Annotated in this window: 51 protein-coding genes, 1 tRNA gene and 1 pseudogene (1 of these 53 only partly in view); 16 read left to right on the top strand and 37 right to left on the bottom strand. The window is 70.1% G+C overall.

The genetic code is table 11. The features are described from left to right. The 7 genes from scy to ABZW18_RS21880 form a co-directional block, all read left to right on the top strand. A protein-coding gene (scy, locus tag ABZW18_RS21910; protein ID WP_356189816.1) for a polarized growth protein Scy crosses the window boundary here: on the top strand, positions 1 to 2,633 show its 3' portion. It extends 1,015 nt beyond the left edge of the window; only the last 2,633 of its 3,648 coding nucleotides appear in the window; its start codon lies beyond the left edge, outside the window; the stop codon is at positions 2,631 to 2,633. 115 nt (positions 2,634 to 2,748) lie between these two features. Beyond that, positions 2,749 to 3,684 carry a cellulose-binding protein gene (locus tag ABZW18_RS21905; protein ID WP_356189814.1) on the top strand — a complete coding sequence of 312 codons (936 nt, stop codon included), beginning with the start codon at positions 2,749 to 2,751 and terminating at the stop codon, positions 3,682 to 3,684. Between the two features lie 125 nt (positions 3,685 to 3,809). Further along, entirely contained in the window at positions 3,810 to 4,823 is a 1,014-nt protein-coding gene (locus ABZW18_RS21900; RefSeq protein ID WP_356189812.1) for an ATP-binding cassette domain-containing protein, read from the top strand. Positions 4,824 to 4,826: 3 nt separating this feature from the next. Continuing rightward, entirely contained in the window at positions 4,827 to 5,597 is a 771-nt protein-coding gene (locus ABZW18_RS21895; RefSeq protein ID WP_356189810.1) for an ABC transporter permease, read from the top strand. Positions 5,598 to 5,612: 15 nt separating this feature from the next. Next, on the top strand, positions 5,613 to 6,500 hold the full coding sequence (locus tag ABZW18_RS21890; protein ID WP_356189808.1) for a hypothetical protein: 888 nt from the start codon (positions 5,613 to 5,615) through the stop codon (positions 6,498 to 6,500). A gap of 92 nt (positions 6,501 to 6,592) precedes the next feature. Next, positions 6,593 to 7,978 carry an ATP-binding cassette domain-containing protein gene (locus tag ABZW18_RS21885; RefSeq protein WP_356189806.1) on the top strand — a complete coding sequence of 462 codons (1,386 nt, stop codon included), beginning with the start codon at positions 6,593 to 6,595 and terminating at the stop codon, positions 7,976 to 7,978. Beyond that, positions 7,975 to 8,967, top strand: a complete 993-nt coding sequence (locus tag ABZW18_RS21880; RefSeq protein WP_356189804.1) for an ABC transporter permease subunit — start codon at positions 7,975 to 7,977, stop codon at positions 8,965 to 8,967. The genes ABZW18_RS21885 and ABZW18_RS21880 overlap by 4 nt, the downstream gene beginning before the upstream one ends. A 70-nt stretch (positions 8,968 to 9,037) precedes the next feature. On the opposite strand, the gene ABZW18_RS21875 is transcribed toward ABZW18_RS21880, so the two are convergent. After that, entirely contained in the window at positions 9,038 to 9,361 is a 324-nt protein-coding gene (locus ABZW18_RS21875) for an ATP/GTP-binding protein (protein ID WP_356189802.1), read from the bottom strand. 215 nt (positions 9,362 to 9,576) lie between these two features. Here ABZW18_RS21875 and ABZW18_RS21870 point away from each other — a divergent pair, with 215 nt between their 5' ends. After that, positions 9,577 to 10,605 (top strand): LLM class flavin-dependent oxidoreductase, encoded by a 1,029-nt coding sequence (locus ABZW18_RS21870; protein ID WP_356189800.1) that lies wholly within the window; start codon positions 9,577 to 9,579, stop codon positions 10,603 to 10,605. Positions 10,606 to 10,673: 68 nt separating this feature from the next. Here the strand turns inward: ABZW18_RS21870 and ABZW18_RS21865 are convergent, their stop codons facing one another. Then, positions 10,674 to 11,066 carry an SCO5389 family protein gene (locus ABZW18_RS21865; RefSeq protein WP_356189798.1) on the bottom strand — a complete coding sequence of 131 codons (393 nt, stop codon included), beginning with the start codon at positions 11,064 to 11,066 and terminating at the stop codon, positions 10,674 to 10,676. 213 nt (positions 11,067 to 11,279) lie between these two features. Between ABZW18_RS21865 and nucS the strand changes: the two genes are divergently transcribed. Further along, complete coding sequence (nucS, locus tag ABZW18_RS21860) at positions 11,280 to 11,942, top strand: endonuclease NucS (protein ID WP_356189796.1); 663 nt, start codon at positions 11,280 to 11,282, stop codon at positions 11,940 to 11,942. Between the two features lie 84 nt (positions 11,943 to 12,026). On the opposite strand, the gene ABZW18_RS21855 is transcribed toward nucS, so the two are convergent. The 3 genes from ABZW18_RS21855 to ABZW18_RS21845 all read right to left on the bottom strand — a co-directional run bounded on the left by ABZW18_RS21855 (position 12,027) and on the right by ABZW18_RS21845 (position 16,138). Further along, positions 12,027 to 14,567, bottom strand: a complete 2,541-nt coding sequence (locus tag ABZW18_RS21855; protein WP_356189794.1) for an ATP-binding protein — start codon at positions 14,565 to 14,567, stop codon at positions 12,027 to 12,029. Between the two features lie 263 nt (positions 14,568 to 14,830). Next, on the bottom strand, positions 14,831 to 15,154 hold the full coding sequence (locus tag ABZW18_RS21850; RefSeq protein WP_356189792.1) for an STAS domain-containing protein: 324 nt from the start codon (positions 15,152 to 15,154) through the stop codon (positions 14,831 to 14,833). A 135-nt stretch (positions 15,155 to 15,289) separates the two neighbouring features. Further along, positions 15,290 to 16,138, bottom strand: coding sequence for a 3-hydroxyacyl-CoA dehydrogenase family protein (locus ABZW18_RS21845; protein WP_356189834.1), 849 nt, complete (start codon positions 16,136 to 16,138; stop codon positions 15,290 to 15,292). Positions 16,139 to 16,748: 610 nt separating this feature from the next. On the opposite strand from ABZW18_RS21845, the gene ABZW18_RS21840 reads away from it, so the two are divergent. After that, positions 16,749 to 17,321, top strand: coding sequence for a cob(I)yrinic acid a,c-diamide adenosyltransferase (locus ABZW18_RS21840; protein WP_356189790.1), 573 nt, complete (start codon positions 16,749 to 16,751; stop codon positions 17,319 to 17,321). A gap of 96 nt (positions 17,322 to 17,417) precedes the next feature. Here ABZW18_RS21840 and ABZW18_RS21835 read toward each other — a convergent pair whose 3' ends face one another. Continuing rightward, positions 17,418 to 18,002: a hypothetical protein gene (locus tag ABZW18_RS21835; protein WP_356189788.1), complete on the bottom strand. Its 585-nt coding sequence runs from the start codon at positions 18,000 to 18,002 to the stop codon at positions 17,418 to 17,420. Between the two features lie 155 nt (positions 18,003 to 18,157). Between ABZW18_RS21835 and ABZW18_RS21830 the strand changes: the two genes are divergently transcribed. Further along, positions 18,158 to 19,375, top strand: coding sequence for a histidine kinase (locus ABZW18_RS21830; protein ID WP_356189786.1), 1,218 nt, complete (start codon positions 18,158 to 18,160; stop codon positions 19,373 to 19,375). Continuing rightward, positions 19,372 to 20,073 carry a response regulator transcription factor gene (locus ABZW18_RS21825; protein ID WP_356189784.1) on the top strand — a complete coding sequence of 234 codons (702 nt, stop codon included), beginning with the start codon at positions 19,372 to 19,374 and terminating at the stop codon, positions 20,071 to 20,073. Before ABZW18_RS21830 ends, ABZW18_RS21825 begins: the two co-directional genes overlap by 4 nt. 49 nt (positions 20,074 to 20,122) lie before the next feature. Here the strand turns inward: ABZW18_RS21825 and ABZW18_RS21820 are convergent, their stop codons facing one another. The 29 genes from ABZW18_RS21820 to ABZW18_RS21680 all read right to left on the bottom strand — a co-directional run bounded on the left by ABZW18_RS21820 (position 20,123) and on the right by ABZW18_RS21680 (position 50,466). Continuing rightward, complete coding sequence (locus ABZW18_RS21820; RefSeq protein WP_356189782.1) at positions 20,123 to 20,593, bottom strand: DUF2550 domain-containing protein; 471 nt, start codon at positions 20,591 to 20,593, stop codon at positions 20,123 to 20,125. 124 nt (positions 20,594 to 20,717) lie between these two features. Next, positions 20,718 to 21,095: a F0F1 ATP synthase subunit epsilon gene (locus tag ABZW18_RS21815; RefSeq protein ID WP_356189780.1), complete on the bottom strand. Its 378-nt coding sequence runs from the start codon at positions 21,093 to 21,095 to the stop codon at positions 20,718 to 20,720. Positions 21,096 to 21,218: 123 nt separating this feature from the next. Then, positions 21,219 to 22,673, bottom strand: coding sequence for a F0F1 ATP synthase subunit beta (gene atpD, locus ABZW18_RS21810; protein WP_356189778.1), 1,455 nt, complete (start codon positions 22,671 to 22,673; stop codon positions 21,219 to 21,221). Positions 22,674 to 22,676: 3 nt separating this feature from the next. Continuing rightward, positions 22,677 to 23,591, bottom strand: coding sequence for a F0F1 ATP synthase subunit gamma (locus tag ABZW18_RS21805; protein WP_356189776.1), 915 nt, complete (start codon positions 23,589 to 23,591; stop codon positions 22,677 to 22,679). A 2-nt stretch (positions 23,592 to 23,593) separates the two neighbouring features. Next, the gene (gene atpA / locus ABZW18_RS21800; RefSeq protein WP_356189774.1) at positions 23,594 to 25,165 is read right to left on the bottom strand and encodes a F0F1 ATP synthase subunit alpha; all 1,572 of its coding nucleotides are present in this window, start codon (positions 25,163 to 25,165) and stop codon (positions 23,594 to 23,596) included. Between the two features lie 143 nt (positions 25,166 to 25,308). Continuing rightward, positions 25,309 to 26,124 carry a F0F1 ATP synthase subunit delta gene (locus tag ABZW18_RS21795; RefSeq protein WP_356189772.1) on the bottom strand — a complete coding sequence of 272 codons (816 nt, stop codon included), beginning with the start codon at positions 26,122 to 26,124 and terminating at the stop codon, positions 25,309 to 25,311. Continuing rightward, on the bottom strand, positions 26,121 to 26,663 hold the full coding sequence (locus ABZW18_RS21790; RefSeq protein WP_356189770.1) for a F0F1 ATP synthase subunit B: 543 nt from the start codon (positions 26,661 to 26,663) through the stop codon (positions 26,121 to 26,123). The genes ABZW18_RS21795 and ABZW18_RS21790 overlap by 4 nt, the downstream gene beginning before the upstream one ends. Before the next feature lie 42 nt (positions 26,664 to 26,705). Further along, positions 26,706 to 26,957 carry a F0F1 ATP synthase subunit C gene (locus ABZW18_RS21785; protein ID WP_356189832.1) on the bottom strand — a complete coding sequence of 84 codons (252 nt, stop codon included), beginning with the start codon at positions 26,955 to 26,957 and terminating at the stop codon, positions 26,706 to 26,708. A 74-nt stretch (positions 26,958 to 27,031) separates the two neighbouring features. Next, positions 27,032 to 27,832, bottom strand: a complete 801-nt coding sequence (atpB, locus tag ABZW18_RS21780) for a F0F1 ATP synthase subunit A (RefSeq protein WP_356189830.1) — start codon at positions 27,830 to 27,832, stop codon at positions 27,032 to 27,034. Positions 27,833 to 28,111: 279 nt separating this feature from the next. Continuing rightward, on the bottom strand, positions 28,112 to 28,549 hold the full coding sequence (locus ABZW18_RS21775) for a hypothetical protein (RefSeq protein WP_356189768.1): 438 nt from the start codon (positions 28,547 to 28,549) through the stop codon (positions 28,112 to 28,114). A 707-nt stretch (positions 28,550 to 29,256) separates the two neighbouring features. Next, positions 29,257 to 29,622, bottom strand: a complete 366-nt coding sequence (locus ABZW18_RS21770) for a transposase (protein WP_356189766.1) — start codon at positions 29,620 to 29,622, stop codon at positions 29,257 to 29,259. A gap of 108 nt (positions 29,623 to 29,730) precedes the next feature. After that, on the bottom strand, positions 29,731 to 30,072 hold the full coding sequence (locus tag ABZW18_RS21765) for a hypothetical protein (protein WP_356189764.1): 342 nt from the start codon (positions 30,070 to 30,072) through the stop codon (positions 29,731 to 29,733). A gap of 1,079 nt (positions 30,073 to 31,151) precedes the next feature. Further along, entirely contained in the window at positions 31,152 to 31,457 is a 306-nt protein-coding gene (locus ABZW18_RS21760) for a helix-turn-helix transcriptional regulator (RefSeq protein WP_356189762.1), read from the bottom strand. Beyond that, entirely contained in the window at positions 31,454 to 31,843 is a 390-nt protein-coding gene (locus ABZW18_RS21755; protein WP_356189760.1) for a type II toxin-antitoxin system RelE/ParE family toxin, read from the bottom strand. Before ABZW18_RS21755 ends, ABZW18_RS21760 begins: the two co-directional genes overlap by 4 nt. 49 nt (positions 31,844 to 31,892) lie before the next feature. Further along, the gene (locus ABZW18_RS21750) at positions 31,893 to 33,278 is read right to left on the bottom strand and encodes an MraY family glycosyltransferase (protein ID WP_356189828.1); all 1,386 of its coding nucleotides are present in this window, start codon (positions 33,276 to 33,278) and stop codon (positions 31,893 to 31,895) included. 134 nt (positions 33,279 to 33,412) lie between these two features. Next, complete coding sequence (locus ABZW18_RS21745; RefSeq protein ID WP_356189826.1) at positions 33,413 to 34,717, bottom strand: serine hydroxymethyltransferase; 1,305 nt, start codon at positions 34,715 to 34,717, stop codon at positions 33,413 to 33,415. 123 nt (positions 34,718 to 34,840) lie between these two features. Then, a complete protein-coding gene (locus tag ABZW18_RS21740; protein WP_356189759.1) occupies positions 34,841 to 35,488 on the bottom strand; it encodes a protein-tyrosine-phosphatase in 648 nt (215 codons plus the stop codon). Continuing rightward, positions 35,485 to 36,132: an L-threonylcarbamoyladenylate synthase gene (locus tag ABZW18_RS21735; RefSeq protein WP_356189757.1), complete on the bottom strand. Its 648-nt coding sequence runs from the start codon at positions 36,130 to 36,132 to the stop codon at positions 35,485 to 35,487. Before ABZW18_RS21735 ends, ABZW18_RS21740 begins: the two co-directional genes overlap by 4 nt. Before the next feature lie 37 nt (positions 36,133 to 36,169). Then, the gene (gene prmC, locus ABZW18_RS21730) at positions 36,170 to 37,075 is read right to left on the bottom strand and encodes a peptide chain release factor N(5)-glutamine methyltransferase (protein WP_356189755.1); all 906 of its coding nucleotides are present in this window, start codon (positions 37,073 to 37,075) and stop codon (positions 36,170 to 36,172) included. A gap of 26 nt (positions 37,076 to 37,101) precedes the next feature. Continuing rightward, positions 37,102 to 38,178: a peptide chain release factor 1 gene (gene prfA, locus ABZW18_RS21725; protein WP_356189753.1), complete on the bottom strand. Its 1,077-nt coding sequence runs from the start codon at positions 38,176 to 38,178 to the stop codon at positions 37,102 to 37,104. Between the two features lie 110 nt (positions 38,179 to 38,288). Next, complete coding sequence (rpmE, locus tag ABZW18_RS21720) at positions 38,289 to 38,513, bottom strand: 50S ribosomal protein L31 (RefSeq protein ID WP_356189751.1); 225 nt, start codon at positions 38,511 to 38,513, stop codon at positions 38,289 to 38,291. Between the two features lie 314 nt (positions 38,514 to 38,827). Further along, the gene (locus tag ABZW18_RS21715; protein ID WP_356189749.1) at positions 38,828 to 39,946 is read right to left on the bottom strand and encodes an LCP family protein; all 1,119 of its coding nucleotides are present in this window, start codon (positions 39,944 to 39,946) and stop codon (positions 38,828 to 38,830) included. 503 nt (positions 39,947 to 40,449) lie between these two features. Further along, on the bottom strand, positions 40,450 to 42,522 hold the full coding sequence (rho, locus tag ABZW18_RS21710) for a transcription termination factor Rho (RefSeq protein WP_356189747.1): 2,073 nt from the start codon (positions 42,520 to 42,522) through the stop codon (positions 40,450 to 40,452). 334 nt (positions 42,523 to 42,856) lie between these two features. Continuing rightward, positions 42,857 to 43,771, bottom strand: a complete 915-nt coding sequence (thrB, locus tag ABZW18_RS21705; protein WP_356189745.1) for a homoserine kinase — start codon at positions 43,769 to 43,771, stop codon at positions 42,857 to 42,859. A gap of 219 nt (positions 43,772 to 43,990) precedes the next feature. Then, the gene (thrC, locus tag ABZW18_RS21700) at positions 43,991 to 45,076 is read right to left on the bottom strand and encodes a threonine synthase (protein ID WP_356189743.1); all 1,086 of its coding nucleotides are present in this window, start codon (positions 45,074 to 45,076) and stop codon (positions 43,991 to 43,993) included. A gap of 7 nt (positions 45,077 to 45,083) precedes the next feature. After that, positions 45,084 to 46,376 carry a homoserine dehydrogenase gene (locus tag ABZW18_RS21695; protein ID WP_356189741.1) on the bottom strand — a complete coding sequence of 431 codons (1,293 nt, stop codon included), beginning with the start codon at positions 46,374 to 46,376 and terminating at the stop codon, positions 45,084 to 45,086. Between the two features lie 355 nt (positions 46,377 to 46,731). Continuing rightward, positions 46,732 to 48,123: a diaminopimelate decarboxylase gene (gene lysA / locus ABZW18_RS21690; RefSeq protein ID WP_356189739.1), complete on the bottom strand. Its 1,392-nt coding sequence runs from the start codon at positions 48,121 to 48,123 to the stop codon at positions 46,732 to 46,734. Between the two features lie 95 nt (positions 48,124 to 48,218). Next, on the bottom strand, positions 48,219 to 49,514 hold the full coding sequence (gene nrtL / locus ABZW18_RS21685) for an ArgS-related anticodon-binding protein NrtL (RefSeq protein WP_356189737.1): 1,296 nt from the start codon (positions 49,512 to 49,514) through the stop codon (positions 48,219 to 48,221). Positions 49,515 to 50,001: 487 nt separating this feature from the next. Continuing rightward, positions 50,002 to 50,466: a response regulator gene (locus ABZW18_RS21680; RefSeq protein ID WP_356189736.1), complete on the bottom strand. Its 465-nt coding sequence runs from the start codon at positions 50,464 to 50,466 to the stop codon at positions 50,002 to 50,004. A gap of 235 nt (positions 50,467 to 50,701) precedes the next feature. On the opposite strand from ABZW18_RS21680, the gene ABZW18_RS21675 reads away from it, so the two are divergent. Continuing rightward, a tRNA-Arg gene (locus tag ABZW18_RS21675) sits at positions 50,702 to 50,773 on the top strand. A gap of 711 nt (positions 50,774 to 51,484) precedes the next feature. Then, positions 51,485 to 52,615 carry a PP2C family protein-serine/threonine phosphatase gene (locus ABZW18_RS21670; protein WP_356189734.1) on the top strand — a complete coding sequence of 377 codons (1,131 nt, stop codon included), beginning with the start codon at positions 51,485 to 51,487 and terminating at the stop codon, positions 52,613 to 52,615. A 495-nt stretch (positions 52,616 to 53,110) separates the two neighbouring features. Here the strand turns inward: ABZW18_RS21670 and ABZW18_RS21665 are convergent, their stop codons facing one another. Together ABZW18_RS21665 and ABZW18_RS21660 are read right to left on the bottom strand one after the other, a co-directional pair. Continuing rightward, on the bottom strand, positions 53,111 to 53,374 hold the full coding sequence (locus ABZW18_RS21665) for a hypothetical protein (RefSeq protein ID WP_356189732.1): 264 nt from the start codon (positions 53,372 to 53,374) through the stop codon (positions 53,111 to 53,113). Positions 53,375 to 53,395: 21 nt separating this feature from the next. Next, the gene (locus tag ABZW18_RS21660; RefSeq protein ID WP_356189730.1) at positions 53,396 to 54,757 is read right to left on the bottom strand and encodes a S8 family serine peptidase; all 1,362 of its coding nucleotides are present in this window, start codon (positions 54,755 to 54,757) and stop codon (positions 53,396 to 53,398) included. A 797-nt stretch (positions 54,758 to 55,554) separates the two neighbouring features. Here ABZW18_RS21660 and ABZW18_RS21655 point away from each other — a divergent pair. Together ABZW18_RS21655 and ABZW18_RS21650 are read left to right on the top strand one after the other, a co-directional pair. Continuing rightward, positions 55,555 to 56,055, top strand: a pseudogene (locus tag ABZW18_RS21655) (SDR family NAD(P)-dependent oxidoreductase); the annotation flags it as partial. A 97-nt stretch (positions 56,056 to 56,152) separates the two neighbouring features. Further along, complete coding sequence (locus ABZW18_RS21650; RefSeq protein ID WP_356189824.1) at positions 56,153 to 56,401, top strand: hypothetical protein; 249 nt, start codon at positions 56,153 to 56,155, stop codon at positions 56,399 to 56,401. Positions 56,402 to 56,823 lie beyond the last annotated feature (422 nt).

The raw sequence follows: 56,823 nt of genomic DNA, 5'->3' as shown, positions 1-56,823 counted from the left end.
CCGAGCGGATGGTCTCCGAGGCCCAGGAGTCGGCCCGCTCCCAGGTCGCCGAGGACTCGGCGGCCCAGCTCGCCAAGGCCGCCCGCAGCGCCGAGGAAGTGCTGACCAAGGCGTCCGAGGACGCCCGGGCGACCACCGGCGCCGCGTCCGCGGAGGCCGAGCGGATCCGGCACGAGGCCGAGGCCGAGGCCGAGCGGCTGCGCGCCGAGGCGCTCGACAGCGCGGAGCAGCTCAAGGGCGCCGCCAAGGACGACACCAAGGAGTACCGCGCCAAGACCGTCGAGCTGCAGGAGGAGGCCCGCCGGCTGCGCGGCGAGGCCGAGCAGCTGCGCGCGGAAGCGGTCGCCGAGGGCGAGCGGATCCGCGGCGAGGCCCGCCGCGAGGCCGTCCAGCAGATCGAGGAGGCGGCCAGCTCCGCCGAGGACCTGCTGGCCAAGTCCAAGGCGGACGCCGAGGAGATGCGCAACAGCGCCTCCACCGAGGGCGATCGCGTCCGCACCGAGGCGATCGAACGGGCCACCACCCTGCGCCGGCAGGCCGAGGACGCCCTCGAGCGGGCCCGCGCCGAGGCCGAAGAACTCCGCGCCGAGGCCGCCGCCCAGACCCGGCGGACGTCGGAAGAGGCGGCCGAGGAAGCCCAGCAGCTGCGCGAGGAGGCCGAGCAGGCTGCCCGGGACCGTCGCGCGGAGGCCGCCGACGAGCTGGCCCGGCTGCACTCCGAGGCGGAAACGCGGGTCGTGGCCGCCGAAGAGGCGCTGCACGAGGCCCGTACGGAGGCCGAACGGCTGCGCCGGGAGGCCGCGGAGGAGACCGAGCGGCTGCGCTCGGAGGCGGCCGAACGGCTGCGCACCCTCCAGCAGCAGGCCGAGACCGAAGCGGAGCGACTGCGCGACGAAGCCGCCGCGGACGCCTCGAACGCCCGCGCCGAGGGCGAGTCCGTGGCCGTACGGCTGCGCAGCGAGGCCGCGGCCGAGGCCGAGGAGCTGCGGGCACAGGCCCAGGAGACCGCGGACCGGGTACGGGCCGAGGCCGCGGCAGCCGCCGAACGCACCGGCTCCGAGGCCGCGGAGGCGCTGGCCGCCGCCCAGGAGGAAGCGTCCCGCCGCCGCCGCGAGGCCGAGCAGCTGCTCGGCGACGCCCGCGAGGAGGCGCACCAGGAGCGGTCGCAGGCCCGCGAGCAGAGCGAGGAACTGCTCGCCTCGGCCCGCCAGCGCACCGAGGAGGCACAGACCGAGGCGCAGCGCCTGACCGAGGAGACGGAGCGGCGCGCCTCGGAGCTCATCGCCTCCGCCGAGCAGACGGCGCAGCAGGTACGGGACTCGGTCAACGGGCTGCACGAGCAGGCCGAGGAGGAGATCGCCGGACTGCGGTCGGCAGCCGAGCACGCCGCGGAGCGCACCCGCGACGAGGCACAGCAGGAGGCCGACCGGGTCCGCGCCGACGCCTACGCGGAGCGGGAACGGGCGTCGCAGGACGCGAGCCGTATCCGCCACGACGCCCAGGCGGAGGCCGAGGCGGCCAAGGCCCTTGCGGAGCGTACGGTTTCGGAGGCGATCGAGGAGTCCGAGCGGCTTCGCTCGGAGGCCCGCGAGGACGCCGGCCGCAAGCGCGCCGAGGCCGCCGAGCAGGCCGACCGGCTCATCACCGAGGCGGTCACCGAGTCCGACCGCCTGGTCGGCGACGCCACCTACGAGGCACAGCGGCTGCGCACCGAGGCCGCTGACACTCTCCAGTCGGCGCAGGAGTTCGCGGCACGTACCCGCGCCGAGGCCGAGCAGATCAAGGCCGACGCCGAGCGGGCGGCCGAGCAGCTGCGCCGCGAGGCCCGGGAGGAGACGGACCGCACGCTCGACGAGGCGCGGGAGGGCGCGGCGAAGCGGCTGGGCGGTGCGGCCGAGCAGGCCGACCAGCTCGTGGCCAAGGCCCAGGAGGAAGCCGTGCGCGCGGCGGCGGCCGCCGAGAAGCAGGCCGACACGATGGTGGGCGCCGCCCGCAAGGAGGCCGAACGGATCGTCAGCGAGGCCACGAACGAGGGCAACGGGATGGTGGAGCGATCCCGTACGGACGCCGACACCCTGCTCGGCGAGGCGCGCCGGGACGCCACCGCGACCAGGGAGCGCGCCGAGGAGCTGCGCACCCGTATCGAGGCCGAGGTCGAGGAGCTGCACGAGCGGGCCCGCCGGGAGTCCGCCGAAGCGCTGAAGTCCGCGGGCGAGCGGGTGGACAAGCTGGTGAAGGCGGCGAACGACCAGCTCGCGGAGGCCGAGCAGAAGGCCAAGTCGATGGTCTCGGACGCCGGCAGCGAGGCGAGCAAGGTACGGATCGCCGCGGTGAAGAAGGCCGAGGGGCTGCTCAAGGAGGCCGAGCAGAAGAAGGCCGAGGTGCTGCGGGAGGCCGAGCGGCTGCGGGCCGAGGCGCAGGACGAAGCCCAGCGCACGGTCGACGAGGGCAAGCGGGAACTCGAGGTGCTGGTGCGCCGCCGCGAGGACATCAACACCGAGATCTCCCGGGTCCAGGACGTGTTGGAAGCGCTCGAGTCATTCGAGACACCGGGCGGCGGCAAGGAGAACGGTGTCAAGGCCGCCGCGGGGGCGGGCGCCACCCGTTCGAGTGGTAAGCAGTCCGATAACTAAGCCACCCAAAAGGGGGTTCATTCTCCAGATCAAACCGGCATTGACTCGATGACACGCCGCTCCCGCCCCTAGGATTCCCCCTATCACCTCACCGGTCTCTTTCGACAGGAACCCCATGAGCGACACTTCCTCTCCCTTCGGCTTCGAGCTCGTGCGGCGCGGCTACGACCGCGGGCAGGTGGACGACCGCATCACGAAGCTCGTCGCCGACCGTGATAGTGCACTGGCTCGTATCACCGCTCTGGAAAAGCGCATCGAGGAGTTGCATCTCGAAACGCAGAACGCCCAGGCCCAGGTCAACGACTCGGAGCCGTCCTACGCCGGTCTCGGCGCCCGGGTCGAGAAGATCCTCCGGCTCGCCGAGGAGGAGGCCAAGGACCTGCGCGAGGAGGCCCGTCGGGCCGCCGATCAGCACCGCGAGCTGGCCGAGTCCGCCGCACAGCAGGTGCGCAACGACGCCGAGGCGTTCGCCACCGACCGCAAGGCGAAGGCCGAGGACGAGGGCGTCCGGATCGTCGAGAAGGCGAAGGGCGAAGCCTCCAGCCTGCGTGCCGACGCGCAGAAGGACGCGCAGTCCAAGCGCGAGGAGGCGGACACCCTCTTCGAGGAGACCCGCGCCAAGGCCGCTCAGGCCGCCGCCGACTTCGAGACGAACCTCGCCAAGCGCCGCGAGCAGTCCGAGCGCGACCTGGCCTCGCGTCAGGCCAAGGCGGAGAAGCGCCTCGCCGAGATCGAGCACCGTGCCGAGCAGCTGCGCCTCGAGGCGGAGAAGCTGCGTACGGACGCGGAGCGCCGGGCCCGCCAGACGGTGGAGACCGCGCAGCGCCAGGCCGAGGACATCGTGGCCGACGCCAACGCCAAGGCCGACCGGATCCGCAGCGAGTCCGAGCGCGAGCTGGCGGCTCTCACCAACCGCCGCGACAGCATCAACGCGCAGCTGACCAACGTCCGCGAGATGCTGGCGACGCTGACCGGTGCGGCGGTTGCCGCGGCCGGCACGCCGGAGGAGGAGCCGGTCTCGCACGGCGTCCCCGCCCAGCAGACCCGCTGAGTCCCCCGGACTCCGCCCGACCGGACGCTACGAGCGCCCCGCGCCGCCACCGTCGGTGGTGCGGGGCGCTCGTGCGTCGAAACGCTCCGGTGGCGAGAGGCACGGTGTCCTCTTAGCGTGTGGGAATGATCGAGCTCGAGGGGCTGACGAAACGGTACGGCGACACGCTGGCCGTCGACCGGCTGACCTTCGCCGTACGCCCCGGGGCGGTCACCGGTTTCCTCGGTCCGAACGGCGCCGGCAAGTCCACCACGATGCGGATGATGCTGGGCCTGGACAAGCCCACCGCGGGGGACGTGCGGATCGACGGCATGCACTACGCCGAGCTGTACGACCCGCTGAAGTACATCGGCGCGCTGCTCGACGCGCAGGCGATGCACGGCGGCCGCAGCGCGTACAACCACCTGCTGTGCCTGGCCCAGAGCAACGGCATTCCGCGCAGCCGGGTCATGGAGGTGCTGGACATCGTCGGCCTCACCTCGGTGGCCAGGAAGCGCGCCAAGGGCTTTTCCCTCGGTATGGGACAACGGCTGGGCATCGCGGGCGCGCTGCTCGGCGACCCGCAGATCCTGATGTTCGACGAGCCGGTCAACGGGCTCGACCCCGAAGGCATCCACTGGATCCGGCACATGATGCAGCGGCTGGCCGCCGAGGGCCGCACGGTCTTCGTCTCCAGCCATCTGATGAGCGAGATGGCTCTCACCGCGGACCATCTGGTGGTCATCGGCCAGGGCAGGCTGCTCGCCGACACCTCCATGGCCGACTTCATCGCGCAGAACTCCCGGTCGTACATCAGGCTGCGCTCGCCCGAACCGGAGCGGCTGCGCGATGTGCTGCACCAGGCCGGGATCACCGCGGCGACCTCCTCCGACGGTTCGTTGGAGGTGGACGGCACGGACGCGGCCGGGCTCGGTGAACTGGCCGCGAAGCACCGGCTGGTGCTCCACGAGCTGAGCCCTCAGAAGGCCTCGCTGGAGGAGGCGTTCATGCGGCTGACCGCCGAGTCGGTCGAGTACCACGCGCACAACGGCACCGAGGTCGGGGCCCCGCCGGCCCGGACACCCGTGGGACCGCGGCGGGCCGGCTGGGGCGCCGACTGGCGCGGACCGGGCCGCCGGCACGACAGAGAGGAAGCCTGACCGATGGCCGCGACGCAGGTTCTCCAGTCGGAGTGGACGAAGATCAGGTCGGTCCGGTCGACGGTGTGGACGCTGAGCCTGGCGCTGGTCGTCTCGCTCGCGCTGGGGGCGCTGATCAGCATCGTGTCCCGGATCGGCTTCGACGACATGTCACTACAGGACCGGGCCGCCTTCGATCCGACCTTCGTCAGCTTCGCGGGCATGGGCCTCGGCCAGCTGGCGATGATCGTCTTCGGGGTGCTGGTCATCTCCAACGAGTACAGCACCGGAATGATCCGCACCTCGCTCGCCGCCGTCCCGCAGCGCAGCACCTTCCTCTTCTGCAAGATCGCGGTGGCCTCGGCCCTCGCGCTGATCGTCGGATTCGTGACGAGCTTCGGCGCCTTGTTTCTCGGCCAGGCCCTGCTGGGCGACCACCGCACCTCGATCAGCGACCCCGGGGTGCTGCGCGCGGTGCTCGGCGGCGGGCTCTACATGGGCCTCATCGCGATGTTCTCGATGGGGATCGCGGCGATGCTGCGCAGCCCGATGCTGGCGCTGGGCATCCTGATGCCCTTCTTCTTCCTGATCTCGAACATCCTGGGCAATGTCGACGCCACCCGGAAGGTCGGCCAATATCTCCCGGACCAGGCGGGCAGCAAGATCATGCAGGTGGTGACACCACCGGACGACACGGCGCCGTACGGGCCGTGGGGCGGCTTCGCGATCATGGTGCTGTGGGTGGTGGCGGCGCTGATCGGCGGCTGGATCGTCATGCGGCAGCGGGACGCGTGACGCGGAGGTGCTCCCGTGGCAGACCGAAGCCTTGAGGCGCTGGGCTACTCAGAGGTGCCGGCCGAGCACCCCCTGAGTTATCCCGGGCGGCCCGTCACCGAGCCCGCTGTGCTGCTCCCGGCCGCCCGGGAGCTGCTGCCGCTGCTCGTACGGCGACGCCGGCTGGGCGCCTGGTACGTCGACGGGCCGGAGCCCGCACAGCGGCTGGACGCGGCGCTCGACGCCATGGGCCAGGCCGGTACGGAGCAGCGCCACCCGGTGCTGGCCGTGGGCTGCAACGCCTCCCCGGCGCAGATCGCTCACAAACTCGCCCGGCTCGGCCCGTCCGCGGCCGTACCGATGGTGCCGGTACGGGTGCGCGGGATCGCGGTCGGCTGTTCCGGGCACATCAGCCGCGGGGGCTACGTCGCCTGCACCCCGTACCCGGACCCGGACACCGAGTCGGCGTTCGTCGTCTCGTGGCTGGACCCCGGACAGCTGGCGGCCGTGGACGCCACCGAGATCCCCCGCTACCGGAGGGCCATGCTGCCGGGCGAGCGGTTCGCGATGACGATGCCGTCCGGGGAACGGCTCGGCGGCGCGTACCTCTACATCAGTACCTATGGGGTGCTCGCCGGTCCTGACGGCCGCCCGCGGCCCGGCGGCGGGGACCAGAGCGCGCTGCTCGGCGCGCTGCTCGACGCCTCGCCCCGGCTGCGTGAGCTGCTCGGGCCCGATGCGCGGACCTGGGTCCGGCGGGCAGGAGCCGACCGGGAGCTGCGAGACCAGGGCAGGCGGGCCTTCCGGGAGGAGGGCTGGGTGCTGCCCCAGCCCGGCTTCCTGCCGTACGGGCTGGACGCTGCGGAGCCGTATCGCTACGGGAACTTGCCACCCCTCGGCGATTCGCCGTCCAGTCTCGCTTAACGGGAACCGTCAACGTCCCGGTATCCTCCTAGCCCTTACGGGGGTCTTCAGTATCAGTCCTTGTCCCCGTTCCATCCGTCAAGGGACGTCGAATGATCGAGGCAATCGGCCTGACGAAGCGCTATGGCGCCAAGACGGCCGTGTACAACCTGTCGTTCCAGGTGCGGCCGGGTACCGTCACCGGCTTCCTGGGGCCCAACGGCTCCGGTAAGTCCACCACGATGCGCATGATCCTGGGCCTGGACCGGCCGACGAGCGGACATGTGACGATCGGCGGCCTGCCGTTCCGCCGGGTGCCGAACGCGCCGCGCCACGTGGGGGCGCTGCTCGACGCCAAGGCGGTGCACGGTGGCCGCAGCGCGCGCAGCCATCTGTTGTCGCTGGCGCAGCTGTCCGGCATCCCGGCCCGCCGGGTCGACGAGGTGCTGGGCGTCGTCGGACTGCACGAGGTGGCGAGGAAGCGGTCCAGCGGCTTCTCGCTCGGCATGGGGCAACGGCTCGGCATCGCGGCGGCGCTGCTCGGCGACCCGCAAGTGCTGCTCTTCGACGAGCCGGTCAACGGCCTGGACCCGGAGGGCATCCTCTGGGTGCGGAACCTGATGAAGCAGCTGGCGGCGGAGGGCCGCACGGTCTTCGTCTCCAGCCATCTCATGAGCGAGATGGCGCTCACCGCCGAGCACTTGATCGTGATCGGGCGCGGCCAACTGCTGGCCGACATGAGCGTCAAGGACTTCATTTCGCACAACTCGGCCGATTACGCCCGGGTCCGGACCCCGGACGGCGACTCCGCGCAGCGGGAGAAGCTGGCCTCGGCCCTGGGCGAGGCGGGCGGACAGGTGCAGCCCGAGAAGGACGGGGCGCTGCGGGTGACCGGCCTGCCTCTGCCGCGGATCAGCGACCTCGCGCACGGCGCGGATGTCCGCCTGTGGGAACTGTCGCCGCACCAGGCCTCCTTGGAGGAGGCGTACATGCAGATGACGCAGGGCGCGGTGGACTACCGCTCGACCCAGGACCAGCGCTCCGGCCTGCAGTCGCAGCCTCAGGCCGGTTACGCGCCACAGGGCGCGCCGGGTTACGGGCAGCAGCCGCACGGCGGGCAGGGGGGCTTCGCCCCGCCGCAGGGGGGCTTCGCCCCGCCGCAGGGGGGCTTCGCTCCGCCGCAGGGAGGGTTCGCACCGCCGCAGGGGGGCTTCGCGCCGCAGCCCGGCGGCCCGGCGCCGTACGCCCAGCCGGGTGGCGGGCCTCAGCCCCCCTACGCCACGCCGGAGGGTGCCGCGCCGAACGCCGCGCCGGGTCCCGGTGGGCCGAACCCGTACGCCCAGCCGCAGTCGGCCTGGCCGGCTCCGCCGCGGCCCGACGCCCCGGCCGGTGCACAGCCCGCGCCCGCCGCTCCCCCGGCCGCAGCCGCGCCGCAGGACGCTCCGGCGCCCGCCGCTGCCCCCGACTCGACGAAGCGTGACAGCGAGGACACCCGATGACGACCCCGTACCAGCAGCAGGGCCCGACTCCGATGCCCCCGCAGACGCCACCGCAGGCGCCGCCGCAGACACCCCCGCACGCCCAGCAGCAGCCGCCGGCGCAGCCGTACGCCGCGAGTCCGCAGCAGCAGCCACCGCAGCAGCAGTTCGGGAGCGGCTACACCTCACCGATCCCCGTCCGCCGTACGCACATCGGCCACGCGCTCGCCTCGGAGTGGACCAAGATCCGGACGGTGCGCTCCACGATGTGGACGCTCGGCACCATGTTCCTGCTCGTCGTCGGCATCGGGCTCCTCACGGGGGTCGGCCTCCAGGGCGCCGAGCAGACCGTGCCGCTCCTCTCGGGCGGCTTCTTCGGTCTGATACTCGGTCAGATCTGCATCATCACGCTCGGGGTGCTGGTGGTGACCTCCGAGTACGGCACCGGCATGATCCGTACGACCCTGACCGCCTGCCCCTCACGCGGACGGGTGCTGCTCGCCAAATCGGTCGTCTTCTTCCTGCTGTCCCTGGTGATGACGACCGTGGCGACCGGTCTGACGGCGCTGATGCACTCCTCGATGCTCGGCGGCCGTCCCCCCGGGGAGTTCGCCACGATCCCCAAGGAGTCGGTCGTGGGCGGCGAGGTGATCGCCACCAGCAGCGAGTGGCTCGGCGCGACACTCGGCGCCGGACTGTACGTGGCGCTGCTCGGCCTGCTGTCGCTCGCCGTGGGCTCGCTGCTGCGGCACTCGGCCGGTGCCATCACCGCGATGCTCGGCGCCGTGCTGCTGCCGCTGCTGCTCGCACTGTTCATGCAGACGGAGAGCCTGGAGAAGGTGCGGGAGAAGCTGATCGAGTACTCACCGCTGAACGGGCTCGCCACGCTCTACCGCATCCCGATCGACGGCGGGGACGGCACCGGCTGGCATCTGCTCTGGATCCTCGTGGGCGTGACGGCCGCCGCGCTCGTCGCCGCTTTCGCCCTGCTGGAGAAGCGCGACGTCTGACCGGAGGATCATGCCCTGAGGCCTCGGCGTCGCGCTGAGGCCCCGGGCGGCGCCCTGAGGCCCCGGCGGCTCAGTGGCGCGGTGCGTTACGGGACCGCTGCACCCGGGTGGTGCGGCGGTCCCGCGCGTTCCAGCACGCCCGGTGCCAGTGCCGCCGGTCGTCGACCCGGCCCTCCCGGGCCCAGGCGACGACGTGCGGGACGCCCGGCGGGATCTCCTGGTCACAGCCGGGGCAGCGGTAGTGCTTCGCCGCGGAGCCGCCGCCGATCCGGCGCACCACCCACTCCTCGCCCTGCCAGCACTCCGTGCTCTCCAGGCCGTAGCGGTCGCCGTCACCCTCGCCGCCGGGAGGGAAGTTGTCGCCGCCGCGCGGGCGGTTTCGACGCGGAGACACGGGGCACCTCGCGCACAGTCAGGGGTCGGTTTGCGGCGTCCAGCCTACGCGCCGGGCGCATGGGTGACGGCACACCCGATGACGGCACACCTCCGGCGAACCCCGCGATACCCCTGATAATCCGCAAAACTTCTCGAGAGGCCGTGCCTTTGGCACGTGTCAGGCGTTATTGCCAGTAAGGGGGTGCCGCGTCGGCCGCGAGGAGGCAGAAGGCGATGCGTGTAGGAGCTTTTGTACTGGCCGCCCAGTTCCCGGGCCAGGGACCGGGGGAGGCGCTGCACCGCGCGGTGCGGTCCGCTGAAGTCGCGGAGGAGTCCGGGCTCGACTCGGTCTGGCTCGCCGAGCACCACTTCGTGCCGTACGGCGTCTGCCCCTCGGCGGTCACCCTGGCAGCCCTGCTGCTCGGCCGCACCCGCCGGATCGGTGTGGGCACGGCCGTCAGTGTGCTGCCGGCCACGCACCCGGTGACGCTCGGCGAGCAGGCGGCACTGCTGCACCTCACCTCCGGAGGCCGGTTCACACTGGGCCTCGGCCGCGGCGGGCCCTGGGTGGACCTCGAGGTCTTCGGCGCGGGCCTGGAGGCGTACGAGACCGGTTTCCCCGAGTCCCTCGACCTGCTGCTGCGCTGGCTGCGGGAGCCCCGCGTCGGCGCGGACGGCGAGCGCTTCTCCTTCCGCGAAGTCCCGGTCGTGCCGCGCGCGGACGAGCTGTTGGAGGCCCCGGAAGGCCCCCCGGTGGTGGTCGCCTGCACCTCCCCCGGGAGCATCCGGCTCGCCGCGGAGCGAGGGCTGCCGATGCTGCTGGGTATGCACTGCGGAGACGAGGAGAAGGCGGACATGGTCGCCCTCTGGCGCAAGTCCGCACTGGCGGCCGGACGTTCACCCGAAGAGGTCGCGGCCGCCGGGCATGTCTCGGCCGGAGTGGTGCAGATCGCCGACGCCCGGCAGTCCGCGGCCGAGGCCCTGTCCAAGGCCATGCCCGGCTGGCTCCACCAGGGTCTGGGCGCCCATGTCACCGTCGACGGCAGGACGCGGGGGATGCGCGACCCCTATGCGTACACCGAGTTGCTGAGCGCGCTCCATCCGGTCGGACCGCCCCGGCTGTGCGCCGACCGGCTGGCGGCCACGGCGGAGCGCACCGGTGTCAGCCGCTTCGCTCTGCTGGCCGAGGGCACGGGCGACCTCATGGCCACCGTGGAGAACGTCCGGCGGCTGGGGAGCGAGGTCCTCCCGCTGCTCTGCTGATGGTGCCCGTCGGCCGCCGCTCCCGCACTGGTGTACCTCCCCCCGCCTGCGGAGCGGCGGCCGACGCCTCAGCAGTCCCGGAGTTGAGGTGACTGGTTGAGCAGCTGTCCCCGTACGGATGTGAAACGGGCCAGTCGCTCGTCCGCCGCAGGGGCGAGCGGGAAGACCGCGACCCGGTGGCAGTTCTGGAATGCCAGCCGTACTCCGAAGTGCCTTTGCAGCGCACCACGTATCGCGTCGCTCGCCAGCGCGCGAAGCAGCTGGCCGCGTGCCTGCTCGTCCGGCGGCGGCACCTGGTTGTCGGCGAAGTCGCCGCCGTCCACCTTGAGCTGAGCCACCAGAGAGCTGATCATCTCCCACGCGAAGGGCAGGGAGGTCCGGACGCAGTCGACGAATTCCGCTTCATCGACCTCGCCTCGCTCGGCCTTCTCGAGCAGGGCCGGTGAGACGTCGAGCGACATGAGTTCTCCTCTCGCGACCCCGGGAACGGGGTCTTACGGGCAGGGAAGGGAAGCCGCGGCGACTCAGCGTGCTCGCTCGACAACTTCCCGCATAAACGTTAAGCCTGGCCCGGCGGCCGCACCAGGCGAAGAGGGATACAACCGGCCACGGCCGAACAGGTTCATCCAGGGCGAATCGCGTGGACCGTGCCCGGTCGAGTAGCGTTGCCGACCATGCGTCTCGTCATTGCCCGCTGCTCCGTGGACTACGCGGGCAGGCTCACGGCCCACCTCCCGTCAGCACCCCGTCTGATCCTCGTGAAGGCCGATGGGAGTGTCTCCATCCACGCGGACGACCGGGCCTACAAACCCCTCAACTGGATGTCCCCGCCCTGCACCCTCAAGGAAGGGGACGGAGATGTCTGGACCGTGGTGAACAAGGCGGGCGAGAAGCTCATCATCACCATGGAGGAGGTGCTGCACGACTCCTCGCACGAGCTCGGGGTCGACCCCGGCCTGATCAAGGACGGCGTGGAGGCGCACCTCCAGGAACTGCTGGCCGACCGGATCGAAACACTGGGAGAGGGCTACTCACTGATTCGGCGTGAATACCCCACCGCGATCGGCCCGGTGGACATCCTGTGCCGGGACGCGGACGGTACGACGGTGGCCGTGGAGATCAAACGGCGCGGTGAGATCGACGGGGTCGAGCAGCTCACCCGCTACCTCGAACTCCTCAACCGGGACCCGCATCTGGCCCCGGTGAAGGGTGTGTTCGCGGCTCAGGAGATCAAGCCGCAGGCACGCGTGCTGGCCACCGACCGCGGCATCGGCTGTGCCGTCCTCGACTACGAAGCGCTGCGCGGTATCGAGGACGACAAGCTCCGCCTCTTCTGAGGCCCCGGAACTCCTACGACGCGACTCCTACGAGACAACTCCTACGAGGCGAGTCACGCACCGCAGCTTCCGTGGCGGCCCCGGTCAGGCGACCGGGGCCGATCCCGTACCGGTACCCGTACCGGAACCGCCGCCCGACGCCGGGGCGCTGCTGGTGGCTGGTCCGCCGCTGTCCGGGCTGCTCGGCGCGGAGCCGCTCGCGGTGTTGGACGTGTCACCGCTGGGCGCGGTCGGGCTGGTGCTCGACGAAGGGGAGCCCGACGGCGTGGAGCTGGGCGGAGTGCTCGACGGGGTTGCCGGGGGCTTCGTCGGCTTCGACGTCCTGGTCGGCGACGGTGGCCTCGTCGGGTCGTCCGGGTCATCGGGCTCCCCCGGCTTCGACGAGCTGGGCCTGCCGCCCTCCGACGCCTCCCCCGACAGGTCATCGCTGTCGCCGGTCCCGGGCGTGCCGGACGTGCCGGGCGCACCGCTCTCCCCCGGCTGCTGCGGCCGGTTCGTCGCGCGCCGCACCGGCGGCTTGTCGGCGGTGATCCCGTCGCCCCCGTCCTCCTCGCTCGCGGACTGCTCGGACTCCACCCTGTCCGGCGGACCGTCGTCGCCGCCCGAGGTGGCGCCCAGGGTGACCACGGTGCCGAGCACGGCCGCCAGCAGCGCGCCGGCGCCCGCCGCGACCACATTGCGCCGGGCCCCGCCGATGACCGTACGGCGCATCCCGAGCCGCTTCCCAAGGCCGCCGCCCGAGGCCGCGGGCTGCCGGGTGACGACCGTGGCCGCCTCGTCCGAGCCCGGGCGCGCGAGCACCCCGCCGGGCGGTGAAGCCGACTGGTCGCTACGGGCGTCCGAGGTCTCCTCACCCGCGCCCGTACCCCCCGCGCCGTGCGAGAAGGCGCCGGACTTGTCCGCGACGAGTGCCAGCGCACGGCGGCCGGCGACGGCGCCGTTCCGGTCGGCGAGCGCGCCGCGCAGCGCGCTGGAGGCCTCCAGCTCGGCCCGCGCCCGGTCCAGAGCGCCGGTGCAGAGCGCCAGGATGCCCAACTCGTGGTGGAAGTACGCCTCCTCGGCGACGTCGCCGGACAGCCGGGCGGCCTCCTGGCCGTGCCGCAGCATCCGCTCCCACGCGCCCCAGCTGAGCGCCGCGGCGAACGCGGGCGCCGCCGTACGGGCCAGCAGCACGGCCGCGCTCGGATGGCCTGTGTCCCCACCGCTCACCAGGGCGGCCATCGCGGCAAGAATCGCGTCGGCCTCGACGGCGGCCCGCTCGGCGGTCACGGACGGGTGCCCGGCCCACCAGGCGTAGTGCTGCGCGGCGCCGAGGGCGTGCCCGGCGGTGTCGTCCGCGTACCCGGCCGCCTCCAGTTGGGCCGCGACCCCCGCCGCGAGCCGGTAGTGCGCCCCGACCGGGGCGAGCAGTCCGCAGCCCAGCAACTCGCCGACCGCGGCGTCCGCGTGGGTGTCCCCGGCGAGCGCCGGCAGATGTGCCTGGTGCGGGCACTCGCCGGCCAGCGCCACGGCGAAGCGCAGGGTCTCGCGCGCCGCCTCGCTCAGCCGGGACGCGAGCAGCGCGGCGGGAGCGGCCCCCTCGGCGAGCGTCGGCACCGGTACGTCGTGCCCGTCCGCGTCGAACGGCGCGTCGGCGGGCTGCTCGGCATACATGCCGTACTCGTCGAAGGCGCCGGGGTCGGCGCGCAGAGCGTCCCGCTGCCGGAGCAGCGCCCCGGCCTGGACGAAGCGCAGCGGCAGCCCCTCGGACTCGAACCACAGATCCGCCGCCCAGGCCGCCTCCTCGTCGCTCAGCGGGCGCCGCACGGCCCGCTCCAGCAGCTCCAGGCACGTGGTGCGGGCGAGTCCGCCGAGGAAGAGCTCCTCGAGGTGCGAGTCGGCTGAGGGTGCCGCGACATCGGGCGTGGCCGAAATCAGAAAGGCGCACTCGGGGGTGGCGCCGAGGAGCTCGTCGAGGGCGCTGCCGCCGAACTCGATGTCGTCGAGAACGACGACCGCCCCGATCTCGTGAACGCTCTCCAGCAACTCCGCGCGGTCCGGCCGGTACAGCGGCGCGTGGTGCACGGTGGCGTAGAGCTCGTACAGCAGATCGTTGGGCGTGCGGTGGCAACCGGACAGCCGGACGAGACCGTCGGGGGCCAGGTCGGCGCAGTCCGCCGCGACGGCGTCGAGCAGGGCGGTGCGGCCGGAGCCGGAGGGCCCGGTGACCCGCACGGACCGCCCGCGGGAGATGAGCCGGGCGAGCCGCTCGCGCTCCTCCCCGCGCTCCAGCAGCGGGAGCTCGGGCACGGCGGGACCCGCCGGTACGGGCGGCAGGGAGGCGCGGCGCAGCGCGGCGCGCTCCTCGGTGCCGGTGCGTCCGGGCCGGCCCGGGTGCTCGCCGGGCGGGCAGGGCTCTATCTCGCTGCCGTCGACAGGGTTGACGGTCAGCAGGTACTCGCCCGTCACGAGCTGGACGGTGCGGGCGAGGCCGGGCCCCTTGCCGCCGTCCCGGTCTCCGGGCCCGAGAGCGGATGTCATGGGCTCGCGGTCCGGGCGCGGGGTTCGTGCGCCGGTCTCGCTGCGTTCGTCGAAGCGGTCGTCGTCATGGCCGTACTCTTCCGGTCCCCGGTTGTTCGGGTCCATGCTCAAAGCCCCCCAGATCCGGGTCGCGTGCCGTCTGCCCTCCCGGCCTGTCAGCACTTCCCCAGCCTTCGGCCGGGTGGTAGCCCCAGCCGTCGCTTCCGGTCCGGTGCCCGTCCGGGCCATCGGTGTGTGGGACGGGCAGCCGAACCCTAGACCTTCACAGAGTATCCATGAAATACGGGGGGTACCCCGGCGCCCGGAACGTCACAGATTTGTGAGGATCGCGGCGGCTGCCCGGATCGGGTGCCGCGCCCCGGGCGTACTCAGACCCGGGGCAGCGACTCGGCTTCGATGCCGCCCTCGATGGCGAGAATGCGGTGCAGCCGGGTGGCCACCAGGAGACGCTGCATCTGGGGTGGTACGCCGCGCAGGACGAGTCTGCGGCCCGCCCGGCCCGCACGCCGGTGGGCGCCCATGATCACGCCAAGCCCGGTGGCGTCCCAGGAGTCGAGTTCGCTCAGGTCGAGCACGAGGTCGCCGCGGCCGGAGTCGACCGCGGCGTGCAGGACCGTACGGGCGTCCGCCGCGCTGCGGACGTCGAGGCGGCCCCCGACGACCAGCTCGACATGGTCGCCCCTGATGTGCATATGCGCTCCCCGGAAGTGGTGCGTTACCTGGTCAACGTCTACAGAACTGACTGCCTCTCACACGGCAAAGTTGCCGCCTGTAAGCGAACCGATACCGAATTCACCCGCAAGGGTGACCCTCTGGTTGACGGATCCTCAGTGCTTGTAGAAGCCCTGCCCACTCTTGCGGCCGATGTCACCGGCATCCACCATCCGGCGCATGCTCTCCGGAGGTGCGAACTTCTCGTCCTGTGTCTCGGTGTAGATGTTGCTGGTGGCGTGCAGCAGGATGTCCACGCCGGTCATGTCCGCGGTGGCCAGCGGCCCCATGGCGTGGCCGAAGCCCAGCTTGCAGGCGATGTCGATGTCCTCCGCGGAGGCCACGCCGGACTCCTGCAGCCTGGCCGCCTCGACGACCAGCGCCGAGATCAGCCGGGTGGTGACGAACCCGGCCACATCGCGGTTGACGACGACACAGGTCTTGCCGACGCTCTCGGCGAACTCGCGGGCGGCGGCGAGGGTTTCGTCGCTGGTCTTGTAGCCGCGTACGAGCTCACAGAGCTGCATCATCGGGACCGGCGAGAAGAAGTGCGTGCCGACGACCTTCTCCGGACGGCCGGTGACCGCCGCGATCTTGGTGATCGGGATCGCGGAGGTGTTGGAGGCGAGGATCGTCTCGTCCTTCACCAGGCCCTCGATGCTGCGGAAGATCTCCTGCTTGACCTCGATGTTCTCGAAGACGGCCTCGACCACGATGTCCGCGTCGGCCACGGCCCCGAGATCGGTGCTGGTGGTGATGCGGCCCAGCGCGGCCTCGGCGTCGGCGGCGTCCAGTTTGCCCTTGGAGACGAACTTCTCGTACGACGCCTTGATGCCGTCGGTGCCACGGGTCAGCGCCTGGTCGGTGACGTCGCGCAACACGACGTCCCAGCCCGCCTGGGCCGAGACCTGAGCGATGCCGGACCCCATGAGTCCGGCTCCGATGACGGCGAGCTTCCTGGCCACTGCTGTCCCCTTCACGCCCTGTTCATTTACGCTCTCCGGCGGACCTTAGCGCTCGTGAGGTGGCAGTTGGGCGCTAAGAGGCACGCGTCACATCCCAAATGGCGGACATCACAGTCCCGACGAACTTCCGTCCGCGCCAAGTCGCCCTCCTTCCCCCAGCCGTAGCCGTGACTGTCCGGTCGCTGCAGGAGGCGGAGATGACGGTGGTGTACGCCGGTGTACGCCTTGGACGAGCCCGGCACCACAGCCGTGACGCTGTGCTTCTTCCACGTCCCGCTGCGCTCACAACAGCGCCGAGCCCGCGTAGCGGACGATCCGGGTGCTCTACAAATCCCCTGCACACAACCCGTCGAGAGTGTGTGCGCCACGGCCGGAGGCGGGAGCCGGACAGGGTCGCCCACACGGTTGTTGAATCACGGGGCTCGACAGCGCGGATATACGCCGTGCCGTCGCCGCCGCTGTCCGGCCGCTCCGGGCGGCCTCCACCGGCGACTGCGCCGGTACCGACGCTGCTGTACGGGGCCCTGACGGCCGCCGCGCCGACCGCCGTCTCCGTGACAGACGGCACACGGCTCTTCCGGAGAGCCGGGGCGTGACTAGGCTCGGGAACATGGTCAATCTGACGCGCATCTACACCCGTACCGGGGACGACGGCACGACCGCCCTCGGTGACATGAGCCGCACCACGAAGACCGACTCGCGGATCGCGGCGTACGCCGACGCGAACGAGGCGAACGCCGCGATCGGCGTGGCCATCGCCCTGGGGGAGCTGCCGGAGCCCCTCGTCAAGGTCCTCGTCCGCGTGCAGAACGACCTGTTCGACGTCGGCGCCGACCTGGCCACCCCGGTGGTCGAGGAGCCGAAGTACCCGCCGCTGCGTGTCGAGCAGGGCTACATCGACAAGCTGGAGGCGGACTGCGACCGCTTCCTGGAGGACCTGGAGAAGCTGCGCAGCTTCATCCTCCCGGGCGGCACGCCGGGCGCCGCGCTGCTGCACCAGGCGTGCACGGTGGTCCGGCGCGCGGAGCGGTCCACATGGGCGGCGCTGGAGATGCACGCCGACATCATGAACCCGCTCACCGCGACGTATCTCAACCGGCTGTCGGACCTGTTGTTCATCCTGGCGAGGACGGCGAACAGGGAGGTCGGGGACATCCTCTGGGTCCCGGGCGAGAACCGCTGACGCACCCGGCGCCCGCCCCGCCGCGGGTACACCCCGGGCGGGAACCGCTGCCCCGCGACACCGCCCGCCGGGATACGGAATCGGGGCCGGGAGCCGCTAGCGCAGCGACTTCTCCGGGGGCTGGGGCGTCTCCTGGGACGCGCCCCCGCCCGGCTCCCGCTTCGGCAGGACCGTGTAACTCCCGGCGATGATCAGGTTGATGCCGATCACCCAGAGCATCCTGGTCTGCCACGTCCGCAAAGAGCCGGTGTCGCCGTCGTCCCCGACGTACCAGATCGCGCCCTGGAGCAGCGCCATCGCGATGACCGCGGCGAGGATCCAGCGGCCGGCGGTCTGCCACTCGTGCACCGTGCGCGGCATCCCGTACTTCGGCGGTCCGCTCGGCCTCGGTCCGCCCGCGAAGCGGTGCGCGAAGTGTCCGTCGGCCCACTTGATCAGGTAGTGGCCCATGGCGACGGTGAAGCCGATGTAGACGGCGGCCAGGCCGTGCTTCCAGTCCGGCTCCGCGCCGTTCTTCAGGTCGATCGCGGTGGCTGCCAGCAGCACCACCTCGAGCAACGGCTCGCACGCCAGCACCGCCAGGCCCGCGCGGGGCATTTTCGCCAGGTACCGCAGGCTCAGTCCTCCGGCCAGCAGCACCCAGAAGGCGACTTCACAGACGATGATCAGGGCGACGATCACAGCGAGTTCCTCTCCCGGCAAGTCCCTCCAGCATCTCGGCGGACCGGGCCCGTCGCGTCGTCGGCAGTGACGACCCGGGACTGCACCCTTCGATGTACCGGGCGATAGACCGCACGCCGAGGCGCCGGGCACCGCGCACCCTGTTGGATGGGACGGTGACCGTCCTTCTCCGCCCGCACCGCCACGATGTGATGATCGCGCTCACCGGGCTGCTGAGCGGACTGGTCCTGTGGTCGCTGGGGCTGGATTCCCTGGGGAACCGGGCGGCCGAAGTCCGCTGGGTCTCGCTCCTCCCGCTGGCCGTCATGGCCGGCACCGAGCTGTTGCGCAGGACCGCGCCCCGCACCGCGACGCTGATCGGCACCGTCACCGTCGTCGCCGACGAGTTCATCAGCGGAAATCTCGCGACGGTGCTGATGTTCACCGACATCATGTACGCGGCCGTGGTCTACGGCTCCCCCGCCTCCGCGCGCCGGATCCCGGTGACCACCGGCCTGATCACCATCGCGGTGACCATCACGGCCCTGGCGTGGTTCCGCGATCCACAGGCCCTGCTGATCGGTGTGGTCACCGGCCTGGTCAGCTTCGCCCCGGCCACCACCGGCGCGATCCTCCGCAACCAGCGGGACGCAACGGAGAGCGCCCGGCTGCGCGCCGAGCAGACCGCGCTGCTGTCCGAGATGGACCGCCGGGAGGCCGTGATGGCCGAGCGCGCCCGGATGGCCCGCGAGCTGCACGACATGGTGGCCAACCACCTTTCCGCGATCGCGATCCACTCCACCGCCGCGCTGTCGATCGGCCGGCCCGAGGCCACGGACGAGGCGCTGAACGTCATCCGGGAGAACAGCGTGCAGGGCCTGTCCGAAATGCGCCGGCTCATCGGGCTGCTCCGGGACTCCGGCGCCCAGGACGAGCCGGCCGCCGCCCCCACGCTCGCCGGGCTCGACGCGCTGCTTGCCCAGGCACGTACGAGCGGCGCCGCCGGCGGCCAGTGGTTCACCTTGCGCGACGACAGGCCGGAGGGCGCACCCGCGCCCCCGGCGCCTGTCGATCTGGCCGCGTACCGGATCGTGCAGGAGTCACTGACGAACGCGCTCAAACACGCCGCCGCCGGAGAGGTTCTCGTGGAACTCGCACACACCGCACAACCCTTCGGCACCGGCCCGCTGACGGTCCGGGTCACCAGCCCTTTCGGGGACCGTCCTGGCCCCCGGGCGCCCGGCTCCGGAGCGGGGCTGGCGGGCATGCGCGAGCGCGTGGCGCTGCTCCGCGGGGAGTTCGAGGCAGGCCCGGTCGCGGGCCCGTCGGCCTCCCGGACGAAGCAGTGGCAGGTACGGGCCGTGCTGCCGCTGGACGAAGAGAGGACACGATGACGGACGCGCCACAGGCCCCCGGGAACACCCGGGCCCCGAAGCCGCCCATTCGCGTACTGGTGGCCGAGGACCAGTCCGCCGTACGGGCCGGGCTGGTGCTGATCCTGCGCTCCGCGGAGGGCATCGAGGTCGCCGCGGAGGCCTGCGACGGGGAGGAGGCCGTCCGGCTGGCCCGCGAGCTCCGCCCCGACCTGGTCCTCATGGACATCCAGATGCCCCGGCTCGACGGGGTCTCGGCCACGCGTCAGGTGGTCTCGGAGGGGTTGGCGGATGTCCTGGTCCTGACCACCTTCGACCTGGACGAGTACGTCTTCGGCGCGCTGCGCGCCGGGGCGGCCGGTTTTCTGCTCAAGGACAGCGACGCGGCGGGCATGGTGGAGGCGGTACGGACGGTGGCGCGCGGGGACGGAATCATCGCTCCCGCGGTGACCCGGCGACTGATCGCCGAGTTCGCCGCGCCCCGGCCCGTACGGACGCCGGAAGGCCCCGATCCAGCGGTGCTGGACGCGCTGACTCGGCGGGAGCGGGAAGTGCTGATGTGCCTCGGCGAGGGCCTGTCGAACGCGGAGATCGCGGCCCGGCTGACGATGGCGGAGGCCACGGTGAAGACACATGTGAGCCGGCTGCTGTCCAAGCTGGAGCTGCGAAGCAGGGTGCAGGCGGCCGTACTGGCACGGGAGTTGGGCATCCGCCACTGAGACGGTGGCAGGGAGGTACGGCCGGAGGCAGGGACACGTCGGCTCTTATTCAGGCCACATTGACTCGTTGGCCGGGCGGGGCTGCCTCGAGCCAGGCGAGGAAGCCGGTGAGCGCGTCCTCGCTCATCGCGAGTTCGAGGTGGGTGCCGCGGTGCAGACAGCCGAGGATTATCGAGTCGGAGAGCAGTGCCAGCTCCTCCTCGCCCTGCGGGGCCCGGCGCGAGAGCACCTCGATGGCGGAGCGTTCCAGGACGCGGCGCGGGCGCGGGGCGTACGAGAACACCCGGAACCACTCGATCCGGTCACCGTTGTAGCGGGCGACTCCGTACACCCAGCCCTTGCCTCCCCGCTCAGGGCCCGAGCCGGACTCCGGGTCCGCGCTCGAGGGAACATTCCAGCGCAGGCTGCAGTCGAACGTGCCGCCTGAGCGCTGGATGAGCCTGCGGCGCAGACCGAAGACGAACAGCCCCAGCAGCACGAGTGCGACCACCGCGCAGCTCACCATCAGCGCGAGGAACATCTTCTCCGACCTCCTCGCCTCATGTACCGGACCAGTATGACCTCTTGATCTGCTTCAGCCGCGGACAGCCCTGGAGGAATCCAGTGCGGTCCGCGGCTGAGGGTGTTCCGTGTCGCCGTGCGGCTCAGCGGGTCCCTGCCGCGGCCACCAGCCGGACCTCCGCGCGCCGCTCCGCGGCGGCGTCGGTGTCGGCCTTCGCCCGCTCCAGTGCACGCTCGGCACGGGCGATGTCGATCTCGTCCGCCAGCTCAGCGACCTCTGCGAGCAGCGAGAGTTTGTTCTCGGAGAAGGAGATGAAGCCGCCGTGCACCGCGGCGACGACGGTGCCGCCGTCGCTTGTACGGATGGTGATCGGGCCGTACTCCAGCACACCGAGCAGTGGCTGGTGGCCCGGCATGACGCCGATATCACCCGATGTGGTGCGCGCGACGACCAGGGTGGCCTCGCCGGACCAGACATTGCGGTCCGCGGCGACCAGCTCGACGTGCAGCTCAGCAGCCAACGTGGCTCCTCGGGTCTCCACCTGCCGTGGCAGGTGTCCAGAAAAAGACTGGGGTGTAAAGAGTAACGGGCGGAGGTGTCGGGGGCGGGACGGGCCCGCCCCCGACACCATCGAGCACGGGGCTCAGGAGACGCCCAGCTCCTTGGCATTCGCCTTCAGGTCCTCGATGCCACCGCACATGAAGAACGCCTGCTCGGGGAAGTGGTCGTACTCGCCGTCGGCGATCGCGTTGAAGGCCGTGATCGACTCGTCGAGCGAGACGTCCGATCCGTCGAGACCGGTGAACTGCTTCGCCGCGTGGGTGTTCTGCGACAGGAAGCGCTCGATACGGCGGGCGCGGTGGACGGTGAGCTTGTCCTCCTCGCCGAGCTCGTCGATACCGAGAATCGCGATGATGTCCTGGAGGTCCTTGTACTTCTGCAGGATCCCCTTGACGCGGCTGGCCGTGTCGTAGTGCTCCTGCGTGATGTAGCGCGGGTCCAGGATGCGGGACGTCGAGTCCAGCGGGTCCACCGCCGGGTAGATGCCCTTCTCCGAGATCGGCCGGGAGAGCACCGTCGTCGCGTCGAGGTGCGCGAAGGTGGTCGCCGGGGCCGGGTCGGTCAGGTCGTCCGCCGGCACGTAGATCGCCTGCATCGAGGTGATCGAGTGACCGCGGGTCGAGGTGATGCGCTCCTGCAGGAGGCCCATCTCGTCCGCGAGGTTCGGCTGGTAGCCCACCGCGGACGGCATACGGCCGAGCAGGGTGGACACCTCGGAACCGGCCTGGGTGAAGCGGAAGATGTTGTCGATGAAGAACAGCACGTCCTGCTTCTGCACATCGCGGAAGTACTCCGCCATGGTCAGGCCGGCCAGCGCGACGCGGAGACGGGTGCCCGGGGGCTCGTCCATCTGGCCGAAGACCAGCGCGGTCTTGTCCAGAACGCCGGACTCGGTCATCTCGTCGATGAGGTCGTTGCCCTCACGGGTGCGCTCGCCGACGCCGGCGAACACGGAAACGCCCTCGTGCAGCTTGGCCACACGCATGATCATTTCCTGGATGAGGACGGTCTTGCCGACGCCCGCACCACCGAACAGGCCGATCTTGCCGCCCTTGACGTACGGGGTCAGCAGGTCGACGACCTTCAGGCCGGTCTCGAACATCTCGGTCTTCGACTCGAGCTGGTCGAAGGCCGGAGCCTTGCGGTGGATCGGCCACCGCTCGGTGACCTCCGCCTCCGCCTCCGGCACGTTCAGGATCTCACCGAGGGTGTTGAACACCTTGCCCTTGGTGATGTCCCCGACCGGCACGGTGATGCCGTTGCCGGTGTTGGTGACCGTGGCCTGGCGGACCAGGCCGTCGGTGGGCTGCATCGAGATCGCGCGGACCAGGCCCTCACCGAGGTGCTGGGCGACCTCGAGGGTCAGCGTCTTGAGTTTGCCGTCCTCGGCCGGGTCGGCGACCTGGACGGTCAGCGCGTTGTAGATCTCCGGCATCGCGTCGACGGGGAACTCCACGTCGACGACCGGGCCGATGACCCGCGCGACGCGGCCGGTGGCCACGCCGGCAGGAGCGGTCGGCTCAACAGTGGTGGTCATATCTCAGTCACTCCCCGCGGTCGCGTCGGCCAGGGCACTCGCGCCACCGACGATCTCGCTGATTTCCTGGGTGATGTCGGCCTGGCGGGCCGCATTGGCAAGCCGCGTGAGCGACTTGATGAGCTCTTCGGCGTTGTCGGTCGCCGACTTCATCGCACGTCGCGTCGCGGCGTGCTTGGAGGCGGCCGACTGCAGCAGTGCGTTGTAGATACGGCTCTCGACGTACCGCGGCAGCAGGGCGTCGAGGACGTCCTCCGCGGACGGCTCGAAGTCGTACAGCGGAAGAATCTCGTCCTTCGGACCCGACTCCTTCGCCACCTCGTCGAGGCTCAGCGGCAGCAGCCGGTCGTCGACCGGCGTCTGCGTGATCATCGACACGAACTCGGTGAAGACGATGTGCAGTTCGTCCACACCGCCCTCGGCCGTGTCCTTCTGGACCGCCTCGATCAGCGGGCCGGCGACCGCCTTGGCGTCCGCGTACGTCGGGCCCTCGGTGAAGCCGGTCCACGACTCCACCACCCGGCGCTCACGGAAGGTGAAGTAGGCGACACCCTTGCGGCCGACGATGTACGTGTCGACCTCCTTGCCCTCCGCGGTGAGCCGCTCGGTGAGCCGGTCCGCCGCCTTGATGGCGTTGGAGGAGTAGCCGCCGGCCAGACCGCGGTCGCTCGTGATGAGCAGGACCGCGGCGCGGACCGGACTGTCCACCTCGGTGGTCAGCGGGTGCTTGGTGTTGGAGCCGGTCGCCACCGCCGTCACCGCGCGAGTGAGCTCACTCGCATACGGTGTCGACGCCGCCACCTGGCGCTGCGCCTTGACGATGCGCGACGCGGCGATCATCTCCATCGCCTTGGTGATCTTCTTCGTGGCGGTGACGGACTTGATCCGGCGCTTGTATACGCGAATCTGGGCGCCCATACTCAGCCCTCACCCAGCAGCTTGCCGTCCGAGGTCTCGAACTGCTTCTTGAAGCTCGCGACCGCGTCGGCCAGCGCCTGCAGCGTGTCGTCGGACATCTTGCCGCCCTCGCGGATGGACGTCATCAGGCCCTTGTGCTCCCGGCCCAGGTAGTCGAGGAGCTCCCGCTCGAAGCGGCGGATGTCCGCGACCGGTACATCGTCCATTTTGCCGGTGGTGCCGGCCCAGATGGAGACGACCTGGTTCTCGGTGGAGTACGGGGCGTACTGGCCCTGCTTCAGCAGCTCGACCATGCGCTTGCCGCGCTCCAGCGAGGCCTTGGAGGCCGCGTCCAGGTCGGAACCGAAGGCGGCGAACGCCTCCAGCTCGCGGTACTGGGCGAGGTCCACACGGAGCCGGCCGGAGACCTGCTTCATGGCCTTGTGCTGGGCGGAGCCACCGACTCGGGAGACCGAGATACCGACGTTCAGCGCCGGCCGCTGGCCCGCGTTGAACAGGTCGGACTCCAGGAAGCACTGGCCGTCGGTGATGGAGATGACGTTGGTCGGAATGAACGCCGACACGTCGTTGGCCTTGGTCTCGACGATCGGCAGGCCGGTCATCGAGCCCTTGCCCAGCTCGTCGCCGAGCTTGGCGCAGCGCTCGAGCAGCCGGGAGTGCAGGTAGAAGACGTCACCCGGGTAGGCCTCACGGCCCGGCGGGCGGCGCAGCAGCAGCGAGACGGCGCGGTAGGCGTCGGCCTGCTTCGACAGGTCGTCGAAGACGATCAGGACGTGCTTGCCCTGGTACATCCAGTGCTGGCCGATGGCCGAGCCGGTGTACGGAGCCAGGTACTTGAAGCCGGCCGGGTCGGACGCCGGGGCGGCGACGATCGTCGTGTACTCCAGGGCGCCGGCCTCCTCCAGCGCGCCGCGCACGGACGCGATGGTGGAGCCCTTCTGGCCGATCGCGACGTAGATGCAGCGCACCTGCTTGTCGGGGTCGCCGGAACGCCAGTTGTCACGCTGGTTGATGATCGTGTCGACGGCCAGCGCGGTCTTGCCGGTCTGCCGGTCGCCGATGATCAGCTGACGCTGGCCACGGCCGATCGGGGTCATGGCGTCGACGGCCTTGAGGCCGGTCTCCATCGGCTCGTGGACCGACTTACGGACCATGACGCCGGGAGCCTGCAGCTCAAGGGCGCGACGGCCTTCGGTCTCGATCTCGCCGAGGCCGTCGATCGGGGTGCCCAGCGGGTCGACGACACGACCCAGGTAGCCCTCGCCGACCGCGACGGAGAGGACCTCACCGGTACGCGTGACCGGCTGTCCCTCCTCGATGCCGCTGAACTCGCCGAGGACGACCGCACCGATCTCGCGCTCCTCGAGGTTCAGGGCGAGACCGAGGGTCCCGTCCTCGAACTTCAGCAGCTCGTTCGCCATGGCCGAGGGAAGACCCTCGACCTTCGCGATGCCGTCGCCGGCAACGCTGACCGTACCGACCTCCTCGCGCGAGGCCGCGTCCGGCTTGTACGCCTGGACAAAGTTCTCCAGTGCGTCCCGGATCTCCTCCGGCCGGATCGTGAGCTCCGCCATCTGGGTTCCCTGCTCTCCTTGTTGGGCCCGAAGTGTTCTCTGGGGGTACCGGGGGTCACCCCCGGAGATGTCACTGCGACTACGGCCCAACTCGGGCCGCTAACAGTACTTTTCTTAAGCTGGGCTGTTGAGTTGGTGGCTGGTCAGCCGGCCATCCGCCGAGCCGCCTCTTCGAGGCGGTCCGCGATGGTCCCGTTGATGACCTCGTCGCCGACCCGGACCGAGATCCCTCCGAGGATCTCGGGGTCCACGTCGAGATTCAGGTGCATCTGCCGGCCGTACAGCTTCGCCAGTGCAGCGCCGAGACGCTGCTTCTGCCGGTCGCTGAGCGGCACCGCCGAGGTGACGACCGCGACCGATCGGCCCCGGCGCTCCGCGGCCAGCTTGGAGAGGGCCTCGAGCCCTCCCTCCAGGCTACGGCCACGCGGCTGTGTCACAAGACGCACCACAAGACGCTCGGTGACCGGGTTCACCCTGCCGCCCAGCAGACCGCGCAGCAGCTCGGTCTTGGCGGTGGCCGTGGCCGTACGGTCGGTGAGCGCGGACCGCAGCTCCGGCGAGGAGGAGACGATCCGGCCGAACCGGAACAGCTCGTCCTCGACGTCGTCGAGCTCATCGGTCCGCTGCGCCGCGACGAGGTCGGCGATGCTCGCCAGCTCCTCGATCGAGTCCGCCAGGTCGCGCGAGCGTGACCAGCGGGAACGGACCATGCCGGAGACCAGGTCGACGGTCTCGCCGCCGACCTGGCTGCTCAGCAGACGCGCCGCCAGCTCGGCCTTGGCCTCACCGGCCTGCCCCGGGTCGGTCAGGACCCGACGCAGCGACACCTCGCGGTCGAGCAGCCCCGTGACGGCGGCCAGCTCCTCGGCGAGCTTCGCCGCGTCGACGGACGTGTTGTCCGTCAGCGCGTCGAGACGCTCGCGCGCGGAGGCCAGTGCCTCGCGGCTCGCTCCATTCATCGGGCAGCCTCGGCCTTCTCCTCGAGCTCGTCGAGGAAGCGGTCGATGGTGCGGCTCTGCCTGACGACGTCCTCGAGGGACTCGCCGACGAGCTTGCCGGCCAGGTCGGTGGCGAGCTTGCCCACGTCCTGGCGCAGCGTCTGCGCTGCCTGCTTGCGGTCGGCCTCGATCTGGGTGTGACCTGCGGCGATGATCTCCTCACGCTGCCGCTGGCCTTCCGCACGCATCTCCGCGATGAGTGCGGCACCCTGCTCCTGCGCCTCCTGGCGCAGACGGGCGGCCTCGTGCCGGGCCTCGGCGAGCTGAGCCTTGTACTGCTCGAGCACGTCCTGGGCTTCGGCCTTGGCCGCCTCGGCCTCCTCGATCCCGCCTTCGATGGCCGCGCGGCGCTGCTCCAGAACCTTGTTGATGTTCGGGAGAAGCTTCTTCGCGAGGAAGCCGAAGACGATCGCGAAAGCGATCAGGCCGATGACGATCTCTGGGAGGGCCGGGAGGAGGGGGTTCATCTCCTCCTCCTGGGCCAGCTGCAGGGCGATCACATCAGTGCCTTTCGTCGAATCGGGCAGGTACGTATGCCGCGATCACTTCGTCGGGTAGACGAACGGCATGACCAGACCGATCAGGGCCAGCGCCTCACAGAGGACGAAGCCCAGGATCTGGTTGGCACGGATCAGGCCGGCGGCCTCAGGCTGACGGGCCAGCGCCTGGGTGCCATTACCGAAGATGATGCCGACGCCGACGCCGGGGCCGATCGCCGCGAGGCCGTAGCCGATGGAGCCGAGGTTGCCCTTGATTTCGACGCCCTGGGCGAGGGTCTGGAGCGCAGCAGACATGCCGGTTTCTTCCTTCTCTTTCACGGACCGGTGGGGGTTGGCCACCGGACGCCTATCGGATGGGGGCTGGCTGCTCAGTGGTGCTCGGCGAGAGCGCCCTGAATGTAGTTGCAGGCCAGGAGGATGAAGACGTAGGCCTGCAGTGCCTGAATGAACAGTTCGAAGGCCGTCAGCAGGATGGTCATGACGAACGAGACGCCGGCGTACGCGATGCCGATGCCGTTGAGCATGTACCACGTGGCGATGGTGAAGATCAGCAGCAGTACGTGCCCGGCGAACATGTTGGCGAAGAGCCGGACCGCGTGCGTGAACGGCCTGATCAGCAGGTTCGAGAGGACCTCGATGAACATGACCACCGGAAGCACCGGGCCGAGCGACTTGTCATAGCCGGCGATGTTCTTCCAGCCGCCGACGAAGCCGTGCCGCTTGAAGGTCACGCTGACCCACAGGACATAGACGATCAAGGCGAGGGCTACCGGGAATCCGATGACCGACGGCACCGGGAACTGGGCCAGCGGAATGATGGCCCAGATGTTCATGATCCAGATGAAGAAGAACAGCGAGACCATGAGGGGGACATACTTCTCGCCCTCGCGCTTGCCCAGCGTCTCGTAAACGACGCCACGGCGGACGAAGTCATAACCTGCCTCGCCCACCATCTGCAGCTTGCCGGGGATGAGCTTCGGCTTGTTGAAGGCGGCCCAGAAGAACCCGATGACGACGATCGTGCTCAGCAGCGCCAGCATCATCGGCTTGTTGAACTCGACGCCGCCCACGTGGAAGAGCGGCTTGAAGACGAATGAGTGCAGCCCAGGGGACACTTCAGTGAAGCCGCACCCATCAAAAAGGTGGCAATCGGTCTCGAAGGCGAGCATCTTTGCGTCACTCACCGCGAGCTCCTTCAGCTTGGCGCATGGGTACGGCAACCTCGATGTGTCGGCGCGGCAAGAAGCCGCGGGACGGCACTGGACTGGTCTTACGAATGTGGGGGCGGCTGGTCGGCGTCGAGCCGAGTGGCCTGCCAGGCATCAGCTGCATGGGCTGCCGGTTCCGTCCCGTGGAACCCGGGAACTCGGCGGCCTGCGCCCGCGATACCTCAGTTGGCACCGGACGATAGCAGGAGCTCCTGCTCAAACGTATTGCGGCCCCACCCGTCACGCCTTCGACCCCGCGGGCTCGGGCTTCCGGGCGTCGGCCGATTCCGGCTCGACGTAAAGAATCTTGGCTTTCATGTACGCGCGGGCCTGTGCAGCAGCCCAGGTCAGCGTTGCCGCGACGAGCGCACCGGCGAAAACCCGGTGATTGAACAGCGTGGTCTGCTTGAACACGGCCACAAACGTGAAAAGCAGCAGCAGCTGCACCGTGTAGAGCATCAGGCCCATCGCCTGGAACAAGTGGGGCAACGACTTCGCGGTCCGCTGCAGCACGACGACCCCGCCGCCCATGAAGAGCATCACAAGGACCGCGCCGAATGCCGCGCCGATCGCCCCTTTGCCACCGGCCAGCACAGCACCGACAACGACGGCGATCACACCGACGGCGGCCGTGGGCACGGCGGTATGGAGGAGCATTCGTGCGTCATTCGATTGCATGGCGGCAACTCCGCTGACGGGTTGGGGGGTGTCGTCATGGACGAGCGTAGGGCCCGGCCGAGGTCGCACCTCTCGCCAAAGCACCGCCGTACTGCGGTCCTTCGGCTCCATCGCCGGGTTTCGTGAACGGTATCACAAACTATTTGATGAGGTCTTTACCTAGTTGGTGTGCTGCCCATCACACATTCGAGCTAACCCCCGCACCAATGAGCTGACGGCCGGCCGTTTGTCTGATATAGCGCCGTTTTGTCCTGGCTCGCCAATTGCGGGAACTGCCGCCGATCGCGGTCGCGCCGGCCGGGATGTTGGGCGCCCCCTCCTCGCCGTGCTCAGCATCCTCCGGCATGCTCCGTAGGCTCCCCGACCAGCCGACAACCTGGATCACCGACTGTGAAGCCTATGGAGCAGTCGGCAGCCAAGCCCTCGCCCAACGACAGGGACGCGGGTGATCACAGATCCGTGAACACCCGCTCTTCGACACTGGCAAGACGTGGAGCTTGTTTACTGACGTTGCAGCCTCATTCGGACCGTCAGTGTCTCGGCCCGGAACTCTCCGCTCGCTCCGCTCTGGATGTCCAGCCCTTCAGCATGTGACGACCTTGCCCCAGTCCACCTACGGCTGCTGGGACTCAAGCCATCGGAACGACCATGATCCACTCATCCAGACCGTCGGGTACCTGACAGTTCGCGGGCTTGGACGACTGCACTTACCTCGTCGGAACCCCCAGTCGGCGCGCCTGGCACGGATGCGGCAAGCGCGGACAGTCCGAACGGCATGCGCCGAAGGCGGAAGCGGGCGGCAGTGGTACCCGGCCAGCCCGTGCCGCCGCGTCGCTGGTCAGACCATCTCGTTCACCCGCGTCGACCTCTGCCTGGCTGACCCACAGCCGGACCGTGGTTTCGGTCAGATCGAAGTCCTTGGCGATCCGACGGACCGAGCGGTCACCGCGTCGGCGCAGCTCGACGATCTCGGACTTGAACTCCGGCGTGAACGAACGGCGAGGGCGAGGGCTCTTCTCCCCATGATGGACATCCTCCCGGGGGGGGAAATCCTGATCTCGAATGTCCGTCAAAGCGGATCAAGCCCAGGATGGACCACAAACAAGGGGAGGCGGCGCCCCCCACAGGCACAAAGTACCCGCTTGGGAGACGCCGCCTCGCGGCGAGTCACTTGACCAAGGTCAGCAAGTCACCATCTTGTCGAACTCGGTCCAGGGCTGACTGGACATGAAGTTCTTCCTCTTCCCTGCCTTCACCACAATGCAGCTCGAGTCGTAGCCGTACTTGAAGATGGCCTTCAGCTTCTTGGCTTTCCGACACGTGTTGTGGACCTTAGCCAATTCGTAACCCTGGTAATTGGTGGTCTCCTTGACCTTGACGCAGGCCGGCTTTGCACCAAACGCCGCCGCTTCAGCAGCGACTCCCTGGGGGGCCTTCGTCACAGCAGTCGCCTCGCCGGTGGTCAGTCCGAGCGAGCCGCACAGTGCGATGGCGGCCACAGTCGTGCTCATGAACTTGCGCATACTTCCTCCCCGTGTTCTCAGATCAGGGGCAGCCTGGACACAGCCTGGTCATGGACGCGTCACCCCTGTTTGCACATGTCTACCACAGGCGAGATCACTAGCGACGCCAACGTAGCGACTTCACGGGGCACTAGCAGGGGCTCAATGACCGAGACTCCTGTTGCAGCGGCATTGGCATACTTGATCTATGCCGCAAACGAGGTCGGAGATGCCCGATAATGTTCCATGTGCCCGTGGACCATTAGCCCGGGCCAGAAATGAATCGAGCCATTCCCGCCCTCGCACACGTTCTGTCCGGTAGATAAGTGCGGAGCCAGATGACAACACTGCGGCGGCCCCTCGAGGAAGACGTAGCACACCTGTCATAGCGAGTGGCGACTGCCCGGGCATGGTTCAGCTTGTTGTTTGCCCGTTCGACTTGTTGATTGCCCGCTCAACGTTGTCGCGCTTCTTGTAACGGTCTTTGTCGAAGCCGGGTGGCCGTCCACCGCGTGAACTCTTGCGCAGGCGGGCGGGCTCTTTTCTCCACACTCGGCCAGCTCCACCATTACCTGGCGAACCATCAGAGATTCGTGGAAGCGAGGGTGAGCTCGCGACGCTGTCCGGACTTCTTGCGGGGTCCGCCTGTCCTGAGCCGTGGGAGCGGATCTTCTCCAGGACAGACCCCAGCTGGGTGCAGTCAACTACCTGGCCTCGGCGTGATGGCCAGCGACAGGCTAGGCCGTCCACGCTCCTGTGGAGCTTGGTGGTAAAACCGCCACCTAAGAGCGTGCCCAAGAACTCGCTTCTTCCCCACCTCAACCACTCCGCTGTGCAGGGAATCGGGTACGGATCACCTCGTCCTACTGCTGCAGGCCAACTCCGGGACCGAAGAAGGCTCGGACACCGGAACGGCAACCGCCGTTGGGCGGCCGCTGCGGCGGTAGCGCGGCAGGAGGAAGGACTCCGCCCAGCCAGTAGCCCCACGGGGGAAGCAGGTGCCACATGCGCCTTGTGCCAACGACGCCGGGCAGTCGCCCGCGACCTGCCGCCGGTGGCTGCATGACGATGAGCGGAGACACTGCCCCCAACTCAGGCCGTTACAGACGCACGGAAATGTTCCCGACAGTGGCCAGTATCGTCAGCTCGCCACCGATGGCGTGGAGGTAGGCAGCCATGGTGGAGGTGTCGAGGCGGGCCTGGCCACGCTCGATCTGACTGATACGTCCCTGTGTGACGCCCATCGCCTCAGCGGCCTGGCCTTGCGTCATTCCTTGAGCCTTCCGCAAAGCCGCAAGCTCGTGGCCACGCTCCGCATCGGCCATCTCCTGCTTGATGGCATCGATACGGGTGCGCTTCTCGGGGCCGATGTCGGCGGTGAGGTCAGCCATGCGTCCGAGCTTCATGTCTCCTCGTCCTCCTTCTCCAGTGCCTCGAGATAGGCCGTGAACTTGCGGTCTGCTTCCTTGATGGCTTTGGCGTACCAAGCATCCCACTGGCGCCTATCCGCTTTGTTCCCCGCCACGAGAAAGATCGCCCGCCTCGCCGGGTCGAAAATGAAGAGCATCCGGATGCTGACCGCAGCTCCACTGCGAGGCCGTAGTTCGCGCATGTTGTGGTACTGGCTGTTTTCGATGGTCCCGACGGTGGGACGCCGTAAAGCAGGTCCTGCTTCCTGCAGCCGCTCCAGCGCCGCAATCACGTGATCGTGACTGTCGGAGTCCTCCTTGGCGAGATTGTTGATCCACTCCAGTACGTCGCTGAAGAACCTGAGTTCGTACGGCCCATCCACTGCACCATATTAGCACGGTCTAATGTTTGGGGCTCCGGATCGGAAGAGCTCAGCGCCGCTTTGCCGCCTCGCTGTGCAGCGAAAGACCGGAGCGGGCGCCGATCGCAGTGGCGCCGGCCGGGATGCGGCGGCCCTTACCGCCCTCCTGCTCCACGGGCTCCCCAGCCGCATCGGCGGTTTCGGTGGTCCGGACGGTCCCGCTCGTCGCGACGCCCGCCTCGGAGAGCTCCGGCGCAGCCGCCGTGGACCGCCCGTCGCTGCGGTAGCGCGGCGGGAGGAAGGACTCCGCCCAGCGCGGTGCCCGGGGTGTGAAGCGCGGCATCAGCAGCAGGGCCAGGCCCACCGCGCTCAGCGCGACGATCAGCAGCACGATCCACACGCTCGCCGAGTTCACCGAGTACGCGACCGCGCCGAAGGCGATCAGCGCCGACCAGAAGTACATGATCAGGACGGCCCGGCTGTGCGAGTGGCCGATCTCCAGCAGACGGTGGTGGAGGTGCCCGCGGTCGGCTGCGAAGGGGGACTGCCCCTTCCAGGTGCGGCGCACGATGGCCAGCACCAGGTCCGCGACCGGCACCGCGATGATCGTCAGCGGAAGCAGCACCACCGGGATGTAGACCGGGACCGTGGCGTGCACCGCCGCCCGCTCCGACCCCGTGAAGATCTGGAGCAGGTCCGGGTCCACCTGGCCCGTGATGGAGATCGCACCGGCGGCCAGCACCAGACCGATCAGCATCGAGCCCGAGTCGCCCATGAAGATCCGCGCCGGGTGCATGTTGTGCGGCAGGAAGCCCAGGCACATGCCCATCAGGATCACGGCGAAGAGCGTCGCCGGCGCCGCCGCCTCGACCCCGTAGCCGAACCACATCCGGTACGAGTACATGAAGAACGCCGCCGCGGCGATGCAGACCATGCCCGAGGCCAACCCGTCGAGCCCGTCGACGAAGTTCACGGCGTTGATGGTGATGAGGACGAGCGCGACGGTGAGCAGTGTGCCCTGCATCGAGGTCAGCGAGACGGTGCCGACGCCGGGCACCGGAATCCACAGGATCGTCAGACCCTGCATGACCATCACGGCCGCAGCGATCATCTGGCCGCCCAGCTTGACCAGGGCGTCCACACCCCACTTGTCGTCCAGCACGCCCAGCAGCCAGATCAGCGCGGCGCCCGAGAGCAGCGCCCGCGGCTCGTTCGACAGCTCGAAGACGCTCTTGAGGTTGGTCAGATGGGCGGCGACCAGCAGCCCCGCGCACAGCCCGCCGAACATGGCGACGCCGCCGAGCCGCGGCGTCGGTTCGCGGTGCACGTCACGGGCACGGATCTCCGGCATCGCACCGACCGCGATCGCGAACTTCCGCACCGGGCCGGTCAGGAGATAGGTGACCGCGGCCGTGACGCACAGCGTCAGCAGGTATTCACGCACGGGCGTCCCCAGAGTTATCGCTGGCCATCTCAGCCCCACACACTAGCTTCTCGACACGGACTGCCGGGTCTGCCGGGACGCGTGCACATCACGCGTGCACGTGGTGGAGGACACCCGGCGGCCCCGGGTCGGTTGCACGGAGCCGTCTACCCGGGCGGCTCAGCCGGATACGCCGCGGGGTACGGAGGGAAGCTCCCAGCCAGTTCGCCGGCCCCCGCCCCGGCCCCCGGCTCCTGCCGCAGCGCCGCTCCCACCAGGGCCGCGATCCGCGCCATCTCCGTCTCCCCCATCCCCTGCGTGGTCACCGCGGCGCTGCCCAGCCGGATGCCCGTCGTCGGCGCGGGCGGCGCGACGCCGTACGGCAGACAGCAGGTGTCGAGGACCACACGCGCGGCGGCGCAGCGGCCGCGGGCCGTACGTCCGTCGAGGTCCAGCGGGGCGACGTCCGCGGTGATCAGATGGGTGTCGGTGCCACCGGTGGTGATCGCCAGCCCTTCGGCCTCCAGCCCTTCGGCCAGCGCCCGCGCGTTGGCCACCACCTGGTGGGCGTACGCGGCGAAGGCCGGGGTGGCGGCCTCCGCGAAGGCCACGGCCTTGGCGGCGATGGTGTGCATCTGGGCGCCGCCCTGAGTGAACGGGAAGACCGCCCGGTCGACCCGCTCGGCGAGATCGGCGCCACACAGGATCAGCCCGCCGCGCGGGCCCCGCAGCACCTTGTGTGTGGTGGCGCACACCACATCGGCGTACGGCACCGGATTGGGCGCCGCTCCCCCGGCGACCAGCCCGATCGGGTGCGCGGCATCGGCGATCAGATACGCGCCCACGTCGTCGGCGATCTCCCGGAAGGCCGCGTAGTCGGGGTGCCGGGGATAGGAGATCGAGCCGCAGACGATGGCCTTGGGCCGGTGCTCGTGCGCCAGAGCGCGGACCCGGTCGTAGTCGATCAGCCCGGTCCCGGGGTGCACCCCGTAGCCGACGAAGTCGAACCACCGGCCCGAGAAGTTCGACGGGGAGCCGTGGGTGAGGTGTCCGCCCTGGGGAAGGGCCATGGCCAGCACGGTGTCGCCGGGCCGCAGCAGGGCGGCGTAGGCCGCGAGGACGGCCGAGGAGCCGGAGTGCGGCTGGACGTTGGCGTGTTCGGCGCCGAAGAGGGCGGTGGCCCGCTCGGCGGCGAGCCGCTCGGCGAGATCGACCAGCTCGCAGCCGCCATGGTGACGGGCGCCCGGATAGCCCTCCGCGTACTTGTTGGCGAGCGGCGAGCCGAGCGCCGCGAGGACGGCCGGGGAGGTGAAGTTCTCCGCCGCGATCAGCTGGAGCCCTCCGGACTGGCGGCTGAGTTCCGCGAGCAGCAGTCCGGCCAGCTCGGGGTCCTGGCGGCGCAGCGCGTCGAAGTCCGGCCCCCACTGCGTACGTGTCGTCTCTGCGTCCGTCTCTACGTCGCTGACCGGCATCGCTGACATGGCTGGCTCCGGACATCAGGTGGGAGCGCCCCCCTGACGAAGTCTGGGGGAGGGTCATTGCCAATGTAGAGCCGGAGCGGTGGAGGCGCAGGTGCTCGGGTGCGAGCCGGCGGCTCAGGTCTTGGTGGGGACGCCGGTGAGAGCCGTGACGACCGGGTCCAGGGCCTGGTTGATCTCGTCGCCGATGCTGCGGAAGAAGGTGATGGGGGCGCCGTACGGGTCGTAGACCTCGTCGGCGTCCGGGCTGGGCGCCAGCAGCCAGCCGCGCAGCGCTGCCGCCGCCCGGACCAGGGCGCGGGCCCGGTCGACCACGGCGCCGGCGGGCTCCGGGTCGGGCAGTGTCGCCGGGTCTATGGCGCGCACCAGCCGGGTGAACTCCTTCAGGGTGAAGGTGCGCAGGCCCGCGGAGTGGCCCATGGAGATCACCTGGGCGCGGTGGTCGCGGGTGGCGGTCAGCACCAGGTCGGCGCGGATGACGTGCTCGTCTAGGAGTTCGCGGCCGACGAAGCCGGCCGGGTCCGCACCGAAGTCGGTGAGGACGGTCGCCGCGTGCGCCTCCATGGGGGCGCCCTCGTGCCCCCAGGTACCCGCGCTCTCCACGATCAGATCGCCGGTCAGCCGGTCGCCGAGGCGGTCCGACAGGGCATGGCGAGTCAGCCGCTCGGTGATCGGCGAGCGGCAGACATTGCCGGTGCTGACGTGGAGGATGCGGAAGGGGTTGTCGGTACTGCCCGCTATGCCACGCCCCTCAGGGGCGGTCAATTGGCCACCTCGAGGTCGGGTACGACCTCCCGGAGCTCCTCGGCGGAGAGCGCGCCCGCGCGGAGCAGCACGGGCACCTTGCCGGTGACGTCGACGATCGAGGACGGCACGGCGGCGGGGGTGGGCCCCCCGTCGAGGTAGACGGAGACCGAGTCGCCGAGCATCTCCTGGGCAGCGTCGCAGTCCTGCGGTGAGGGGTGCCCCGTGAGGTTGGCGCTGGAGACGGCCATCGGGCCGACCTCGGTCAGCAGCTCGATGGCGACCGGGTGCAGCGGCATCCGTACGGCGACGGTCCCGTGGCTCTCGCCCAGGTCCCACTGCAGCGACGGCTGGTGCTTGGCGACAAGGGTGAGCGCACCGGGCCAGAAGGCGTCGACCAGCTCCCAGGCCTGCTCGGAGAAGTCTGTGACCAGGCCGTGCAGGGTGTTCGGGGAGCCGACGAGGACGGGCGAGGGCATGGTGCGTCCCCGGCCCTTGGCCTCCAGGAGGTCGCCGACGGCCTCGGCGGCGAAGGCGTCCGCACCGATGCCGTAGACGGTGTCGGTGGGCAGCACGACCAGTTCGCCGCGGCGGACGGCGGAAGCGGCTTCGCGCAGACCGGTCTGCCGGTCGGTCGCGTCGGTGCAGTCGTAGCGCCGTGCCATTAACGGGCCTCCTCTGGCTGGGACATGTCCGGGTTCTTCACGGCATAGCCCTTCGCGCTGTGGCAAACCGCGGCCGGTTGTTGAGGTCGGGGTGGTCGGCGGCGTCGGCCCAGCCCCGCTCCTCGGTGAAGATCCACGGGACCTGGCCGCCCTGGGTGTCGGCGTGTTCGATGACGACGACGCCGCCGGGGCGCAGCAACCGGTGGGCGGTGCGCTCGATACCGCGGATGGTGTCGAGGCCGTCCTCGCCGGAGAAGAGCGCCAGCCCGGGGTCGTGGTCGCGGGCCTCGGGGGCGACGTACTCCCACTCGGTGAGCGGGATGTACGGCGGGTTGGAGACCACCAGGTCGACCTGGCCGTCCAGTTCGGGCAGGGCCGTCAGGGCGTTGCCGTGGTGCAGCTGGACCCTGGACCCCTCGACGTTCTTGCGGGCCCACCGGATGGCGCCCTCGTCGAGCTCGACGGCGTGCACCCGGGACCGCGGCACCTCCTGGGCCAGCGCGAGCGCGATGGCGGCCGAGCCGGTGCACAGGTCGACGATCAGCGGCTCGACGACGTCCATGGCGCGTACGGCGTCTATGGCCCAGCCGACGACCGACTCGGTCTCGGGGCGGGGCACGAAGACACCGGGGCCGACCTGGAGTTCCAGATAGCGGAAGAAGGCGCGGCCGGTGATGTGCTGGAGGGGTTCGCGGGCTTCCCGGCGGGCGACCGCCTCCCAGTAGCGGGCGTCGAAGTCGCCGTCGGCGACGGCGTGCAGCTCACTCCGCTTCACGCCGTGGACGAACGCCGCGAGTTCCTCCGCGTCGAAGCGCGGTGAGGGCACGCCGGCGTCGGCCAGCCGCTGGGTCGCCTGGGCCACCTCGGCGAGCAGCAGTGAGCGTGGGTACGGCCCGCGGCGGAGCCGCTGGGGGTCGCTGTGCCCCCCGGAAGAATGCTGCATGGTCCTCCACCCTGTCCGTACGAGGGTTACTGCGCGGCCGCGAGCTTGGCGGCGGAGTCGGCGTCGACGCAACGCTGGATCACCGGGTCCAGCTCGCCGTCGAGCACCTGGTCCAAGTTGTACGCCTTGAAGCCGACGCGGTGGTCGGAGATCCGGTTTTCCGGGAAGTTGTACGTCCGGATGCGCTCGGAGCGGTCGACCGTACGGACCTGGCTGCGGCGGGCGTCCGCGGCCTCCTTCTCGGCCTCCTCCTGCGCCACGGCCAGCAGCCGGGCGCGCAGGATCCGCAGCGCCTGCTCCTTGTTCTGGAGCTGGCTCTTCTCGTTCTGGCAGGAGGCGACGATGCCGGTGGGGACGTGGGTGATACGTACCGCCGAGTCCGTGGTGTTGACCGACTGGCCGCCGGGGCCGGAGGAGCGGTAGACGTCGATCCGCAGGTCGTTCGCGTTGATCTCGACATCGACGTCCTCGGCCTCGGGGAGCACGAGCACGCCCGCGGCGGAGGTGTGGATACGGCCCTGGGACTCGGTGGCGGGAACCCGTTGCACACGATGCACCCCGCCCTCGTATTTGAGCCGGGCCCAGACACCCTGACCTGCCTCCGCAGTGGCGTTCCCCTTGAGCTTCACCGCGACCTGGACGTCCTTGTAGCCGCCGAGGTCGGACTCGTTGGCCTCGATGATCTCGGTCTTCCAGTTGTTGCGCTCGGCGTACCGCAGATACATGCGCAGCAGGTCACCGGCGAAGAGCGCGGACTCGTCGCCGCCCTCGCCCGCCTTGATCTCGAGGATGACGTCCTTCTCGTCGCTGGGGTCGCGCGGCACGAGCAGCAGCCGCAGCTTCTCGGTCAGCGACTCGCGCTGCTTCTCCAGCTGCTTGACCTCGGCGGCGAACTCCGGGTCGTCGGCGCCCAGTTCGCGGGCGGTCAGGATGTCGTCGCCGAGCGCTTTCCAGGAGCGGTACGTGCCGATGATCGGGGTCAGCTCGGCGTAACGCTTGTTGAGCTTGCGCGCGTTGGCCTGGTCGGCGTGGACCGCGGGGTCGGCGAGCCTCTTCTCGAGATCGGCGTGCTCGCCGATCAGTTCCTCGACCGCCTCGAACATCGGGACTCGTTCCTTGAAAGGGGTGGGTGCATACGGGACCTGCGGGACGACAAAGCGCCGGTCCGGTCACCCCTGGGCAGGGGCGACCGAAGACCGGCGCCTGCGGGTCGCTACTTCTTGCCGGACCCGGCGCTCTTGCCGAAGCGGGCCTCGAAGCGGGCCACACGGCCACCGGTGTCGAGGATCTTCTGCTTGCCCGTGTAGAACGGGTGGCACGCGGAGCACACATCGGTACGGATGTTGCCGTCGCCGACGGTGCTACGAGTGGTGAACGAGGCTCCGCAGGTGCAGCTGACCTGGGTCTCGACGTACTCCGGGTGGATGTCGCGCTTCAAGGGATCTCCTAGGTTCGGGAGGGCGCCGGGTCGTATGCGCGGGATGCGCTACGTGAACCGGGGCCGACGTACCAGTCTGCCAGCACTGGCCGTATCTCCCAAAACCGGGGGGTGAGGCGATCTATTCCCCGGGGGCCCGGCGGGGGCCGCCCGGGCTCACCGGAGGCTCTGCGGGCTCACCGGAGGCTCAGCGCCGGCCGGAACGGGGGGGTCGGCCGGGGGCTCAGCGCCGGCCGGGAGGGGCCGCCGGGAGCCCGGGAGGCAGGATCCGCCCGAGGTACCGCTCGGCGCCGCCCGAGGGCCGTACCCGCAGCTCAGGAGCTCTTGACGACCCCGGTGGCACCGGCCCGGTCACCGGCTGTGCCCTTGGTCGCGGACTTCGGTACGGGCCGGTCGTGCAGCAGCGCGTTCCAGACCTCCCTGCTCTGCTTCTCCATGGGCAGGACGCGGTTGGGGTCGTCCTTGTCGTAGTTCACCGGAAGGGTGACCATGTTCATGTCGTTGCCCTCGATGCCCTTGAGGCCCTTGGTGAAGCTGACCAGCTTGTTGACGGAGGAGAGCTCGGAGTCCGTGGTGACGGTCCGGGTCGCGGTGTCCGCGAGGCCGTAGAGCTTGCCCGGGTCGCCGAACACGTCGACGTGCTTGACCTGGCTGATCAGCGCCTTGAGGAAGGCCTGCTGGAGCTGTATGCGCCCGAGATCGCTGCCGTCCCCGACCGCGTGCCGGGTCCGTACGAGGCCGAGGGCCTGCTCGCCGTCCAGGGTGTGCTTGCCGGGCTGCAGGTCGAGCTTGCTCGACTTGTCCTTGATGGGCTCGCTGGTGTCGACGGGCACCCCGCCCAGCTCGTTGATCAGCTTCTTGAAGCCGGTGAAGTCGACCTCGACGTAGTGGTCCATGCGGATGCCGGACATCTTCTCGACGGTCTTCACGGCGCAGGCCGGGCCGCCGGCCTGGTACGACTCGTTGAACATCCCCCGCTCCACGGCCGGGGAGGTGCCCCCCGAAGGCTTCTTGCACTCCGGGCGGCCGACCATGGTGTCGCGCGGGATGCTGACGACGCTGGCCTTCTTGTGGCCCTTGTGGACGTGCAGAACCATCGCGGTGTCCGCGCGCTCGCCGCTGCCGTCGTCGCCGTACTTGCCGTTGGCGCCCGCACGGGAGTCGGACCCCATGAGCAGGATGTCCATCGAACCGTTGTCGACATTGTGCGGGCGGTCGGTGCCCAGGGCGGCGTTGATGTCCACGCCCTTGAGGTTGCCGTCGAGCTGGAAGTAGACGTATCCGAGACCCGCTCCGCCGAGCAGCGTCAGTCCGGCGGCCGACCACGCGGTGATCGTAAGGGCCCCGCGGCGGGCGCCGGGCGCCTTACGGCCGCGGCCGGTGGCACGTATGCCGCCCGGTCGCTCCTGCGGGGTCATGCTCTCGTCGGACATCTGCTCCTCAGTCCTCGCTGTCTCGTCCGGGTTCCCCGTTGCCCCGTGCCGACACGGTCGGGTGGAAAGTCGCCACCGGTCAGGACGGCGGCTCCCGCAGCAGGGTTGCACGGCGTGCCTAAGGGCTCTCTAAGAAGGCGTCGGCCGCGGCCTTCCGGACGCGGGCCGGGGGCGACCCCCTCACCTGCTGTTTCAGCCGAAAAAGTGGTACGGAATCCAGCCAGTTCCGATCTTCACGGGTGTGTCGAAGGTCTCGGCGGAGGCCCTTGCCGTCGCATGGGCGAGGCCACATCATGCCCCAGCGCGTACGGAGGCGCGGCAGACGCCGCCGTCACCTGAAGTCGCCGTGACCGCCCGGGCAGTTGGCGGCCGTAGAACCGCTGCCCGTGCTGATCCGGGCCTGTACGCACGGGCGGACGGGCGGACGGGCGGCACAACGCAGAACCTCCCCGTCACCGTGGTGACGGGGAGGCCCTGGTGGTACGGCCGGTACGGACCCGGAATCAGTCGCCGTTCCCGGGGGTCGGCGTCGTCTTCTGGATCTGCAGCAGGAACTCGCCGTTGCTCTTGGTCTGCTTCATCTTGTCCAGCAGCAGTTCGATGGCCTGCTGGGAGTCCAGCGCGTGCAGCACGCGGCGGAGCTTCCAGGTGACGGCCAGCTCGTCGCTGCCGAGCAGGATCTCTTCCTTACGGGTACCGGACGCGTCCACGTCCACCGCCGGGAAGATGCGCTTGTCGGCGAGCTTCCGGTCGAGCTTGAGCTCCATGTTGCCGGTGCCCTTGAACTCCTCGAAGATCACCTCGTCCATCCGCGAGCCGGTCTCGACCAGCGCGGTGGCCAGGATGGTCAGTGAGCCGCCGTCCTCGATGTTCCGCGCCGCACCGAAGAAGCGCTTCGGCGGGTAGAGCGCGGTCGAGTCGACACCACCGGACAGGATGCGGCCGGAGGCGGGCGCCGCGAGGTTGTACGCGCGGCCCAGGCGGGTGATGGAGTCCAGCAGCACGACCACGTCGTGGCCCAGCTCCACCAGGCGCTTGGCCCGCTCGATGGCGAGCTCGGCGACGGTGGTGTGGTCCTCGGCGGGGCGGTCGAAGGTCGAGGAGATGACCTCGCCCTTGACCGACCGCTGCATGTCGGTGACCTCTTCCGGACGCTCGTCGACCAGGACGACCATCAGGTGGCACTCGGGGTTGTTGTGCGTGATCGCGTTGGCGATCGACTGCATGATCATGGTCTTGCCCGCCTTCGGCGGGGACACGATCAGACCACGCTGGCCCTTGCCGATCGGTGCGACCAGGTCGATGATCCGCGGCGTCAGCGCGCCGGGCTCGTTCTCCAGGCGCAGCCGGTCCTGCGGGTACAGCGGGGTCAGCTTGTTGAACTCCGGGCGCCCGCGGCCGGTTTCGGGCGCCATGCCGTTCACCGAATCGAGGCGGACGAGGGCGTTGAACTTCTCGCGCCGCTCGCCTTCCTTCGGCTGGCGGACCGCGCCGGTGACGTGGTCGCCCTTGCGCAGGCCGTTCTTACGGACCTGGGCGAGGGAGACGTACACGTCGTTCGGGCCCGGGAGGTAGCCGGACGTCCGGATGAACGCGTAGTTGTCGAGGATGTCGAGGATGCCCGCGACCGGGATCAGGACGTCGTCCTCGGAGACCTGAGGCTCGTTGCCGAACTCCTCGCGGCCGCGGCGTCCGCGGCGGTCGCGGTAGCGGCCCCGGCGGCCGCGCCGACCGCCCTCGAAGTCGTCGTCGTCCTGCTGGCCGCCACCCTGGCCGCCCTGGCCTCGGCCGTCCCGCTGCTGACGGTTGCCGCCGCCCTGGCCGCCGCCGTCGCCGTCGCCGCCCTTGCCGCGGCGGTCGCGCTGGCCGCCACCACGCTCACGGCGGTCGCCCTTCTGGCCCTGGCCCTGGCCGCGGTCCTGGCGGTCCCCGCCCTTGGTCCGGCCCTCGGCGGTGTCCGTTGCGGCCTCCGCCTTGGCGTCGGCCTTGGCATCGGCCCTGCCTTCGGCCCGGGTCTCGACACGGGTATCGAGCTTGGTGTCACCCGCCTCGATGGTCTCGGGGCTGCCCGCCTGCGCGGTGGCGCGCCGTCGGCGGCGCTCACCGGCAGGCTGCTCGTCGCTGGCCGGCTGACCGGGAATCTCGATCTGCTGCTGGGCGGTGGCCTTCTCGGCCGGCGCCTCGGCGCCCGATCCGGCGTCACCCGTACGGGCCTTGGAGGTGGCACGGCGCTTCGGCTTGGTCTCGGCCTCTGCGGCCGCGGAGTCTCCCCCACCGGAGGCGGCGGAGGCGTCGGCGGACTTGGCGGGGGCCGAGCCACCCGTCTGCTTCTCCTTGATGACCTCGATCAGCTGGCTCTTGCGCATCCGCGCAGTGCCCTTGATACCGAGGCCGGAGGCGACCTGCTGCAGCTCTGCCAGGACCATGCCGTCGAGGCCGGTGCCGGAGCGGCGGCGACGAGGGGCGGCAGTGGTAGCACCGGTGGCAGGCGCGGCAGGAGCGTCCGTGGCGGGCGCGGAGGCAGAGCCGACCGTGTTGTCGGCGTTCACGCCCATCAGATCGGTGGTGTCGCTCACGAAGGGTCCTTCCCTGGAGCGGGCGTCGGCCTGTCTGGCTCGGCGACCGGTTGTGCTGTCCGGCTTACGGTCCTAGGTCTGTGGATCGGGCCGGGGCGGTGGTCCGCCGGTACGGCGGAGAGAACATTGATGATTCCGGCGCGTCGCGCCGACTCCGGAGCGTGCCGAAATCTGCTCAGGCAGGCTGCTCAGGCAGTTTGGGAGGCTCCCGGAAGAGGGGTGGCCCCGAAGGGGGACACAGAGCACCGCACCGTTGAGGTGCCGGGTGCAGACTTGAGGTTAACACTACCGGATCCAACAAACATTCCCCCTCTCCAAGACCGGCAATCGTGTGTCATGCCAGGGGCAGGACGCTCGCGCCCGCTCCATCCAGGGCCAGGCGGTTCGCCGCCCACCCCTCGCCCGCCAGCTGCGCGACCTTGTCGGCCGCGCTGTCCTCGGCCAGCGCGAGAACCGTCGGCCCCGCACCGGAGATGACCGCGGGGACGCCATCCGCGCGCAGCCGGTTGACCAGCGCGATGCTCTCGGGCATGGCCGGAGCACGGTATTCCTGGTGCAGCCGGTCCTCGGTCGCCGCGAGCAGCAACTCCGGACGTCTGGTCAGCGCTTCGACCAGCAGCGCGGCGCGCCCCGCGTTGGCCGCGGCGTCGACATGCGGGACCGTCCGCGGCAGCAGCCCGCGGGCCGTCTCGGTGAGCACCGGACTGGCGGGCACGAAGACCACCGGAACGATGGACTCTGCGGGCTCCATCCTGATCGCCCGGGCCGCCCCCGCATCGGTCCAGGCCAGGGTGAACCCCCCGAGCAGGCACGCGGCGACGTTGTCCGGGTGACCCTCGATCTCGGTGGCCAGCTCGAGCAGCGCCGTGTCGCCGAGCTTCTCGGCCCCGCCTATGGTCACGGCGCGGGCGGCGACGATGCCCGCGCAGATGGCCGCCGAGGACGAGCCGAGGCCGCGGCCGTGCGGAATACGATTGGCGCAGACCAGCTCGAGACCCCGCGGCTGGCCTCCGAGCAGATCGAACGCCGTCCGGAGGGACCGTACGAGCAGATGACTCTCGTCCCGCGGCAGGGTCTCGGCGCCCTCGCCGGCGATGTCGATGTGCAGACCGGCGTCGGCGACCCGGAGGACGACATCGTCGTACAGCCCCAGGCCCAGGCCGAAGGCGTCGAAGCCCGGGCCGAGATTGGCACTGGTGGCGGGGGTGCGCACCCGTACGGCGGCTGCGCGGAATGCTGGACCGGCCATCCCTCGATGACTCTCCTTGGTCTGGAACGTGGAACTCTCCCCTGGGCCCGGCGGCAGACCGCGCATCAGTGGCGGAAAAGCTGCGGCGGGGCGGGGTTCGATTGCCAGCCTATCGAAGGAAGGTTCTGTCGCGACATAGGGCGCACGGGAGGCGCACGATGCGTGTCGGACACCGACCTGTGCTCCCCTGCGGCGTATCTCCCGTTTGGACCGCCCGGATCAGGCCAGACCCAGCCGCTCGGCGGCCGCGTCCGCGTCCACCGGGACGGTGACATGCTGCGGCGCTCCCGCCACCGCCCAGTCCGGATCCTTCAGGCCATTGCCGGTGACCGTGCAGACGATCCGCTGGCCGCGGTCGACCTTGCCCTGTTCGGCGGCCTTCAGCAGACCCGCGACGCTCGCGGCCGAGGCCGGCTCGACGAAGACACCCTCCTGCGAGGCGAGGAGCCGGTACGCCGCCAGGATCTGACGGTCGGTCACCTCGTCGATCATGCCGCCCGATTCATCGCGGGCCTGCTCGGCGAAGTGCCAGGAGGCGGGGTTGCCGATCCGGATCGCGGTGGCGATGGTGTGCGGGTCCTTGACCGGCTCGCCGCGCACGATCGGCGCCGCGCCCGAGGCCTGGAAGCCCCACATCCGGGGGCGGCGGGAGGCGATGCCGTCGGCCGCGTACTCGCTGTAGCCCCGCCAGTACGCGGTGATGTTGCCCGCGTTGCCGACCGGGAGCACATGCAGGTCCGGGGCGTCGCCCAGCGCGTCGACGATCTCGAAGGCGGCGGTCTTCTGGCCCTCGATACGGGCCGGGTTGACCGAGTTGACCAGCGAGACCGGGTAATTGTCGGAGAGTCCGCGGGCGAGCGTGAGGCAGTCGTCGAAGTTGCCCTCGACCTGGAGGATGCGCGCACCGTGTACCAGGGCCTGGCCCATCTTCCCGAGCGCGATCTTTCCCTCCGGCACCAGCACGGCGCAGACCATCCCGGCCCGTACGGCATAGGCCGCGGCCGAGGCCGAGGTGTTGCCGGTGGAGGCGCAGATGACGGCCTTCGCCCCCTCCTCCTTGGCCCGGGTGATGGCCATGGTCATGCCGCGGTCCTTGAAGGACCCGGTGGGGTTGGCGCCCTCGACCTTGAGGTGGACCTCGCAGCCGGTGTGCTCGGAGAGCACCTGCGCGGGCACCAGCGGCGTACCGCCTTCGCGGAGGGTGACGACCGGGGTATCCGCCGTCACCGGAAGCCGGTCGCGGTACTCCTCGATGATGCCCCGCCACTGATGAGTGCCGGTGGGCCGGTCGACGATTGCAGACATGGTTTCCTTACTCCCCTTCAACCCGCATGATGCTCGCGACGCCGCGGACGGTATCCAGCCGGCGCAGCGCCTCGACCGTCGCAGAGAGAGCGGCGTCGGGCGCCCGGTGGGTGACGACCACGAGCGAGGCCTCACCGTCCTTACCCTGCTGACGGACCGTGTCGATGGACACGTGGTGCTCGGAGAAGACGTTCGCGACCTGGGCCAGGACGCCCGGTTTGTCGGCGACGTCGAGGCTGATGTGGTAGCGCGTCACGACCTCGCCCATATGACTCACGGGCAGCCGCGTGTACGCGGACTCACCGGGGCCGGTCGCCTCGTTGACCTTGTTGCGGCAGACGGCGACGAGGTCGCCGAGGACCGCGGAAGCGGTGGGCGCGCCGCCCGCGCCCGGGCCGTAGAACATGAGCTGGCCGGCCGCGTCGGCCTCGATGAAGACCGCGTTGTACGCCTCGCGGACGGAGGCGAGCGGGTGGCTGAGCGGAATCATCGCCGGGTGCACGCGGGCCGTGACGGAGCGCCCGTCGGCCGCCCGCTCACAGATGGCGAGCAGCTTCACGGTGCAGCCCATCCGCTTCGCGGAAGCGATGTCGGCCGCGGTCACCTCGGTGAGGCCTTCCCGGTGCACATCCTCGATGGTGACACGGGTGTGGAAGGCGATCCCGGCGAGGATGGCGGCCTTGGCGGCCGCGTCGAAGCCCTCGACGTCCGCGGTCGGGTCGGCCTCGGCGTATCCCAGCGCGGTGGCCTCGTCCAACGCTTCGCTGTAGCCGGCGCCGCTGCTGTCCATCCGGTCGAGGATGAAGTTCGTCGTGCCGTTGACGATGCCGAGGACGCGGTTGACCTTGTCGCCCGCGAGTGATTCGCGCAGCGGCCGCACCAGCGGGATGGCGCCGGCGACGGCGGCCTCGTAGTACAGGTCCACGCCGCGCTGCTCGGCCGCCGCGTGCAGAGCCGCACCGTCCTCGGCGAGCAGCGCCTTGTTGGCGCTGACGACGCTCGCGCCGTGCTCGAAGGCGGTGGTGATGAGGGGGCGGGCGGGATCGATGCCGCCGATGACCTCGATGACCACGTCGATGTCGCCGCGCTTGACCAGCGCCATGGCGTCGGTGGTGATCAGCTCGGAGGGCACGCCCTCCCGGACCCGGCCGGGTCGGCGCACGGCGATTCCGGCCAGCTCGACGGGGGCGCCGATACGGGCCGCGAGATCGTCCGCGTGCGTCGTCATGATGCGCGCCACCTCTGAGCCGACCACTCCACAGCCCAGCAGCGCCACTTTCAGCGGACGCGTACGCATCATCCGACCTCGTTTCCCATACATCGCGGTGTTGCACCAGTCTCACTCACCGGACCGGTCTTTCTATCCCCGGTCCAGAATTCGAGATGCACTTCTCACTATGAAGACCAAGTCCATGGAGTCCATGGTGCCGGACCTCATCGGCCCGGTCAGACCCCCGTCGGGGCCCGATCAGGCCTGACCAGGCCCGGCTGGGACCCGACCCAGGACCCGACCAGGAAATGATCAGGTCGTGGTCACGTCCCGACCATGCCCTGATGAAACCTCGATCAGCGCCGACCAATGCCGATCGGCGTCGAGCAGGCTCCGATCGGCGGCCGTCGACGGCCCTCGACGGAGGCCTCGGGTTGTCCGACGCTTATCCGATGTCGAGCCGGAGAAGGTCTTCCTCTGTCTCGCGCCGGACGATCACACGGGCCTGTCCGTCCTTCACGGCGACGACGGGCGGGCGGAGCGCGTGGTTGTAATTGCTCGCCATGGAACGGCAGTACGCACCGGTGGCGGGCACCGCGATGAGATCCCCCTGCGCCAGGTCGGCAGGGAGGAAGGCGTCCCGTACAACGATGTCGCCGGACTCGCAGTGCTTGCCGACGACGCGGGAGAGCATCGGCTCGGCGGTGGAGGTGCGTGAGACGAGGGCGACGCTGTACTCGGCGTCGTACAGGGCGGTACGGATGTTGTCGGACATACCGCCGTCCACACTCACATAGGTGCGCAGCCCCTGCAGCGGCTTGACCGTACCGACCTCATAAAGGGTGAACGCGGTGGGGCCGACGATCGCGCGTCCCGGCTCCACGGAGATCCGCGGCACGGAGAGCCCGGCGGACTCGCACTCACGGGTGACGATCTCGCTCAGGGACTTCGCGATTTCGTGGGGTTCGCGGGGGTCGTCCTCGGAGGTGTACGCGATACCGAGACCGCCGCCGAGGTCGATCTCGGGCAGCTCGGCGCCGTGCTCGTCGCGGACCTGCTTCAGCAGCCCGACGACCCGGTGGGCCGCGACCTCGAAGCCGGAGGTGTCGAAGATCTGCGAGCCGATGTGGGAGTGGATGCCGACGAGTTCGAGGTGTTCGAGCCCCAGGACGCGGCGTACGGCCTCGGCGGCCTGACCGCCCGCGAGCGGGATGCCGAACTTCTGGTCCTCGTGGGCGGTGGCGATGAACTCGTGGGTGTGCGCCTCGACGCCGACGGTGATCCGGATCTGCACGCGCTGCCGCTTGCCGAGCCGCTCGGCGATATGGGCGACGCGCACGATCTCCTGGAAGGAGTCGAGCACGATCCGGCCCACGCCTTCGCCGATGGCGCGCTCGATCTCCTCGGTGGACTTGTTGTTGCCGTGCAGCGCGATGCGCTCGGCGGGCATACCGGCCGCGAGGGCGGTGGTCAGCTCGCCGCCGGAGCAGACGTCGAGGTTGAGGTTCTCCTCGTGGAGCCAGCGCACGACGGCGCGGGAGAGGAACGCCTTGCCCGCGTAGAAGACGTCGGCGCCAGTGCCGAAGGCGTCCCGCCAGGCCCGGCAGCGGGTGCGGAAGTCGTCCTCGTCGAGAAAGTAGGCGGGGGTGCCGAACTCCTCGGCGAGCTGCTTGACGTCGAGGCCGCCGACCGTGGCGACGCCGTCGGCATCGCGGGTAACCGTACGCGACCAGACGCGGGGGTCCAGCTCGTTGAGGTCGGCGGGCGGGGCCGTGTAGTGGCCCTCGGGGTAGACGTCGGCGTGGCGGGGCCCGGCGGGGTGGGCGGAACGGCTCATGGGGCTCTGATCTCCTCAGAGGTGTGCGTCAGTGCGTGGTGCTCTTCGTGCGTGGTGCTTGATGCGTTGGCATGTGGTGTGGTGCGGGTGGTGCGTCAGAGATGTGCGGGTGCGGTGATGCCGAGCAGGTTCAGGCCGCTTGCAAGCACCGTTCCGGCCGCCTGGGCGAGGGCGGCGCGGGACCGGTGGGCGGCCTCGGGTTTCTCGTCGCCACGCGGCAGTACGGGGCAGGAGTCGTGGAAGCGGAAGAAGGCGTCGGCCGTCGCTTCGAGGTGGCGGGCGACCCGGTCGGGGGCGCGGAGCCGGGCGGCGGAGGCGAGGACGGCGGGGTACTCGGCGAGGGTGGCGAGGAGTTCGTCCGACGAGGCAGTGAGGTGACCGGGATCGCCGGGATCGCCGGGATCGCCGGGATCACCTGGCTCGCTCTGGGCCGCGGTCGTGGCCGGGGCCGGGGCGGGGGTGACGCCCAGGTCGGCCGCGTTGCGGAGAAGCGCGGCGACGCGGGCATGGGCGTACTGGATACGGAAGAGGGGGTTGGACTCGCGCTGGGCGAGGAGGTCGTGCGGGCCGGTGCGGGAGTGATCGTGAGCGGCGGGCCGGAGGAGGGCCCAACGGGCGGCGTCGGGCCCGAGGGTGCGCAGGAGCTCGGCGGCGGAGGCCTTGACGGGCACGGGCCGCACGCGCTCCACGGCCCGTACGGGGGCGGGGCCATGCTGCCCGCCCCGCACAGCTTGTGCGGGGGCGGGGTCGTACTGCCCGCCCGGCACAGCCCGTACGGAGGCGGAGTCGTACTGCCCGCCCGGCACAGCCCGTACGGAGGCGGAGTCGTACTGCCCGCCCGGCACAGCCCGTACGGAGGCGGGTGTGGGCTCGTAAGCATCGCCGGTGACGCCCAACTCGGCCCAGTGGGGATCGGGCGGGCGCTCGCACCGGACGGTGACGGCTTCTGCGCTCTGGGTGCAGAGGATGCGGGCGAGTGTGTCGGCGGTGACGGCGGCGCGGGTCTCGTGGGGGAAGGCCAGCTCGATGACCTGCCCGGCGAGCGAGTCCCCGTACCCGTAGGCGATGCCCCGGCTGATCACCGACCGTACGAGCCCGGTGTGCGCGGGGCCGTCCAGGGTGATGTTCAGGAAGCCGGGCTCGGCGATATCGACACGGGCGATCCCCGGGGCGTCGGCGAGCAGGGAGCGCAGAATCTCGGCTACCTGACGCGGGGCCCGGCCTGCGGGCCGGGCCAGCTGCAGCGCGATGTTGGTGGCGTAATCCCCGCACCCGGGCCGGGGCGGACGCTGCACGACGGCTCGCGTCGGCACCGGTGTACGCAGCTCACCGGCCTCGACGGCACGACGCACGGTGCTGAGCACGGTGCGGGAGAGCTCGGCGGGGGTCACGGGACAAGCGTATGGGAGGAGGGGGGTGGGTCCGCGAACCGGTTTGTCCCCGACGACCGCGCCGACGAGGCACATGAGGGTTCACCCCGCGCAGTACGTGGCGCTCACCCTGCGGAGTTCGGGCCGTCTCCGAGCGGAGTTCGGGCCGTCTCCGAGCGGAGTGGCGGCTCACCTCGTACGGAGTCCGGGGCAGCAGCTCATCGTTCTGCCAGTGCACCTCAGCTCTTCCGGCCGGGGTGCTCGGCGGCTGACACCGCGCAGTGAATAGCGCTCACTGTGGAGTCACGACATCTCGGGGGCAGCGGCCCATACGACGGGGCGGCGGCCCATACGGCGGGGATGCGGGGGCAGCGCGGCCCATACGAAGGGGATGCGGGGGGGCAGCGGCCCATACGGCGGGGATGCGTCAGCGGATCCAGCGACGTGCCCGGCGGGCTCCGCACCACTCACCCCGCGCAGCGGCGCACGGCGACTCCGCCCGCACGACTCATCCCGCCGGGTGGGCGGCGGGCTCCGCGCCGCCGGAGGCGCCCGGCCCGGTCAGGCGGGGGCCGGGCCCGAAGGAGGAGGCGGGGCCCTCCCGCCCGGACAGCCGCCGGATGAGCCGTACGAGCTCGACCGGCTCGAAGGGCTTCGCCAGAAACGCGTCCACGCCGGCGGAAATGCCGTTGTCCACCTCAAGTTGGGTGCACGCGCTGACCATCGCGATGGGGATGTGGCGGGTGCGGGGATCGGCGTTCAGCCGGGCGGCCGTGTGCATGCCGTCGAGCCGGGGCATGACGACGTCGAGGGTGATCACGTCGGGCCGCACACTGTCCACGATGTCCAGGCATTCGGCACCATCGGCCGCGGTCACGACCTCGAACCCCTCAAGCTCGAGATTGACCCTGATCAGCTGCCGGATGACCTTGTTGTCATCAACAACAAGGACCCGGCCGGACGAGCCAGGCACAAAGCCGAGAGTAGGTCGACGACTCCGGCTGCGTCCGGGTTTTGCCCACTTCCGCCACCTGCGGGGGAGGCTCGGCACAACATCGGCACAACCGGCACCGGATACGTCCCGCGGAACGCGCGATGTCGGGGCGTACGAGCCCTCCACTCCGCAGTACTGTCACCTGCAAACCTCGTTGATGGACACCCCACGGAAGCTGGTAGGGTTCTACCCGTCGCCGAGAACGCGACGTGTCGCCCCCGTAGCTCAGGGGATAGAGCAACGGCCTCCGGAGCCGTGTGCGCAGGTTCGAATCCTGCCGGGGGCACTCGCCGAACAGCCAGCAAGAACCAAACGCTGAGCTGGGCAGATGTCGACACAAGAGAGCGGAAGTCAGTCTCACTGACTCCCGCTCTCTCGTTGTCTCTCACTGTTCGCGACACATCTGCGACACGCCTTGGAGTCGCCCCGCCCCTTCGGCGGGCGACCGATTGAGGCTCGCTGCGCTCGCGCGTCGGCAGCCGTCCAGCCCCCGCCGTGCGAGGTACGGCGCCGTTCGGCTCGGGACGGCTCTTCCGCGGCAGGGACTGAGTCGTCGCCCCCGGCGCGGGGCGGGCGCGATACCGCGGGGCGGCGAGCGGTGCAGCCCGATCAGCGCCTCGACCTGCACCCAAGTTCCCTGCATTAGGTCTCGGTTACTTGCAAGGCGGTTTTGGCCGGCCTCAACTCGCCCCCGCGAGCGCAAGGGCGGCGATGTCCAGTGGGTGACGCGAGGCGCGCCCGGCCCGCGAAAGTGCTGAACGCCGATCGGAACTGGTACCCGATCGCGAAGCGCCCGCGCGACCGCAGCGAGCGCCAACAGACGCCCGCCCGAATTGAGGTCCGTCCGGCATTTGAGTGACTTCACGGGAGGGCCCTCTATTGCCTACGCGCTGATCATCGGCGGATTGAGCCGCCATGGTCCGCCTTCAAAGCTCACCAGGCCCGGGGGAAGGGTGATGAGTGGTACAGCGAGCTTCGACGAGGCAGGCTTGTACTCATGCGGACGATCTTCCGCTCATCTCCTCGACCAGGAGCGGGCGGTCAGAGCCGGGCCATTCTCTTCACGCTCGGGCAGTGTGTGCCCTTCGCGATCGCACTGCTCGTGGTGGGCATCGAGCTCTCGGCTGCACACTTTCTGTATACCGGCCCCCTCCTCACCGCGACTCCGGCGCTGGCCGCGGTCACGATGGGCCCCAAGGGCACCATCTCGGCAGCGGCTTTGGCTCTGACCGTCAGCGTGACCACCGCCACCTACAACCAGGCATGGGGCAGCCAGCAGGTCTACACCAACTTTCTAGCTCTTCTCGTGGTGTCGGTGGCCAGTGTCACGACGAGTAGCGCCGTACGTACCCGCAGGCAGAACGAGCTCAACCAGGTCCGCCGGATCGCCGTGGCGGCACAAGAGGTCATACTGCGGCCTGTACCCGCCCGGCTGGGCCCGGTGCGGGCGGCCGGCCACTACTTCTCGGCTGAGACGGGGGCGCAGATCGGCGGTGATCTGTACGAGGCTGTGGAGACCCGCTACGGGGTCCGGATGATCGTGGGGGACGTTCGGGGCAAGGGGCTGCCTGCTGTGCGCGCGGCCGCAGCTGTGCTGGGCGCGTTCCGGGAGGCCGCGCACTATGAGGATGAACTGGTGGAGGTAATAGACCACTGCGCGGCTGCGCTGCAACGGGAGTACCCCGCGTCGGGTGCGGTCGATGAGGAATCTCTGTCGGAGGGCTTCGTCACCGCGCTCGTGGCCCAGGTGCCGGACAGACCCGTGGTCGAGGTGGTCAACCGTGGCCATCAGCCTCCACTGGTGCTGCGCCAGGGCAAGGTTCAGACCCTGATGCCCGCCTTCCCCTTGCCGCCCATCGGCTTGGAAGACTTCATCACCGGCCCTCCTGGCAAGGCGGAGAGCTATCCGTTCGCACCCGGCGACCGTCTGCTGCTGTACACCGACGGCGTGGTCGAAGCCCGTAATCGTGACAACGGCTTCTTCGCCCTGCCCGAGGCCATGGAAGCGGTGCTTGCCCGCACCCCGCAGGAGTTCCTGGAACAACTGCACCAGGGTTTGATCCAACACACCCAGGGCTTCCTGGCGGACGATGTCGCGATGCTCCTCGTTGACCGGCTCGACGAATGAGTCGGCAGACAAGCCGGCGCAGCTGCCGCCTCATCCAGCGACTCCGGCTCCCCGTCGGTCAGGGACGTTGAGCCGATCCACGTGCGCGGGCAGTGCCTCGAGAGCCGCCGCGGACATGCGCCGACGCGCCACCGCTGAGCTGCGCGGACTGGCTGCGCGCGGCTCGGCTCCCGGTTCGCCTCACGCGTCGTCCTGGACGCGTCGCCGAACAGTCCCCGGGCAGCGATCTCCATCGTCCTGGTGGCGCCGTGGACAGCCATCTCCATCGTCCTGGTGGCGCCGTGGACAGCCTTCTCCATCGTCCTGGTGGCGCCGTGGACAGCCTTCTCCCTCGTCCTCCGGGCACCCCACACGGTGCAGCCGCATCCACGCCGCCTCCGTGAACGCGCGCTCCAGCACCGTCCGGCAGACGCGCTCGGCAGCACCGTTGCTGCCCCGCAGGATGCCGGGCCATCAGCCACACCCTTCCCGAACGGGCCGACCAGGTCCGCGGACCTACTCCTCGTCCGGGCGCTGTACGGGGCCGAAAGGTTCGATCTTGGGGTTGGCGAAAGGGCCCTTGATGCCAGGAGTGCCCTGGATGCGTTCGGCTGCCGCCTGGGTGACGAGCAGAGCGTAGCTGCCGTTGTGCAGGTCGATCAGGCCGTAGTCGGTATCGACCTCGTCCGGGGTGAGCCCGAGGTGTCGGATGGCGTCGTCGAGCGTGGCCCCCGACGGGAGCTGCGTGGTGATGAGGACGCTGGGGGTGTCGGGGGCCATGGATCTCCTCGGCGTTGTCGCTTACCGGAACCCGTTCTTCTTGCGGCGGCGCAGCGCGTCCATGATGGCGGGTGCGCTGATGATGCCGTAGCCGTAGTTGTTGTCGAATCCGGCGGCGCCTCGGTCGTCGGCCGTACGCCGCAGGAGGGTGCGCATCTGGCTCGGCGGGAGGGAGCCGAAGGGCCACTCGCTGCGGATGGCCGCGACCACGCCGGCGGCGACCGGGCAGGCCGCCGAGGTGCCGGAGTCCGGCTCGCCGGGGCCGAAGGCATGGGAGCCTTCGAAGTGGGTGTAGGCACAGATGTCGGGCTTGCGGCGGCTGAGTCGGCCGGGTCCCTGGGACGAGTAGCCGACACGGTCGCGGCGGGTGTCGACTCCGCCGATGGACAGCACGCGCGGGTGCGAGTTGGCGCCGACGATCGGCCGGTCGGGGAACTCGCAGCGGCCGTCCTGACAGTCGCGGCCGCAGTTGCCGGCGGCGAACAGGACATCCGCTCCGGCGCTCTCCAGGGCCGTGACCATCAAGTTGAAGGGGTGCGCGGGGTTGTCCGAGTAGTTGCCCGGGTGGCCAGGGGGAAAGTCCCACTGGGGGGAGAAGGAGCCCCAGCTGTTGCTGACGACCAGAGCCCTGCGGTCCTGGTCCATGGCATCCAACAGGCCCCACAGGTGGGAGTAGGCGGCGACAGCGTCCGACAGCAGGCCGTTCATCAAGGTCGAGCCTTGGTGCTCCGAGAGCAGCACCGGCAGGTCGAGCAGGGTGGCCTTGGGTGCGGCGATGAGGGCGTCGAAGGCACACATCGTGCCGTGGCCGACCTCGAACTGGCCGGGTTGGCCGACCACTCCCGGGGGGTTCCAGCTCCGTGCCGCGTCAATGTTGACCGTACGGCCGTTCAGTTCCTTCTTCAGGTGCTGGGCGTTGATGCCCGTGTCCAGGACGGCCACCGGGACGTTCGCGCCTTCCAGGCCCTCTGCCCTGAGTTCGGCGAGGAAGTGCTCGACATCCTTCCAGTCGCCTACCGGGGGGTCGCCGCCGCAGGTGGGCATGGCGCTGATGACCGGGTCGGCGGAGACGCTGATGATGTCCGGACGGGTGACGGCGAGCATCGCCAGCCGGCTTGCCGAGTCGTAGTCGTGGATCGTTCCACGAACCAGGACGCTGGCGTCCTGGGGAGTCATGGAGAAGGTGAGTGGCTGCTCGAGCGAGAGTGGATCCCCGCCCTCGGCGGCCGGACGCGGCTTGGGCGCCGCCACGGGGGCGTAGGAGGGGTCGAGCTCGACGCCAGGCACCGGGCCCGCGACTTCTTCAGCCGTCATCCGGACATTCGGGTCAATGACGGCAGCTACCGCGTCGCGTTCCGGCCGCATCTGGATTAGGACACGCATGCACTTCTCCTCTGTGAGACCAACCGCAGCCCTGGTCGCGCGATTGGAGCCGCAGACCCCATGGGCGCGGCGGGATGGTGAAAAGGGGAAGGCAGCCCAAGCCGACGCGCCGTACGAGACCAGGTGGGGCACATCGCCGACCGCCCACCACATGCTTTCCGACTGTGCGAAGCCGGGCATCTCCAGACGGCCATACGGCCGAGTGCCCGGCGCCCCCTTCCGGGGCACGGCGGCGTGCCGGTGGGCACGGACGATGGAGGAGTCGACCGACACCGGCGGCCGGTGTCACCGGCAGCGGCCGCCCTGGCCGGGGCGGCGCGCATTATGGCCAACTCATCGAGGATCCGGCCGAGGTCAGGCCCTTCACGGTGAATGACGAATTCCGAGTCGGCGGCTGGGTCCGAAGCGTGCCGGGAGCCACCAGCTTCTGCGTACGTGCCCGACCCTTGCTGTTGACCACTGCGGTCCTGACAAGTCCCCACCCTCCACCAGGTCTTGACGCCCTGCGCCCGCCCAACTTCAGCGAGGGCCAGCGGGAGATGTAATCCCAATGGATCCCCCGGAGCGACGACGTCTCCGGGAACCAGCCGGAGCCTCGTACGTGGCTCAAGCCGGTTCATCGCGACCTACGACGCTCAGCGAAGCATGTGGAGAGGCGGTCCCGGACTCCGTGCTGCAAGCTGCAAGAGACGGGCGGCACCTGCCGACCGCGTCCACGAGCAGCGGCGGGTGGGCCAGGCGCAGCCGAGGCCCACCGTCAGCCCGCGTTTGAGCTGGACCAACCGCGGAGGGCGAGCATGACCGGGAGGGATACGGACGCCGAGAACGCCAGGGCGGCAGACCAGGCCGACTCGGTGGTGGCTACACACACCGCCGATGCAGCCGGCCTGCCGCTGTCGGGGTGCGCGGCGCTGGTGACCGGAGCGTCCAGCGGTATCGGGGTGGCCGCCGCCCTCGCGCTGGCCCAGCAGGGCGCCGCTCTCGCACTGGTCGCCCGCCGCACCGAGCGGCTGGAGGAACTGGCCACCGTGATCCGAGACCAGGGTGGCTCGTGCGTCGCCCTCACCGCAGACCTGAGTGACGTGGCGCAGGCGCGTCAAGCCGTCGAGGATGCCGCCGACCGCTTCGCCCGGCTGGACGTGCTGGTGAACAACGCCGGTTACGTAGCGATGGGCAAGTTCGAGGAGAGCGACCCCGAGGACTTGGAGCGGACGGTCGACCTCAATTTGAAGGCCGCTCTGCACATGTCGCAGGCGGCGCTGCCGCACCTTCTGCGCGCGGCAGCGGACGGCCCGCGCGGAGTCGCCGATCTGGTGAACGTCAGCTCGGCCGCGGGCCGGGTGGCGCGCAAGAACACGCAAGAACAACAGCGTCTACTCGGCGACCAAGCGCGCCGTGGGCGCTTTCAGCGAGGCCCTGCGCCAGGAGGTCACGGGACGGGGCGTCCGGGTGGGACTGGTCGAGCCTGGCATGACGACGACCGAGACGGCGACCGGCGCCGGGTCCGCCGCCGCCCGTGGCCTGCAGCAGAACACGTGGCTGCGCGCCGACGACATCGCCCGCTCCATCACCTTCATGATCACTCAGCCCCCGCATGCCGCGGTCAACGAGATGCTGGTGCGTCCGACAGCCCAGGAGCACTGACCGCAGCGCCCAGCCGGCACAGCCGTCTCCGCATGGTGACCGTTGCCGACGCGTACGGTTCGGTCCAGGCCGTGCGCCGGACCCGCTGACCTTGACCCAGACCTCTGCCGTGGAGCCGACCACCGCGCTGTACCCGATCCCGGTCGGTGCGTTCGCCGAGGCCGCCGATCCGGCCGGAGCTGGGGGACCCGGCCACGGGTGACACGATCCAGCTCGCCTACGACGTGGTCCCGATGGCGAGCCGATCGGCTGAGCAGAACGGCGGGCGTGGTCAGCTGCCCGTTCCCGGCGCACTGCTGAGGCGACGAGCGGGTTCTGTCCGGCGAAGTGGCGAGCGTAGTCCGAAGTGCCCCGAGGGCCGCCTGGATTGTTGTGCTGTGAGGTCGGCAGGCCCCACTCGCGCAGCAGCCCGTAGGCCTCCG

It is taken from the genome of Streptomyces sp. NPDC004647 (assembly GCF_040609575.1).
Classification (GTDB): Bacteria; Actinomycetota; Actinomycetes; order Streptomycetales; family Streptomycetaceae; genus Streptomyces.
This window is presented reverse-complemented; position numbering and strand designations above follow the sequence as displayed.

Bases quoted from the DNA above. Each gene is read 5' to 3' on its own strand.
- ABZW18_RS21905 (WP_356189814.1), top strand. From the start codon at position 2,749: ATGAGCGACACTTCCTCTCCCTTCGGCTTCGAGCTCGTGCGGCGCGGC.
- ABZW18_RS21900 (WP_356189812.1), top strand. From the start codon at position 3,810: ATGATCGAGCTCGAGGGGCTGACGAAACGGTACGGCGACACGCTGGCC.
- ABZW18_RS21895 (WP_356189810.1), top strand. From the start codon at position 4,827: ATGGCCGCGACGCAGGTTCTCCAGTCGGAGTGGACGAAGATCAGGTCG.
- ABZW18_RS21885 (WP_356189806.1), top strand. From the start codon at position 6,593: ATGATCGAGGCAATCGGCCTGACGAAGCGCTATGGCGCCAAGACGGCC.
- ABZW18_RS21880 (WP_356189804.1), top strand. From the start codon at position 7,975: ATGACGACCCCGTACCAGCAGCAGGGCCCGACTCCGATGCCCCCGCAG.
- ABZW18_RS21870 (WP_356189800.1), top strand. From the start codon at position 9,577: ATGCGTGTAGGAGCTTTTGTACTGGCCGCCCAGTTCCCGGGCCAGGGA.
- ABZW18_RS21865 (WP_356189798.1), bottom strand. From the start codon at position 11,066: ATGTCGCTCGACGTCTCACCGGCCCTGCTCGAGAAGGCCGAGCGAGGC.
- nucS (WP_356189796.1), top strand. From the start codon at position 11,280: ATGCGTCTCGTCATTGCCCGCTGCTCCGTGGACTACGCGGGCAGGCTC.
- ABZW18_RS21855 (WP_356189794.1), bottom strand. From the start codon at position 14,567: ATGGACCCGAACAACCGGGGACCGGAAGAGTACGGCCATGACGACGAC.
- ABZW18_RS21850 (WP_356189792.1), bottom strand. From the start codon at position 15,154: ATGCACATCAGGGGCGACCATGTCGAGCTGGTCGTCGGGGGCCGCCTC.
- ABZW18_RS21840 (WP_356189790.1), top strand. From the start codon at position 16,749: ATGGTCAATCTGACGCGCATCTACACCCGTACCGGGGACGACGGCACG.
- ABZW18_RS21825 (WP_356189784.1), top strand. From the start codon at position 19,372: ATGACGGACGCGCCACAGGCCCCCGGGAACACCCGGGCCCCGAAGCCG.
- ABZW18_RS21820 (WP_356189782.1), bottom strand. From the start codon at position 20,593: ATGTTCCTCGCGCTGATGGTGAGCTGCGCGGTGGTCGCACTCGTGCTG.
- atpD (WP_356189778.1), bottom strand. From the start codon at position 22,673: ATGACCACCACTGTTGAGCCGACCGCTCCTGCCGGCGTGGCCACCGGC.
- ABZW18_RS21805 (WP_356189776.1), bottom strand. From the start codon at position 23,591: ATGGGCGCCCAGATTCGCGTATACAAGCGCCGGATCAAGTCCGTCACC.
- atpA (WP_356189774.1), bottom strand. From the start codon at position 25,165: ATGGCGGAGCTCACGATCCGGCCGGAGGAGATCCGGGACGCACTGGAG.
- ABZW18_RS21795 (WP_356189772.1), bottom strand. From the start codon at position 26,124: ATGAATGGAGCGAGCCGCGAGGCACTGGCCTCCGCGCGCGAGCGTCTC.
- ABZW18_RS21785 (WP_356189832.1), bottom strand. From the start codon at position 26,957: ATGTCTGCTGCGCTCCAGACCCTCGCCCAGGGCGTCGAAATCAAGGGC.
- atpB (WP_356189830.1), bottom strand. From the start codon at position 27,832: ATGCTCGCCTTCGAGACCGATTGCCACCTTTTTGATGGGTGCGGCTTC.
- ABZW18_RS21775 (WP_356189768.1), bottom strand. From the start codon at position 28,549: ATGCAATCGAATGACGCACGAATGCTCCTCCATACCGCCGTGCCCACG.
- ABZW18_RS21765 (WP_356189764.1), bottom strand. From the start codon at position 30,072: ATGCGCAAGTTCATGAGCACGACTGTGGCCGCCATCGCACTGTGCGGC.
- ABZW18_RS21760 (WP_356189762.1), bottom strand. From the start codon at position 31,457: ATGAAGCTCGGACGCATGGCTGACCTCACCGCCGACATCGGCCCCGAG.
- ABZW18_RS21745 (WP_356189826.1), bottom strand. From the start codon at position 34,717: ATGCCGGTCAGCGACGTAGAGACGGACGCAGAGACGACACGTACGCAG.
- ABZW18_RS21735 (WP_356189757.1), bottom strand. From the start codon at position 36,132: ATGGCACGGCGCTACGACTGCACCGACGCGACCGACCGGCAGACCGGT.
- prmC (WP_356189755.1), bottom strand. From the start codon at position 37,075: ATGCAGCATTCTTCCGGGGGGCACAGCGACCCCCAGCGGCTCCGCCGC.
- prfA (WP_356189753.1), bottom strand. From the start codon at position 38,178: ATGTTCGAGGCGGTCGAGGAACTGATCGGCGAGCACGCCGATCTCGAG.
- ABZW18_RS21715 (WP_356189749.1), bottom strand. From the start codon at position 39,946: ATGTCCGACGAGAGCATGACCCCGCAGGAGCGACCGGGCGGCATACGT.
- thrB (WP_356189745.1), bottom strand. From the start codon at position 43,771: ATGGCCGGTCCAGCATTCCGCGCAGCCGCCGTACGGGTGCGCACCCCC.
- thrC (WP_356189743.1), bottom strand. From the start codon at position 45,076: ATGTCTGCAATCGTCGACCGGCCCACCGGCACTCATCAGTGGCGGGGC.
- ABZW18_RS21695 (WP_356189741.1), bottom strand. From the start codon at position 46,376: ATGATGCGTACGCGTCCGCTGAAAGTGGCGCTGCTGGGCTGTGGAGTG.
- lysA (WP_356189739.1), bottom strand. From the start codon at position 48,123: ATGAGCCGTTCCGCCCACCCCGCCGGGCCCCGCCACGCCGACGTCTAC.
- ABZW18_RS21670 (WP_356189734.1), top strand. From the start codon at position 51,485: ATGCGGACGATCTTCCGCTCATCTCCTCGACCAGGAGCGGGCGGTCAG.
- ABZW18_RS21665 (WP_356189732.1), bottom strand. From the start codon at position 53,374: ATGGCCCCCGACACCCCCAGCGTCCTCATCACCACGCAGCTCCCGTCG.
- ABZW18_RS21660 (WP_356189730.1), bottom strand. From the start codon at position 54,757: ATGCGTGTCCTAATCCAGATGCGGCCGGAACGCGACGCGGTAGCTGCC.